This is a genomic window from Dorea sp. BIOML-A1 (assembly GCF_009875615.1).
Taxonomy (GTDB): Bacteria; Bacillota; Clostridia; order Lachnospirales; family Lachnospiraceae; genus Dorea_A; species Dorea_A amylophila.
Genome location: NZ_WWSA01000030.1, coordinates 1 through 42,404, shown reverse-complemented (window position 1 = coordinate 42,404; position 42,404 = coordinate 1). Strand labels below are relative to the sequence as shown.

40 protein-coding genes and 1 riboswitch are annotated in these 42,404 nt (G+C 41.0%); of the genes, 34 read left to right on the top strand and 6 right to left on the bottom strand.

Translation table 11 applies throughout. The features are described 5' to 3' along the window. Window positions 1-410: 410 nt before the first annotated feature. Complete coding sequence (locus GT508_RS11515) at window positions 411-1,088, bottom strand: YoaK family protein (RefSeq protein ID WP_161144286.1); 678 nt, start codon at window positions 1,086-1,088, stop codon at window positions 411-413. 226 nt (window positions 1,089-1,314) lie between these two features. On the opposite strand from GT508_RS11515, the gene GT508_RS11510 reads away from it, so the two are divergent. The 22 genes from GT508_RS11510 to tsf all read left to right on the top strand — a co-directional run bounded on the left by GT508_RS11510 (window position 1,315) and on the right by tsf (window position 26,985). Beyond that, window positions 1,315-2,949 carry a class I adenylate-forming enzyme family protein gene (locus tag GT508_RS11510; RefSeq protein WP_161144285.1) on the top strand — a complete coding sequence of 545 codons (1,635 nt, stop codon included), beginning with the start codon at window positions 1,315-1,317 and terminating at the stop codon, window positions 2,947-2,949. A gap of 121 nt (window positions 2,950-3,070) precedes the next feature. Then, a complete protein-coding gene (locus GT508_RS11505; protein WP_161144284.1) occupies window positions 3,071-3,688 on the top strand; it encodes a GNAT family N-acetyltransferase in 618 nt (205 codons plus the stop codon). 22 nt (window positions 3,689-3,710) lie between these two features. Next, window positions 3,711-3,926, top strand: a riboswitch (molybdenum cofactor riboswitch). A gap of 124 nt (window positions 3,927-4,050) precedes the next feature. Continuing rightward, window positions 4,051-5,166, top strand: a complete 1,116-nt coding sequence (gene mobB / locus GT508_RS11500; RefSeq protein ID WP_161144283.1) for a molybdopterin-guanine dinucleotide biosynthesis protein B — start codon at window positions 4,051-4,053, stop codon at window positions 5,164-5,166. Between the two features lie 36 nt (window positions 5,167-5,202). Then, window positions 5,203-6,228 carry a molybdopterin-binding protein gene (locus tag GT508_RS11495; RefSeq protein ID WP_161144282.1) on the top strand — a complete coding sequence of 342 codons (1,026 nt, stop codon included), beginning with the start codon at window positions 5,203-5,205 and terminating at the stop codon, window positions 6,226-6,228. Between the two features lies 1 nt (window position 6,229). After that, window positions 6,230-7,432 (top strand): molybdopterin molybdotransferase MoeA, encoded by a 1,203-nt coding sequence (locus GT508_RS11490; protein ID WP_161144281.1) that lies wholly within the window; start codon window positions 6,230-6,232, stop codon window positions 7,430-7,432. Between the two features lie 30 nt (window positions 7,433-7,462). Next, window positions 7,463-7,954, top strand: a complete 492-nt coding sequence (moaC, locus tag GT508_RS11485) for a cyclic pyranopterin monophosphate synthase MoaC (RefSeq protein WP_161144280.1) — start codon at window positions 7,463-7,465, stop codon at window positions 7,952-7,954. Beyond that, complete coding sequence (moaA, locus tag GT508_RS11480) at window positions 7,951-8,916, top strand: GTP 3',8-cyclase MoaA (protein ID WP_161144287.1); 966 nt, start codon at window positions 7,951-7,953, stop codon at window positions 8,914-8,916. The genes moaC and moaA overlap by 4 nt, the downstream gene beginning before the upstream one ends. 7 nt (window positions 8,917-8,923) lie before the next feature. Further along, complete coding sequence (locus tag GT508_RS11475; RefSeq protein ID WP_055281077.1) at window positions 8,924-9,892, top strand: MOSC domain-containing protein; 969 nt, start codon at window positions 8,924-8,926, stop codon at window positions 9,890-9,892. Window positions 9,893-9,955: 63 nt separating this feature from the next. After that, entirely contained in the window at window positions 9,956-10,834 is an 879-nt protein-coding gene (gene modA, locus GT508_RS11470; RefSeq protein WP_172677186.1) for a molybdate ABC transporter substrate-binding protein, read from the top strand. Window positions 10,835-10,963: 129 nt separating this feature from the next. Next, window positions 10,964-11,668, top strand: coding sequence for a molybdate ABC transporter permease subunit (gene modB / locus GT508_RS11465; RefSeq protein WP_028087107.1), 705 nt, complete (start codon window positions 10,964-10,966; stop codon window positions 11,666-11,668). 12 nt (window positions 11,669-11,680) lie between these two features. Then, window positions 11,681-12,730: a sulfate/molybdate ABC transporter ATP-binding protein gene (locus tag GT508_RS11460; protein ID WP_161144279.1), complete on the top strand. Its 1,050-nt coding sequence runs from the start codon at window positions 11,681-11,683 to the stop codon at window positions 12,728-12,730. Window positions 12,731-12,784: 54 nt separating this feature from the next. Further along, window positions 12,785-13,636, top strand: coding sequence for a deoxyribonuclease IV (locus tag GT508_RS11455; RefSeq protein ID WP_161144278.1), 852 nt, complete (start codon window positions 12,785-12,787; stop codon window positions 13,634-13,636). Next, complete coding sequence (gene tsaA, locus GT508_RS11450) at window positions 13,633-14,337, top strand: tRNA (N6-threonylcarbamoyladenosine(37)-N6)-methyltransferase TrmO (protein WP_055281084.1); 705 nt, start codon at window positions 13,633-13,635, stop codon at window positions 14,335-14,337. The genes GT508_RS11455 and tsaA overlap by 4 nt, the downstream gene beginning before the upstream one ends. Before the next feature lie 2 nt (window positions 14,338-14,339). Continuing rightward, window positions 14,340-15,266: a tRNA dihydrouridine synthase gene (locus GT508_RS11445; RefSeq protein ID WP_055281086.1), complete on the top strand. Its 927-nt coding sequence runs from the start codon at window positions 14,340-14,342 to the stop codon at window positions 15,264-15,266. 66 nt (window positions 15,267-15,332) lie between these two features. Continuing rightward, window positions 15,333-15,887 (top strand): helix-turn-helix domain-containing protein, encoded by a 555-nt coding sequence (locus GT508_RS11440; RefSeq protein ID WP_055281088.1) that lies wholly within the window; start codon window positions 15,333-15,335, stop codon window positions 15,885-15,887. A gap of 14 nt (window positions 15,888-15,901) precedes the next feature. Next, window positions 15,902-16,393: a prolyl-tRNA synthetase associated domain-containing protein gene (locus GT508_RS11435; RefSeq protein WP_055281090.1), complete on the top strand. Its 492-nt coding sequence runs from the start codon at window positions 15,902-15,904 to the stop codon at window positions 16,391-16,393. Window positions 16,394-16,487: 94 nt separating this feature from the next. Then, the gene (locus GT508_RS11430; protein ID WP_226851264.1) at window positions 16,488-17,459 is read left to right on the top strand and encodes a CPBP family intramembrane glutamic endopeptidase; all 972 of its coding nucleotides are present in this window, start codon (window positions 16,488-16,490) and stop codon (window positions 17,457-17,459) included. 127 nt (window positions 17,460-17,586) lie between these two features. After that, a complete protein-coding gene (gene gltB / locus GT508_RS11425) occupies window positions 17,587-22,122 on the top strand; it encodes a glutamate synthase large subunit (RefSeq protein WP_055281095.1) in 4,536 nt (1,511 codons plus the stop codon). Between the two features lie 12 nt (window positions 22,123-22,134). Continuing rightward, on the top strand, window positions 22,135-23,661 hold the full coding sequence (locus tag GT508_RS11420; protein ID WP_117598084.1) for a glutamate synthase subunit beta: 1,527 nt from the start codon (window positions 22,135-22,137) through the stop codon (window positions 23,659-23,661). A gap of 237 nt (window positions 23,662-23,898) precedes the next feature. Continuing rightward, a complete protein-coding gene (locus GT508_RS11415; protein ID WP_161144277.1) occupies window positions 23,899-25,053 on the top strand; it encodes a coiled-coil domain-containing protein in 1,155 nt (384 codons plus the stop codon). Window positions 25,054-25,296: 243 nt separating this feature from the next. Next, window positions 25,297-26,031, top strand: a complete 735-nt coding sequence (gene rpsB / locus GT508_RS11410) for a 30S ribosomal protein S2 (RefSeq protein WP_028087118.1) — start codon at window positions 25,297-25,299, stop codon at window positions 26,029-26,031. A gap of 33 nt (window positions 26,032-26,064) precedes the next feature. After that, window positions 26,065-26,985: a translation elongation factor Ts gene (gene tsf / locus GT508_RS11405; RefSeq protein ID WP_161144276.1), complete on the top strand. Its 921-nt coding sequence runs from the start codon at window positions 26,065-26,067 to the stop codon at window positions 26,983-26,985. A 74-nt stretch (window positions 26,986-27,059) separates the two neighbouring features. Here tsf and GT508_RS15140 read toward each other — a convergent pair whose 3' ends face one another. Beyond that, window positions 27,060-27,224, bottom strand: a complete 165-nt coding sequence (locus tag GT508_RS15140) for a group II intron maturase-specific domain-containing protein (protein ID WP_154253351.1) — start codon at window positions 27,222-27,224, stop codon at window positions 27,060-27,062. Window positions 27,225-27,316: 92 nt separating this feature from the next. On the opposite strand from GT508_RS15140, the gene GT508_RS11395 reads away from it, so the two are divergent. Both GT508_RS11395 and GT508_RS11390 read left to right on the top strand, forming a co-directional pair. Next, complete coding sequence (locus tag GT508_RS11395; RefSeq protein WP_015554185.1) at window positions 27,317-27,787, top strand: GNAT family N-acetyltransferase; 471 nt, start codon at window positions 27,317-27,319, stop codon at window positions 27,785-27,787. 49 nt (window positions 27,788-27,836) lie between these two features. Next, the gene (locus tag GT508_RS11390; RefSeq protein ID WP_005335687.1) at window positions 27,837-28,088 is read left to right on the top strand and encodes a hypothetical protein; all 252 of its coding nucleotides are present in this window, start codon (window positions 27,837-27,839) and stop codon (window positions 28,086-28,088) included. Between the two features lie 50 nt (window positions 28,089-28,138). Here the strand turns inward: GT508_RS11390 and GT508_RS11385 are convergent, their stop codons facing one another. Beyond that, a complete protein-coding gene (locus GT508_RS11385) occupies window positions 28,139-28,447 on the bottom strand; it encodes a hypothetical protein (RefSeq protein ID WP_006426016.1) in 309 nt (102 codons plus the stop codon). A 113-nt stretch (window positions 28,448-28,560) separates the two neighbouring features. Here GT508_RS11385 and GT508_RS11380 point away from each other — a divergent pair, with 113 nt between their 5' ends. Then, a complete protein-coding gene (locus GT508_RS11380; RefSeq protein WP_005335690.1) occupies window positions 28,561-28,776 on the top strand; it encodes a helix-turn-helix domain-containing protein in 216 nt (71 codons plus the stop codon). A gap of 192 nt (window positions 28,777-28,968) precedes the next feature. Here the strand turns inward: GT508_RS11380 and GT508_RS11375 are convergent, their stop codons facing one another. Beyond that, window positions 28,969-29,652, bottom strand: a complete 684-nt coding sequence (locus tag GT508_RS11375; RefSeq protein WP_015554186.1) for a helix-turn-helix domain-containing protein — start codon at window positions 29,650-29,652, stop codon at window positions 28,969-28,971. A 249-nt stretch (window positions 29,653-29,901) separates the two neighbouring features. On the opposite strand from GT508_RS11375, the gene GT508_RS11370 reads away from it, so the two are divergent. The 8 genes from GT508_RS11370 (at window position 29,902) to GT508_RS11335 (ending at window position 38,246) form a co-directional block, all read left to right on the top strand. Beyond that, on the top strand, window positions 29,902-30,231 hold the full coding sequence (locus GT508_RS11370) for a hypothetical protein (protein WP_005335695.1): 330 nt from the start codon (window positions 29,902-29,904) through the stop codon (window positions 30,229-30,231). 58 nt (window positions 30,232-30,289) lie between these two features. Next, window positions 30,290-31,399, top strand: coding sequence for a replication initiation factor domain-containing protein (locus tag GT508_RS11365; RefSeq protein ID WP_006857463.1), 1,110 nt, complete (start codon window positions 30,290-30,292; stop codon window positions 31,397-31,399). 4 nt (window positions 31,400-31,403) lie between these two features. Continuing rightward, window positions 31,404-31,583, top strand: a complete 180-nt coding sequence (locus GT508_RS15085; RefSeq protein WP_080543107.1) for an excisionase — start codon at window positions 31,404-31,406, stop codon at window positions 31,581-31,583. 105 nt (window positions 31,584-31,688) lie between these two features. Continuing rightward, window positions 31,689-32,927 (top strand): tyrosine-type recombinase/integrase, encoded by a 1,239-nt coding sequence (locus GT508_RS11355; RefSeq protein ID WP_005330087.1) that lies wholly within the window; start codon window positions 31,689-31,691, stop codon window positions 32,925-32,927. Between the two features lie 489 nt (window positions 32,928-33,416). Continuing rightward, window positions 33,417-33,632: a type II toxin-antitoxin system prevent-host-death family antitoxin gene (locus GT508_RS11350; RefSeq protein ID WP_055281104.1), complete on the top strand. Its 216-nt coding sequence runs from the start codon at window positions 33,417-33,419 to the stop codon at window positions 33,630-33,632. Between the two features lie 72 nt (window positions 33,633-33,704). After that, window positions 33,705-35,816: a penicillin-binding transpeptidase domain-containing protein gene (locus GT508_RS11345; RefSeq protein ID WP_161144275.1), complete on the top strand. Its 2,112-nt coding sequence runs from the start codon at window positions 33,705-33,707 to the stop codon at window positions 35,814-35,816. Then, window positions 35,806-37,005 (top strand): DUF6070 family protein, encoded by a 1,200-nt coding sequence (locus GT508_RS11340; RefSeq protein WP_226853937.1) that lies wholly within the window; start codon window positions 35,806-35,808, stop codon window positions 37,003-37,005. Before GT508_RS11345 ends, GT508_RS11340 begins: the two co-directional genes overlap by 11 nt. Before the next feature lie 8 nt (window positions 37,006-37,013). Next, window positions 37,014-38,246, top strand: coding sequence for a DUF6070 family protein (locus GT508_RS11335; protein WP_118660306.1), 1,233 nt, complete (start codon window positions 37,014-37,016; stop codon window positions 38,244-38,246). Window positions 38,247-38,310: 64 nt separating this feature from the next. Here GT508_RS11335 and GT508_RS11330 read toward each other — a convergent pair whose 3' ends face one another. Both GT508_RS11330 and GT508_RS11325 read right to left on the bottom strand, forming a co-directional pair. Further along, window positions 38,311-40,110, bottom strand: a complete 1,800-nt coding sequence (locus GT508_RS11330) for a BlaR1 family beta-lactam sensor/signal transducer (protein ID WP_161144274.1) — start codon at window positions 40,108-40,110, stop codon at window positions 38,311-38,313. A gap of 18 nt (window positions 40,111-40,128) precedes the next feature. Continuing rightward, window positions 40,129-40,497 (bottom strand): BlaI/MecI/CopY family transcriptional regulator, encoded by a 369-nt coding sequence (locus tag GT508_RS11325; protein ID WP_005341664.1) that lies wholly within the window; start codon window positions 40,495-40,497, stop codon window positions 40,129-40,131. A gap of 222 nt (window positions 40,498-40,719) precedes the next feature. On the opposite strand from GT508_RS11325, the gene GT508_RS11320 reads away from it, so the two are divergent. After that, on the top strand, window positions 40,720-42,231 hold the full coding sequence (locus GT508_RS11320; RefSeq protein WP_161144273.1) for a CoA-transferase: 1,512 nt from the start codon (window positions 40,720-40,722) through the stop codon (window positions 42,229-42,231). Window positions 42,232-42,404 lie beyond the last annotated feature (173 nt).

Sequence of the window (42,404 nt, the reverse complement as noted above, 5' to 3'; positions counted from 1 at the left end):
CTCTAAATGTTTCTAACGGCATTCCACATTCACAATAATCCTTATCTATTGTTTCCTTCAAGTCGTGACTGGCAGCGGATGTTAATAAATAAAATGCCCGGAAGTGTAACCCAGTGGAAGCCACTACGGTTACGCATTTGCCATTTCATTCGTAAGGCATTTGATACACACGGAATAAAACTTGGAAAGGCGTTCCAGTGAATGTGAAAGAGGCGTTGGTAATTCTTAAGGGGTAAAATTCTGCGTTAGGTTTTCAAAATTTGACTGTCTGAGGCGTATGCCGAGTTTCAAATTTTGAAAGCCTGCTTTTAGCAGAATTTTACCCCTTTAGAATTGACCCGCCGATGGAACCTGAGCAGGAACGCCTTTTCAAGTTTTATTCCGGTTCGGGTATCCACAGCCTTCCTGAATTAAATCCCAACATCAGCCTCAAGTATCTCTACCTCACCAATCGGAAGCACCAGACAGGTGGCTGTAATGAGCGGCACGAATGTAAACCATATTCCATGAATTCCGGCGTGCTTTACTGCAAAATATCCGGCAAGAACTCCTAGATGGAAGAAAATCAGTGTACCTGTAAAAAGCCATGCGCGTTTTTTTTGTGACTGATCATGAGTCATATGATATCTCATCCACGCAAGAACGGTCTGCTTGTAGTTATTTGTCGAAAAGATGGTGGAACTGTTATAACATTCTGGAGTAGTAAACGTTTGCCACTGGTATGCATTCAGGATGAATACAGGGAACAGTGCGATCAATGGATGAACGGATGACGGAATGATTCCGGCAATCCATACACAGACTATTTCTATCACCAGTGCGATATAAGATTTTACGGAGGAAAAACGTTCCCCGATTAAGAAAGCTGCAATGATTGCAAGACCATATAAAATAAAAATCGCCAGACGCAGAAAAGCATCTGTCAGATTCATTTCAGCAAAATTTAAGATCATTTCAATCAGATTCATGGTCTGTGCGGCACCGAAGTTACCACCGCGGACTAAGATGGCGTAGACACCGGTCAGTCCACCGATAAATGCAAGGTTTATGTGCAGTAATGCGCGTTTATGATTATGTATCCAATTCATTTTTATCACCCGTTGCCTATTATAGGCTGGGGAAGCAGAAAAATCAAACAAAAGTGCAGAAAAATTCGATTGAATGGAAAATAATACAAATATAGATTGACATTTGAAGGAAAGTTGAGTATTATAGACTTTAATGAATAAAAGCGTTAAAGTACGAAAGCTAAAGACGCTAAGAATCATATAAAACATAATAAATATGAAATGAACACGAAAGGGGAATTTTCCAATGCCGATTACAGATATATTGGAGAAAAACTGCCGCCTGTACGGAGACGATGTTGCGCTGGTAGAGATCAATCCGGAGATGCCGGAGACAAAAAGAACTACATGGAAGGAGTTTGACCTGATTGAACCATCCCGTGCAGCTTATTACAGAAGAGAAATTACATGGAATGTATTTAACGAAAAGGCAAATAGATTTGCCAATCTGCTGGTTGAAAGAGGAATAAAAAAAGGAGAAAAAGTGGGGATTCTCCTGATGAACTGTCTGGAATGGCTGCCAATCTATTTCGGAATCCTGAAGACCGGAGCACTGGCGGTACCTTTGAATTTCCGTTATTCTGCGGATGAGATCAAGTATTGTGTAGAACTTGCAGAGATAGATATTCTGGTATTTGGGCCGGAGTTCATCGGACGAGTAGAGGAGATTGCAGACGAGATCAGTAAAGGACGTCTGTTATATTTTGTAGGAGACGGATGTCCCGGTTTTGCGGAGGATTACAATGCGCATACAGCTAACTGCTCCAGTCAGTCACCTAAGATTGATGTGAACGACGATGACGATGCAGCTATTTATTTTTCATCCGGAACAACAGGATTTCCGAAGGCAATCCTGCATAATCATGAATCGTTGATGCATGCGGCAAAAGCAGAACAGAATCATCACGGTCAGACAAAAGACGATGTGTTTTTGTGTATTCCGCCGTTGTATCATACCGGAGCCAAGATGCACTGGTTTGGCAGTCTTCTGACTGGTGGAAAGGCAGTATTGTTAAAAGGAACAAGTCCAAAGACAATTTTACAGGCTGTATCTGAAGAGCACTGTACAATCGTATGGCTGTTAGTACCATGGGCGCAGGATCTTCTGCTTGCACTTGACAACAAAGAACTGGACATTGCAGATTATGATCTGGATCAGTGGAGACTGATGCATATCGGAGCACAACCGGTACCGCCAAGTCTGATCAAACATTGGAAAGAATACTTCCCAAATCACAAATACGACACGAACTATGGTCTGAGTGAGTCTATCGGACCTGGATGTGTACATCTTGGAGTGGACAATATTGATAAAGTAGGAGCTATCGGAAAAGCCGGATATGGATGGGAAACGAAGATTATTGATGAACAGGGTGAGCCTGTAAAACAGGGCGAGACCGGAGAACTTGCAGTCAAAGGACCTGGAGTCATGACCTGTTATTACAGAGATCCAAGAGCAACCGCAGAAGTTTTGCATGATGGATGGTTATATACCGGAGATATGGCGATGGAAGATGAAGATGGCTTTATCTTTCTGGTTGACCGTAAGAAAGATGTTATCATCAGTGGCGGTGAGAATATCTATCCGGTGCAGATCGAAGATTTCCTGCGTACCAACGAGGCAATTCTGGATGTAGCTGTTATCGGGCTTGCTGATCACAGACTGGGCGAGATATCAGCGGCGATCATTGAACTGAAGCCGGGAGTAGAATGTACGGAAGAGGATATTCAGGAATTCTGTAAGAAGCTTCCAAGATATAAGAGACCACGGAAGATTATATTTGCAGATGTCCCACGTAATCCTACCGGAAAGATTGAAAAACCAAAGCTTCGTGCGAAATACGGAGCAACACAGCTGGTTGCAGCACAGAACCAGGGATAATGAAAAGTATCAGAAATGTCATTTCTTTTGCAAGGAAAACTTTGCAGGGAGATGACATTTTTTTACAGACATGTTTATAATAGTGAGAATGAAAAATAAGCAGACTGGAGCTGAAGATAGAATGAATCAGAATGAGAAAAAAGAAATGAAGATCCGGATTGCAAAAGAGGAAGATGCGGAAGCACTGCTTGCAATCTATGCGCCTTATATCGAGCACACAGTTATTACATATGAGTATGATGTGCCGACCGTGGAAGAATTCCGAGGAAGAATCAGACGCGTGCTGAAGAGATATCCATATCTTGTGGCAGAGTTAAATGGGGAAATATGCGGCTATGCATATGCAAGTGCCTTTCACGACAGACCGGCAGGTGGATGGAATGTAGAGACATCTATCTATGTGGACCAAAATAAAAAAGGAATGGGAATCGGAACAGCACTGTATGATAAGCTGGAGAAGATATTAAAGAGGCAAAATGTACTGAATATGAATGCGTGTATCGCCTGTACGGAAATAGAAGATGAATATTTGACCAATGCAAGTATCCGTTATCATGAACATCTGGGATATCGTATGGTCGGCTGGTTTACAAACTGTGGTTATAAATTCCACAGGTGGTATAATCTGGCGTGGATGGAAAAAGAGATTGGAGAGCACGTGGCAGATCAGCCGCCGGTGATTGCTTTTCCGGAGATTGTGAGAGATATTTCTTTACAGAACGGAGAACTACGTTTATAATATGCATATTAAAATAAGTGAAAATACAAGGTTTCTCCGAAGCCTTCATGCCTAAGATCACATAAAGTATCATATCTGAGACGTTGATGTATGCAAAATGAAATCAAAATTAGACATAATAAAAGAATTGTGATGATGGGATGTTGGCCAGGAACGGCAGATATGTCAGTTCCTCAGGGTAGATGTGGAAACGTATCTGCCTCCCGCATATTTGGAAAGGAGAGCAGCACCTGAGATATACAAGAGAAGTTGCCGGATGTCCAAGCATCTGTAAAGAACTGCCAGTGGCAGATTTTTTGAATACATGGCAAGTTCTCTGTGTCTGCCTGCTCTTTTTTCGGAAAGAGCAGGTTTTTTATATTATGAATGTAGAATTGGATAAGATAAAGTCCGGATCCAGCGCAGTGATACTTTGCGGAGGGAAAAGCACCCGGATGGCTCAGGATAAAGCAGGACTTTTGATTGGGAAGAAGACATTTTTACAACAGATAGAGGAAAATCTAAAAGACGCAGATGAGATATTGCTCTCGGTAAAAGACCGGCGGGATTATCCTGAGATAGGAGCAAGGCATATCGAAGACCGGGAAGCGGATAAGGGTCCGCTTATGGGACTCTGCTCGGTGTTGGAAGAATGTAGTTATGATAAGGTCTGGGTAATGTCTTGTGATATGCCGTTGGTTAACTGGGATACGGCACAGGAACTGGAACATTATCTGACAGATGGAATCGATGCAGTAATCCCGGTAGACAGAACCGGAAGGAAATACGTTCTCTGTGCATGGTATCGGAAATCTATACTGGAGATTCTGAAAGAACAGCTGGAATCCGGAGATTTGAAAGTAAAGCACCTGCTGGAGCGTCTGAGAGTGTGTTATGTAGCTGTAGAAGGATTGTCGGATGGAAGCCGTAAATTCCAAAATATCAATACCAGGGAGGAATATCAGACGTTTACAGAACGATCAGCAGTCAGACTGGAAAAAGAACTGCACACAGATATTCCGATTGTATCTTTTGTTGCATATTCCGGCACCGGTAAGACGACATTTTTGGAAAGATTAATCCCAAAGCTGAAAGCACAGGGACTTAAGATCGCAATTGTGAAACATGACGGACACCGATTTGAAATTGACCACGAAGGAAAAGACAGTGACCGTTTCACAAAAGCCGGGGCAGATGTGACAGGACTGATTTCATCGGAAAAAGCGGTATTGATGGAAAACAGGCAGACAGATCCGGAAGAATTTCTGAAAAAGATAGACGGAGTAGATCTGATTCTGACGGAAGGATTTAAACAAGGACCATGGCCGAAGATTATGCTGCACCGGAAGGGGAGCGGAAAACCCATGCCGCTATTGCCGGAAGAATGTCTGGCAGTGATCAGTGATGTGGAGATTCTGGATTGCGAAAATGTCTTCACATTGGAAGAGATAGAGAAAACGGCAGATTTTTTATTCAGCTATATACAGAATATATCATGATAATAATGTAAACAAAAAGAAAATGAGGAGAAAAATATGAGACTGATCAGAACAGAAGATGCAGCAGGACATGTATTATGTCACGACATGACACAGATCATTCCGGGAGTAACGAAAGATGCAAGATTCCGGAAGGGCCATGTTGTTACAGAAGAAGATATTCCGGTATTGCTTTCGATTGGGAAAGAACATCTGTATGTCTGGGAGAAGACAGATGGAATGCTTCATGAAGATGAAGGTGCGGAACGCCTGCGTAAGATCGCACAGAATGAAAATATGCATCCGTCAGAAGTAAAAGAAGGAAAGATTGAATTGATTGCGGATATTGACGGTTTATTTCAAGTGGATGTCGGGCGTTTATATGATGTGAACAGTGTCGATGAGATCATGATCGCGACCAGACATACGAATATGGCAGTGAGAAAAGGAGACAAGCTTGCGGGAATGCGTGTGATTCCGCTGGTCATAGATGAAAAGAAACTGGAAGAAGCAGAAAAAGCAGCGGGGAAAGAACCATTATTGAAGGTGACACCGTGGAAATTAAAGACTGCAGGTGTGATCACGACAGGAAGTGAAGTCTATAAAGGCCTGATCAAGGATCAGTTTACGCCGGTAGTAGAAAAGAAACTGGAAGCATTCGGGATACAGATGATAAAACATGTGCTGTGCAGTGATGACATGGAGATGATTACACAGGCGATTGCAGATATGAAGAAATCAGGAGTGGATCTGATCATCTGTACAGGAGGAATGAGTGTTGATCCGGATGATAAGACGCCGGGGGCGATCAAAGCTTCCGGAGCCGGGATTGTAACCTATGGAGCACCGACACTTCCTGGGGCAATGTTGTGTCTTGGATATTTTGAGGACGGGACACCGATTGTCGGACTTCCGGGGTGTGTGATGTATGCAAAGGCGACGGTATTTGACCTGATCCTTCCGAGAATAGCGGCAGGAGTCCGGATTGACCGGAAAGCGATTATCCGGATGGGACATGGAGGACTCTGCCTGGGATGCCGGGAATGCCATTATCCGGTCTGCCCATTTGGAAAGGAGACATAAAGTGCGACCATCCAGAGTAACACTTGAACAGGCGCAGGAGTTGTTTAAAACCTGCATGCCTGTAAGAAAAAAAGAAGAAAAGCGGTCGGCAGACTGTCTGGGACAGATTCTGGCAAAGCCGGTATATGCGGCAGTGACACAGCCGCCGTTTCCAAGATCCGCAATGGATGGATTCGCATTGAGAGGCCGAGATATATGCAGGGCGGATATACAGCATCCGGTTACATTAGAAGTTACAGGGTGCGTGTGTGCCGGACAGGAGACGGAACTTGTGCTAAAGCCGTATCAGGCAGTACGGATCATGACCGGTGCGATGATACCGGAAGGCGCAGACTGTGTGGTAAAGCAGGAAGATGCAGAATGGGACGAAAGAGCAGTCCGGATATATCATAATGCGAAGCCCGGAGAAAATTACTGCCCGGCGGGAGAAGATTTTTCGGCAGGAGATTTGCTGGCAGAAGCCGGAACCCCGGTAGATTCTTATCTGCTGGCAGCTGTCACGGCAGCAGGAGTAAGAGACCTTACGGTGTACAAAAGACTGAAGGCAGCGGTGATCACAACGGGTGATGAACTACAGAATACGGAGACACCACTGCAGCCGGGAAAAATCTACGATGCGAATGGAATCTGGCTGTGTACAAGGTTAAGAGAGATGGACTGCGAGGTAGTACGGTATCAGACAGCAGGAGATGACCAAAGTAAAATTGCAGATGAGATCAGAGAAGCATGGAAAGAAGCAGATCTGATCCTTACAACCGGAGGTGTGTCGGTAGGAGAGAAAGACTTTCTGGCGGGTGTCATAGAAAATCTGACCGGAAACGTGTTATTTCATGGGATACAGGTAAAACCCGGAATGCCGACGATGCTTTCGGTGGTGAAGGGAACTCCGGTTCTGTCGCTTTCAGGCAATCCATTTGCTGTGGAAGCGTTATTTGAGGTATTAGCCGGCAGTTATCTGACAGATGTGGAAGCCGGCAGGTATTTGCAGAAGAATCAGATGAAAGTACTGAAACAGACATTTGTAAAGACAGGTAAAATGAAACGGATTGTAAAAGGAAGATGCGATGAAAGCGGTGTATATCTACCACAGATCCAGAAAAACGGTCAGCTTAAGAACGGAATCGGAAGTAACTGCCTGGTGATTTTTCCGGAAGGTGAACGGACGTATGCAGAAGGAGAAGCCGTCCGGGTAATCAGGATATAAGCAGAATCACATAGTAAAAAAGGAGTAATCATGGGAGAATTTACGCATTTTAACGAACAGGGACATGCAGTGATGGTTGATGTCAGTGAAAAATCAGACACAGTGCGTGAAGCAACGGCAATGGGAAGAATCTCAATGTCGCAGGAGTGTTTCGAAAAAGTGAAAACAGGCGGAATGAAAAAAGGAGACGTTCTTGGAACGGCCAGAATTGCAGGGATTATGGGAGCTAAGAGAACATCGGAGTTGATTCCGCTGTGCCATATCCTGAATCTGAGCAAGGTTATGATAGAATTTGAATATATAGAGGCAGCCTGTGAAATTGAAGCGCGCTGTACAGCGAAGACAGTCGGAAAGACCGGTGTAGAGATGGAAGCGCTCACCGGTGTACAGGTAGCACTGCTTACTATCTACGATATGTGTAAAGCAGTGGATAAAGGTATGTGCATGAAGGATATCCGGCTGTTGGAGAAAACAGGTGGAAAAAGTGGAGTGTGGAAGGCCGGACAGGAGAAGAACATATGATCGATGCTGTCGGAAGAACAATTGATTATATGAGGATCTCCATTACGGACCGGTGTAATTTGAGATGCAGGTACTGTATGCCGGATGGAATTACGCAGGTAGCTATGTCTGAGATCCTCACATACGAAGAAATTAAAAAAATATGCACGCTTGCAGAAGAGCTTGGAATCCGGAAGATCAAGATTACAGGAGGAGAGCCGCTGGTAAGAAAAGGTTGTGTGGATCTGATCGGAATGATAAAAGAGATTCCGGGTATCATCCAGGTGACGATGACGACAAACGGCGTCCTATTGAAAGAAAACCTGAAAGCATTAAAGGATGCCGGACTGGATGGGATAAATATCAGCCTGGATACACTGGATCATGAAAAGTACTACAAGATCACCGGAACAGATGCCTGTGATACTGTGCTGGAAGCAGTGGAGGCTTCGGCAGAAAGTGGAATACGGACCAAAGTAAACAGTGTGTTGCAGGATGCCGGTGACAGACAGGAATGGAGAGCACTGGTAAAACTGGCAGAGAAACTGCCGGTAGATGTCAGGTTTATAGAATTGATGCCGATTGGCTGTGGAAAGAGGAATACAGGTGTATCGAATCTGGAATTACTGGATGAAATAAAGAAAGAGTATCCGGATATCCGGATAGATCCGGAAATACATGGAAACGGACCTGCGGTATATTACCGGATCCCGGGATTTGAAGGAAGCATCGGATTCATTAGTGCGATGCACGGTAAATTCTGCAACACCTGTAACCGCATACGGCTGACTTCAACCGGAGACCTGAAGCCGTGTCTGTGCTACGGGGATATATATCCGCTTAAAGAATTACTGAAAAGCGGAACAGATGATGAGATAAGAGAACAGATAAAGCATGCCATAGAGAATAAGCCGGCGGCACATTGTTTTGAAAAGCCGGGGGAGATTACAGAAGCACATCAGATGGCACAGATTGGAGGATAAAAACAGGATGGATCAGAAGAAAGGCGTAGTCAGAGGAATCTGTATCAGCAAAAAAAGAGGAACTGCCAAGTATCCGGTAGAGTCTGCCAGGATCGTACCGGACTGGGGAATCGAAGAAGATGCACACGGCGGGAAATGGCACAGACAGATCAGCCTCCTTGCACTGGAGAAGATTGAAGCGTTCCGGGAACAGGGAGCAGATGTGGATTTCGGGGCATTTGGAGAGAATCTGATCATAGAGGGATTCGACTTGAGAAATGTTCCGGTAGATTCCGAGATACGGATCGGGGATACTGTCAGACTGAAAGTTACACAGATTGGAAAAGAATGTCACAGCCATTGTGCAATCTATCGGCGGATGGGAGACTGTATCATGCCGAGAGAAGGAATTTTTGCAGAAGTGCTGGAAGGTGGAAACATCTGTGTGGGTGACAGTGTAGAAGTCAGAATGCCGCAGGCAAACCGGCCATACAGCACTGCGGTGATCACACTGAGTGATAAAGCATTTGCCGGGGAGAGGGAAGACTTAAGCGGTCCGGCGGTTGAAAAGATGCTAAGAGAAAGTGAAGAAAAAGAACATATCAGATTTGATATAAAAGAGACACTTCTTCTGCCAGACGGCGAAGAAGGACTGAAAAAGCAGCTGATTCGTCTGGCAGATCAAAGGCAGCTTGATCTGATCCTGACAACAGGTGGAACGGGATTCGCACCAAGGGATGTAACGCCGGAAGCTACTTGTGCAGTCTGTGACCGCATGGCAAACGGAATTGCAGATGCGATCCGGAATTATTCCATGACGGTTACAGACCGTGCGATGTTTAGCCGGGCAGTATCGGGAATTCGGAAGAAGACACTGATCATCAATCTTCCGGGAAGTCCGAAAGCAGTGACGGAAGCATTGGAGTATATTCTTCCGAGACTTCCTCACGGACTGGATGTTCTGCGGGGAAATGTACAGGAATGTGGCAGAAAATAATCCTGGTGCAGATATAGCAACTGGTAAACTTATAAAAACACAAGAACAGGAAGAGAAAGTATTATGAGAAACCAGATAGTAAAGAGAATCGCAGCTGTCCTTCTGGCGGGAGTGATGGTAGTCTCACTGGCAGCATGCGGAGGAAACAAAAAGACAGAAGAAAAGGCAGCAGATGACAGCAAAAAAGAGACGGAGATCCAGGTATTCATCGCAGCAAGTCTGAATACAGTTATGACAGAACTTGCTAAAGAGTATAACGAAGATCATCCGGAAGTGAAGATCACCTTCAACGCAGACAGTTCGGGAACGCTTCTGACACAGATTGAAGAAGGATATGAGTGCGACTTGTTCTTCTCGGCAGCACAGAAGCAGATGGATCAGCTCGAAGCAGACGGACTGGTAGTAGACGGAACAAGAGCAAACGTCCTGAACAACCAGGTAGTAGTTATATCTCTAAAGGACAGCGGAACAAAGGTGACAGGGCTTGAGAATTTGAAAGATGCCAAAAGTATTGCACTTGCAGGAGGAAGCGTTCCGGTCGGAAAGTATACAAGACAGGCACTTGTAAATCTCGGAACATTAAAAACAGACGGGGAAGTAGATGCCATTACAACAGTCCAGGTATCACAGGCACTCGGTGGAGTTGAGATCAGTGAGGAAGACAATGTAAGTAAAGTACTTACAGCAGTAGCAGAAGGATCCTGCGAAGTGGGAACAACATACTATTCAGATACTTACGGATATGAAGACAAACTCGATATCCTTCAGACAGTAAGCTATGATCTGACAGGTGATGTTATCTATCCAATCTGCCAGGTACAGAATGATGAGGCAGATAAGACACAGACTGTAGCAGCAAAAGACTTCTACAAATTTGTATTATCTGATAAGGCCAAGAAAGTCTTTGATGCATACTACTTTGATACAGATGTAGAAAGATAAGAAAATCTATAGGAGTACAAACACAGAAAATATGCAGACGGTTACGGCTGCATGTTTTCTGTTTATCAAAGTATATTACAGATAAAGTATGTAATAGATGCAATAGATGAAATACGAGGAGGAAAATACATGGATGCAGTGATAGAGATATTAAAGGGACTGGACTACAGTCCGTTGTATGTATCATTGAAGACAGGAATTGTTGCAACGATATTCTCATTTTTCCTTGGTCTGTTTGCTGCGAGAAAAGTGATCAAGGCAGGTCCGAAAGTGAAAGCAATTGCAGATGGAATCCTGACACTGCCGATGGTACTGCCGCCAACGGCAGCAGGATTCTTCCTGCTTCTTCTGTTCAGCAGAAGACGTCCGTTTGGAATTCTGCTGTATGAGGAGTTTGGTATCAAGGTTGTACAGACTTGGGCAGGCTGTATCATCGCAGCAACGGTGATCGCATTTCCGCTGATGTATAGAAATGCAAGAGCGGCATTCGAACAGATCGATGTAAATCTGATCCATGCGGCAAGGACACTTGGCATGCCGGAATATAAGATATTCTGGAAGGTTGCGGTTCCTTCTGCAGGACCGGGCCTTGTGGCAGGAACAATCCTGACATTCGCAAGAGCGCTGGGAGAATACGGTGCAACGTCCATGCTTGCAGGCAATATTCCGGGAAAGACGGGAACCATTTCCCAGAGGATTGCAATGGTTATCCAGGATGGTGATTACATGACAGCCGGAATCTGGGTTGTGATCATTATGCTGGTTGCATTTGTGCTGATATTCCTCATGAATCTGGTGACAGGCCGGAATATGAAGAATATCCGGAGATGGTAGGAGGAAAGACAGATGTCGATGGAAGTAAAGATACATAAGAAGTTTGGAGAATATGAACTGGATGTCTGCTGGAAATCCATGAAGAAGAGAATCGGAATCCTTGGGGCTTCCGGAAGCGGCAAGAGTCTGACTTTGAAAAGCATTGCGGGAATTGAACATCCGGACAAGGGCTATATCCGGATCGGAGAGCATATCCTGTATGATTCCGATGCCGGAACGTGTTTAAAACCACAGAAAAGAAATGTCGGTTATATGTTCCAGAACTATGCATTATTCCCTACAATGACCGTGGCACAGAATGTAGGAGCCGGACTTTCCGGTGATAAAAAGAAGAAGCAGGAACAGGTAGAGAAGATGATACGGCATTTCCGCCTGGAGGGGCTGGAAAAAAGACTTCCGAGAGAGCTTTCCGGTGGTCAGCAGCAGAGAGTTGCACTGGCGAGGATTATGGCATATGAGCCGTCCGTCATCCTTCTTGATGAACCGTTTTCGGCACTGGATGTCTTCTTGAAAGACCGTCTGCAGCAGGAGATGATGGAACTTTTGAGTGATTATGACGGGACGGTGATCCTGGTGTCCCACAGCAGGGATGAAATCTACCGGTTCAGCGAAGAACTTCTTGTTATCGATGACGGAAAGCAGATCTGTTATGGTGATACAAAGGAGATATTTGACCATCCAAAGAAGGTAGAAGCTGCAAGACTTACCGGATGTAAGAATATCGTTCCGGCAGAACGTCTGGATGCACATCATGTCAGGATTCCGGACTGGGGAACCTGTCTTCATCTGAAACAGATGATAGATGTGGATATCACCCATATCGGGCTCCGCGCCCACGAGTTCATTCCGGTATGGGGAGAAAGAGAAGACAACTGTATTCCGGTTAAGGTAAAAGGAAAGGCAGAATTTCCATTCGAATGGAAATATTTCTTAAAAGGAGAGACGGAAGAAAGCGACGATATCTGCTGGTATGTACAGAAAACCCTCTGGGCAGAACTGGAAGAAAAAGGAATTCCGGATTATTTGAAACTGCCGGAAAAAGAGATTCTTTTGCTGAAATAGAAAGCATGTTATAATGAGCATCAGAGTTTTAAGATGATTCTATGGAGGGAAATAATGTATACAATCGGAACACACATGTCCATCGCAGGAGGACTTGCAAAAACTGCGGAAAACGTAGTAAAGATGAATGCTGATACCATGCAGATATTCAGCAGGAATCCAAGAGGATCAAGTTATAAAACGTATCTGCCGGAAGAAATAGAAAGATTCCAGAAGATACGGAAAGGTCATGCATTCGGTCCGGTTCTCGCACATGCACCGTATACGATGAATCTGGCGAGTGCAACAGAAAAAACGTATGAATTTGCCTGTACGGTGATACGGGAAGATATCAGACGTATGGATGAATTGCAGATAGAAAATCTGGTATTCCATCCGGGCAGTCATACCGGGATTGGAGAAGAAGCAGGAATTGCCAATATCATCCGTGGACTGGATCAGGCAATTACAGGTTCGGAGAACATTACGGTTTTACTGGAAACGATGAGTGGAAAGGGTACAGAGATCGGTTACCGGTTTGAACAGCTGAAAGAGATCCGGGACGGTGTGCAGCATCCGGAAAGGATCGGAATCTGTCTAGATACCTGTCATGTGTTTGCGGCGGGATATGATATTGTTCATAATCTGGATGGAGTGCTGGAAGAATTTGACCGGATACTGGGACTGCCGCTTTTAAGAGCTGTCCATCTAAATGACAGTATGATGCCGTTTGATTCCAGAAAGGACCGTCATGCAGTGATCGGAGATGGAGAGATCGGATTGGAAGCTCTTCTGAATGTGATGCGTTATCCAAAGCTAAAAGATCTTCCATTCTATCTGGAGACACCGCTTGATGATGCCGGACACAAAGATGAAATTGCCAGATTAAAAGAGTATCTGGGGGAAACAAGGAGCGAACATATTTGAAAGCACTGAAATATATAGCAAAAATCCAAACAGACTTTCCGACAAAATTCGGGATTCCGAGACAGTCGGGACTTGTGAATACGAAAGGAACTATTGTATTCGAACCGGAATACCGCAAAGAAGAGGCACTAAAAGGACTCGAAGAATGTTCACATCTGTGGCTGATCTGGGAGTTTTCAGAGACTGTCAGAACAGGCTGGAGTCCGACCGTGCGTCCGCCGCGGCTTGGGGGGAATAAACGGTGCGGTGTGTTTGCAACCAGATCACCGTTCCGTCCGAATCCGATTGGATTATCCTGTGTGAAGCTGACCGGAATTAAAAAGCATCCGGAAAAAGGAATGGTTATTGAAGTGGAAGGGGCAGATCTGATGGATGGAACACCAATCTTCGATATCAAACCATATCTTCCATATGCGGATTGTGTACCGGATGCCAGAGGCGGATTCGCTGATGTGGTAAAGAATTATGCATTAGAGGTAGAGATTCCGGAAATCTATCTGTCAAAACTGCCGGAGGAGCACAGGGAATGTGTGAGGCAGATTCTTGCCGGTGATCCGAGACCATCTTATCAGAATGACCCGGACAGGGTGTATGGAATGGAATATGCCGGATACGAAATCAAATTCCGGGTGAAAGACTGCGTGTTGACGGTCTGTGAGATCGGACAGAGCAATAATAGGAAGACAATCAGGAGGACATAAAGGTGAAGTACTATCTTGCGCCATTAGAAGGAATCACAACTTACATATACCGGAGGGCATATCACACACATTACCGTCCGATGGAGAAATATTTCACACCGTTTCTGGTGCCGCATACCAAAAAGGATTTTAATACACGGGAGAAGAATGATATTTTGCCGGAACACAATCCGGACATGTATCTGGTGCCACAGATCCTGGCAAATGATGCAAAAGGTTTTTTGGATACAGTAGAAAAGTTAAAGATGTATGGATATGACGAGGTGAACCTGAATCTTGGATGCCCGTCGAAGACCGTAGTATCGAAAGGGCGGGGATCCGGATTCCTGATCCATACAGAGAAGTTGGAACGGTTCCTAGATGAGATCTATGCGAAAGCGGATGTAAAGATCTCTATTAAGACAAGAATCGGAAAATATGACGCCGATGAGTGGGGACAGCTTCTGGATATTTATAATAAATATCCGGTGGAAGAACTGATCGTGCATCCCAGGGTGCAGCAGCAGTTTTATAAAGGCCATCCAGATCTGGATGCATTTGCGGACGCAGTGAAAGAATGCAGGCATCCATTGTGTTATAACGGCGATATCTTTACAGTTGAGGATATGGAAAGGTTAAAAAAACGGTTTCCGGAGATATCCTGTGTTATGTTGGGGCGTGGAATCCTGAGGAATCCGGAACTGACAGATATTATCGAATCCGGTGGCGGAAGAATTGATGTGAAGAAATTAAGGGCATTCCATGACCAGATTTTTCAGGATTACCAGGAGGTAAGCAGTGGGGATAAGAATGTGTTGTTCAAGATGAAAGAACTCTGGTGTTATCTTGGAACTTTGTTCCAGGATAAAGAAAAACAGTTAAAAAAGATCCGGAAGGCAGAGAAACTGGACCGCTATGAAGTAGCTGTAGAAGAAATCCTTTACTTTTGAAAACGTATGCAATATAATAGATAAAAATTCTATATACAGGAATTTTGAAAAAGGGAGGGGCATGAATTGGATCATTTGAATGAGTTGATCGCAGAGAATCTGAAAGATATCAGGAAAGGAAAAGGACTGAGTCTGGAACAAGTGTCATCCCTTACCACAATCAGCAAAAGTATGTTGAGCCAGCTGGAAAGAGGAGAAGTCAATCCTACGATATCAACAGTGTATAAACTGGCATTGGGATTAAAGGTACCGGTTACTGCATTTACCGCAGACAAACCACAGCCATTCTTTGAAACCGGGAAGAAAGGAGTAGAACCTTTGGCGGGGGATGATGGAAGATACCGCCTTTATCCGATCTTCAGTTTCCGGGAGGGACAGGATTTTGAAATCTTTGACTTGGAATTTGATGAGAACGGAATGATGCAGGCGAATCGTCAGATGAATGGTACGAGAGAATTCATTACCGTGTATTCCGGTGAACTGACACTGATTTTTAAAGACCAGGAATATGTATTGAGAGCCGGCGATGCAGCTTCGTATAATGCTTTTGATGATTACGTGTATAAGAACACAGGAAAGGGAACGGTGACTGCGAATATCGTAGTACATTACCCGAATTAGAAAGGAGAAACAGCATGGAAGACCAGAAACAGCGTGTATATGATGCGTTAAACAAGATGGGAATTAAGTACGAGGTGGTAGAGCATGAACCCGTACATACGATGGAGGATATGGACCGGCTGGGACTCCCGGAAAAAGGAACTTTATGCAAGAACTTATTCCTGAGAGATTCCAAAGGAAAGAGACACTTCCTGATCACAGCAGATGAGAAGACAAAAGTAGACTTAAAGACGCTCGGAAGACAGCTTGGAGCAGGAAATCTAAGCTTTGCATCCGAAGAACGCCTGGAGAAATATCTTGGCGTAAAGCAGGGGAGCGTAACTCCGTTTGCGCTGATGAATGATACCGAGCATGCGGTAGAATTTTTCATCGATAAAAATTTAAGCAGATGTAAAAGTATGGGAATCCATCCGTTGGAAAATACAGCAACAGTATTCATATCATTCAAAGATCTGGATAAGTTTTTATGGAATCTGGATGTCGATGTCGTAAAGATCAAATTGTAAAAAAGTTTATATTTTTTTAATTGCAACTTTCCTCACGTAGAAGTAGAATAGAACAGTATATGATACGAAGCAACAGATGAAAGTGAGGATAACTATGGAAGAATGGCAGAACGGACACGACCAGCCGGGATACCATTATCACCAGGAACAGGAGAGAAAACCAGTTGAGACACCGGGAAAACGTTTCTGGAAGATGTGGGGACCGCTCCTGATCAAATGGGGGATCGGAATCGGCGTAGGTATGGCAGTCATGGCAGCCATGATGATGGCATATATGAAGACACACTATCAGACGCAGGCAGCATTAGAGGCGTTGATGTCTGATCAGAATAAGCTGATGGCCTTTTATGAAAAGATGTTGAATAAGTATATCGACTATACGACATGGGTAGAAGGTCTGTCGGCACTTGTTACAATCCCTGTTATGGCACTTATGTATCACGGGGACAGAAAGAAAGAGAAGACAGCCGGTATCGTACAGGATAAGAAAGCGCCGTTGTGGCAATATCCGGCAGTGATCATTATGGCACTTGCCATGAGTTTGGGGCTGAATAACCTGATCATCATTGGAAATCTGTCAGCGATAGATGCAAATTATAAGGCAACTATGAATGCGATGTATTCGGCACCGCTTGCAATACAGATCGTGTGTCTGGCAGTGCTGGTACCCATCTGTGAAGAATATGTATTCAGAGGATTGTTCTTCAGAAGAATGGAAAGGGAAAGCTCATTTGTGTATGCGATGGTCTATTCATCCGTCGTATTTGGCATATTGCATGTGAATCTGGTGCAGATGCTCTATGGATTTGCCCTGGGGATGATGCTGGCATATGTGTATGAAAAATATGGTTCATTGAAAGCACCGGTGGCAGCACATATGTCAATGAATCTGTTATCTGTGCTGGCTACCAGATATGGACTCTATAACTGGATGCTGAAAGATAATATCCGGATCGGTATAATTACAGTTGTTTGTGCAGCAGTTGCATCAACAATGTTTGTTATAATCCAGCGCATTGAAGAAAAACCAACAAAGAAGAAAGAAAACGAGAATCTGGCAATGTAAGTTGTCAGATTCTTTTTGGGCTGGAATACAAAAAGTCAAATAATCTGACAACTCAAAATAATTTTTATCTTTACAACAGTAAAGCCTTGTGATATAGTAGGAAAAAACAAAAGAAAGGAACAGATGTATGAAAGAAGGAAATGTAGTCCAGCAACGTGGACTGTATCGTTCCGAATTTGAACATGATAACTGTGGAATCGGTGCGATCGTTAATATCAAAGGACAGAAAAGTCACGATACAGTGGCAAATGCATTGAAAATCGTTGAAAATCTTGAACATAGAGCTGGCAAGGATGCCGAAGGTAAGACAGGTGATGGAGTTGGAATCTTATTACAAGTTTCTCACAGATTCTTCTCTAAAGTCTGTAAACCTCTCGGCATCTTTTTACGTTCTGAAAGAGATTACGGAGTGGGAATGTTCTTCTTTCCACAGGACGAATTAAAGAGAAATCAGGCAAAGAAGATATTCGAAGTGATCGTCAAAAAAGAAGGAATGAATTTCCTTGGATGGAGAGAAGTTCCGGTGAAGGCAGACGTACTTGGAAGCAGAGCGGTCGAATGTATGCCATGTATTATGCAGGGATTTATTGAAAGACCTAAGAAGGTAGAGCAGGGGGGTGACTTTGACCGTAAACTGTATATTGTAAGGCGCGTATTTGAGCAGAGTGCAGATGATACATATGTGGCATCGCTTTCCAGCCGTACCATCGCTTATAAAGGAATGTTTCTGGTAGATCAGCTCAGACTGTTCTTCCCTGATCTGCAGGATCCGGATTATGATTCCGCAATCGCACTGGTTCACTCCAGATTCAGTACGAACACGAATCCAAGCTGGGAGAGAGCGCATCCGAACCGTTTTATTGTGCATAATGGCGAGATAAACACGATCCGCGGCAATACGGATAAGATGCGTGCCAGAGAAGAAAATATGGAATCCGAGTGTATGAAAGGAAAACTTCATGAAGTGCTTCCTGCAATCAATAGTAGCGGTTCTGATTCGGCAATGCTGGATAATGCAATTGAATTCATGGTTATGAGTGGTATGGATCTTCCACTGGCAGTTATGATCGCAATTCCGGAACCGTGGGCAAATAACAGAAACCTTTCCCAGAAAAAGAAAGATTTTTATCAGTATTATGCAACTATGATGGAACCATGGGATGGTCCGGCGTCTATCCTGTTCAGTGATGGTGACTGCATGGGAGCCGTGCTTGACAGAAATGGCCTGCGTCCATCGAGGTATTATATCACGGATGATGATATGCTGATCCTTTCTTCGGAAGTTGGTGTACTGGATATTCCACCGGAGAAGATTGTAGTGAAAGAACGTTTGCATCCGGGAAAGATGCTTCTGGTAGATATCAAAAAAGGAAAAGTCATTGATGACGAAGAATTAAAAGAAACTTATGCAAGCAGACAGCCTTATGGTGAGTGGCTGGATAACAATCTGATCGAATTAAAGGATCTGAAGATCCCGAATCAGAAGGTTCCAGCTTATACAGCAGAAGAATGCAGAAGACTTCAGAAAGCATTCGGCTATTCATATGAAGAAGTAAAGACTTCTATCCTGAACATGGCGAAGAATGGTGCTGAAGGAACAGCAGCCATGGGTATTGATGCGCCGCTTGCGGTATTATCTGACATGCATCAGAACCTGTTTGGATATTTCAAACAACGTTTTGCACAGGTAACCAACCCTCCAATCGATGCAATCCGTGAGAAGGTCGTTACATCTACAACGGTTTATATTGGTGAAGATGGAAACCTTCTGGAAGAAAAAGCAGAGAACTGTAAGATGTTAAAGGTTAACAATCCAATTCTTACAGAGACAGATCTTCTGAAAATTAAAAATATGAAAGAAGATGGATTCAAGGTTGCGGAGATTCCGACCATCTATTACAAGAATTCGAGCCTTGAAAAGGCAATTGATTATCTGTTTATTGAAGTTGACAGAGCTATCCGTGAAGGAGCCAACATTCTGATCCTCTCAGATAGAGGTGTAGATGAATATCACGTGGCAATGCCTTCGCTCCTGGTGCTTTCCGGACTGCAGCAGCATCTGGTGCGCACAAAGAAACGTACTTCTGTAGGAATCGTTCTGGAGACCGGAGAACCAAGAGAGGTACATCACTTCGCAACACTGATCGGTTATGGTGCATGTGCGATCAACCCGTATCTTGCACACGAATCCATCAAACAGCTGATCGATACAGATATGCTTCAGAAAGACTATTATGCAGCAGTAGATGATTATAACAATGCGGTACTTAGCGGAATTGTAAAGATTGCATCAAAGATGGGTATCTCCACAATCCAGTCTTATCAGGGAGCAAAGATATTTGAAGCAATCGGATTAAAACAGGAATTCATTGATAAATATTTTACAGATACTGTCAGCAGAATTGGCGGAATCGGAATTGAAGAGATTGCAGCAGATTATATTGCGCGTCATTCACAGGCATTTGATCCGCTCGGACTGGAAGTGGATATGACACTGAACAGTGTAGGGCAGCACAAACTAAAAAGCGGCGGAGAGAGACATCTTTATAATCCACAGACGATCCATATGCTGCAGGAATCTACCAGACGCGGTGACTATGGTATGTTCAAACAGTATACAGAGCTGGTCAATGCGGAAGGAGAACACATCAACCTGCGTGGACAGTTAGAATTCAACTATCCAAAGAAAGGCATTCCAATCGAAGAAGTAGAAAGCGTCGACGAGATTGTAAAACGATTCAAGACAGGAGCAATGTCTTATGGTTCTATCTCGAAAGAAGCGCATGAGACACTGGCAATTGCGATGAACCAGTTGCATGGTAAATCCAACAGTGGTGAAGGTGGAGAGGAGATTGAACGTCTGGATACGAACAGATGCTCTGCGATCAAACAGGTAGCTTCCGGACGATTTGGCGTTACATCCAGATACCTGGTAAGTGCACAGGAAATACAGATCAAGATGGCGCAGGGGGCAAAACCGGGAGAGGGCGGACATCTGCCTGGTGGAAAAGTATATCCGTGGATTGCAAAGACACGTCATTCTACACCTGGGGTCAGCCTGATCTCACCACCGCCGCATCATGATATCTATTCGATCGAGGATCTTGCGCAACTCATATATGACTGTAAAAATGCGAACAAAGATGCGAGAATTACAGTAAAACTGGTATCAGAAGCCGGTGTCGGTACAGTTGCAGCCGGTGTAGCCAAAGCGGGAGCAGGCCTGATATTGATTTCCGGATATGACGGAGGAACCGGGGCAGCACCAAGAAGTTCCATCCATAATGCAGGACTTCCATGGGAACTGGGACTTGCAGAGACGCATCAGACACTGATTCAGAATGGCTTAAGAGAAAGAGTCCGTATCGAGACAGACGGTAAGCTAATGAGTGGTCGTGATGTGGCGATCGCAGCGATCCTTGGAGCAGAAGAATTCGGATTTGCAACTGCACCGCTGGTAACGATGGGGTGCGTAATGATGCGTGTATGTAATCTGGATACCTGCCCGGTCGGTGTGGCAACGCAGAATCCGGAACTGAGAAAACGTTTCCGTGGAAAACCGGAATATGTCGTGAACTTTATGCGTTTTATTGCAGAAGAACTGCGAGAATATATGGCAAGATTCGGTGTCCGTACACTGGATGAACTGGTTGGAAGAACAGATCTTCTAAAAGTAAAGGAAGTGGCAACTTCAGAACGTGCAGCCACACTGAATCTGGAACAGATTCTCGATAATCCATATGAAGGCACAAAGACACCGATGACATTCAATCCAAAGAAAGTCTTCGACTTTGAATTGGAGAAAACTCTGGATGAAAAAGTTCTGGTCAGAGAATTGCTCCCGGCGGTAGAGAAGAAACAGAAGAGAAGCATTGAAATAGATGTGACAAATACGAACCGTACATTTGGTACAATCTTTGGTTCGGAGATTACGAGAAGATATCCGGAAGGTTTGGACGAAGACAGCTATGTGGTACATTGTAAGGGTGCCGGCGGACAGTCCTTCGGCGCATTTATTCCGAAAGGACTGACACTGGAACTGACCGGTGACAGTAATGACTATTTCGGAAAGGGACTTTCCGGCGGAAAACTTGTAGTATATCCACCAAAAGGAATACGCTATAAAGCGGAAGAAAACATTATCATCGGTAACGTGGCACTCTACGGGGCAACCAGCGGTAAAGTATTCATCAATGGCGTGGCGGGAGAACGTTTTGCAGTACGTAATTCCGGTGCGACAGCAGTTGTAGAAGGTGTAGGAGATCACGGATGTGAATATATGACAGGCGGACGCGTAGCAGTCCTTGGCGGAACAGGTAAGAACTTCGCAGCCGGTATGAGCGGTGGAGTTGCTTATGTACTGGATATGGAAAATGATCTTTATACAAGAGTCAATAAAGAGATGGTTCATATTGAACATGTGACAACCAAGATCGATGTCGGAGAATTAAAGAGCATGATCGAAGAACATGTTGCCAATACCAATTCGGAACTTGGTAAGAAGATTCTGGATAACTTCACTGAATATCTTCCGAAATTCAAGAAGATTATTCCGATTGATTATGAACGTATGCTGACAACCATCCTTCAGATGGAAGAACAGGGCATGAGCAGTGAACAGGCAAAGACAGAAGCATTTTATGCGATCAAAGAAGGAAGATAGGGGGTAAGAACAGTGGGAAAAGCAACAGGATTTATGGATTATGACAGGCAGGATAAGATGGCTGAAGATCCAAAAGAGCGAATTAAGCATTTTAAAGAGTTTCATACACCTCTGTCAAAAGAAGAACAGGAGCTGCAGGGAGCCAGATGTATGGCATGTGGCGTGCCGTTCTGCCAGTCTGGTCAGATGCTGATGGGAATGGCAAGCGGATGCCCTCTTCACAACCTGGTACCGGAATGGAATGATCTGATTTTTCAGGAAAACTGGGAAGAAGCATATTACAGACTGAAAAAGACGAACAACTTTCCGGAATTTACATCAAGGGTATGTCCGGCACTCTGTGAGGCTGCATGTACATGCGGACTGAACGGAGATGCAGTTTCAAGTAAGGCGAATGAATATAGCATTATTGAAAATGCATACAAAAAAGGTTATGCGGCAGCAAAACCGGTAAAGGTAAGAACCGGTAAGAAGGTTGCAGTTGTAGGTTCCGGTCCGTCGGGACTTGCAACTGCTGATATGCTGAACAGAAGGGGACACAGTGTGACTGTCTTTGAAAGAGAAGATAAAATCGGTGGACTCCTCCGATATGGTATCCCGAATATGAAACTGGAAAAGCAGTTCATTGATCGCAAGATTGCAATCATGGAAGAAGAAGGGGTTCAGTTTGTGACAGGATGTAATATCGGAAAAGATAAGAAAGCAGCTACATTATTAAAAGAATTTGACCGTATAGTACTTTGCTGCGGTGCATCAAATCCAAGAGATATTAAAGTACCAGGAAGAGAAGCCGAAGGCATCTATTTCGCAGTAGATTTCTTAAAATCAACAACAAAAGCACTCTGGAAAAATGCAAAACAGAATGCAGATGGAACCTATGACCTGAGTCTGAAGGAAGGCACATACATTTCCGCAAAAGGAAAAAATGTTATGGTCATCGGTGGAGGAGATACAGGAAATGACTGTGTGGGAACATCGATGAGACATGGTGCCAAGAGTGTACTGCAGCTTGAGATGATGCCGAAAGCTCCGGATGAACGTACAGAGATGAATCCTTGGCCGGAGTGGCCGAGAGTTTGCAAGACAGATTACGGTCAGCAGGAAGCCGCTGCCGTATTTGGACATGACCCACGTGTATACCAGACAACCGTCAAAGAATTTAAAAAAGACAAAAACGGTAAAGTCTGCAAGGCAGTTCTTGTGAAATTAGAGCCGAAAAAAGATGAAAAGACAGGCCGTATGATGATGGCAGAGGTGGCCGGAAGTGAATACACGGTGGATGTAGATCTGGTATTGATCGCAGCAGGATTTCTGGGAAGTCAGGATTATGTGACCAAAGCATTTGGCGTAGAAGTAAATGAACGCACAAATGTTAAGACTGCAGCCGGAGCATATAGTACAAACGTTAAAAATGTCTTCACAGCAGGCGATATGCACAGAGGACAGTCACTGGTTGTGTGGGCAATCCGTGAAGGGCGCGAGGCTGCAAAAGCTGTAGATATCAGTTTGATGGGATATACGAATATGTATGTCCAGTAGTGAAAAAGTACAGCAAAAGGATGGGCGAAAAATTTCCTTGCATAAAATAAAAAGCTGAATTATAATAGGAAAGAACAGGTCGGAATCATATATTCCGGCCTGTAATTGTTACAAAAGTATTAAAAAATGTTGCAATTTGCTCTATGTTGAGCTATAATAGCAATCAGATGCGGAAGAAAGAATAATCTTGCGCCTGAGGGGAAGCAATAATTAAAACAAAAAGAAAGAAGAGTGAGTATGAATAAACACGGAATCAGATTGATCACAGCAGTGGTGACAAGTTCAATGATTGTAACACCTGTTTTGGCAGCACCGTCTGTCGATGATTTGAAGAAGGAAAAAGCTGCAAAGCAGAGTGAAGTAAGTTCCTTGCAGTCGCAGCTGACAACATTAATGGGAAAGGTCAATACACTGGAAAGTGAATTGATTCAGACCGGTGAGGACATTACAAAAGCACAGGGCGATTTGGAAGTTGCGCAGGAAAAAGAAAAAGAACAGTATGCAGCAATGAAGAAGCGTATCAAGTATATGTATGAAGCCGGTAATGATTCAGCATTTGAGACACTGGTTACATCAGAAGACTTTACAGATCTTCTCAGTAAAGCAGAATATGTTCAGAATGTACATAGCTACGACAGAAAACAATTGCAGGAATATGTAGAGACAAAACAGCAGATTTCCGATCTGAAAGACAGTCTTGAAAAAGACCAGAAAGAATTGGAAAGTAAACAGGTGGAATATGAAAAACAGGGTGATAACCTGAATAACCTGATTACTTCTAAATCAGCAGAAGTTGCTAATCTGGATTCAGAGATTCAGGCAGCAGCAGAAGCAGCAGCCAGAGAAGCAGCAGAAAGAGCAGCAAAAGAAGCGGAAAGACAGCAGGCAGCAGCAAGCAATAATAATGCAGCTTCAACATCGAATAGAAACAATACAACAAGCAACAGAAATAACACAACAAGCAGTTCAACAGCTACAAGCAACAGAAATAATACAACAAGCAGCAGCTCAAGTGCATCTGTTGCGACAAAGCCATCCAATTCAAGTAGCAGTACTATAACGAGTGGAACGAATGCAAACGGAGGTTCAATCGTAAGCAGAGCATACAGCCAGCTTGGAAAACCTTATGAATGGGGTGCATACGGACCAAACAGTTTCGACTGTTCCGGATTTGTAAGCTATTGTCTGACAGGAAGCTATAGCCGTCTCGGAACAACACTTACATTCATGGGATGGACAAGAGTAAGTAACCCGCAGCCTGGTGATGTTGTAACAACAGCAACACATTGTGGTATTTATATCGGAAATGGTCAGATGATTCATGCTCCGCACACAGGAGATGTTGTAAAAGTCGGACCGGTACAGTCTGGTATGATCTATGTGCGTAGATAATGAAAAGTAAATAAAATAAAAACCGGAATCAGGTAACTGGCTTCGGTTTTTTATTTTTATGCTAAAGTTTGCAGAAAAATAAAATGAAAATCCTTGCAAACAGACAACCTTTATGGTAATATTAAAAAGTCGCAAAAAATCACGCATAGGCTTGTCCCGATGGTGCCAAAGCCTGGTAACAGGACGGTTTCGGGGACGTATAACAACATATGCGGAAGTAAAAAACCAATGGAGGAAAGAAACATGAGCGTTATTTCAATGAAGCAACTTTTAGAAGCAGGTGTTCACTTTGGACATCAGACAAGAAGATGGAACCCTAAGATGGCTCCTTATATCTACACAGAGAGAAATGGTATCTATATCATTGACCTTCAGAAATCTGTAGGTAAAGTAGATGAAGCTTACCAGGCAGTAGCTGATATCGCTGCAGAAGGTGGAACAATCCTTTTTGTAGGTACTAAGAAGCAGGCTCAGGATGCTATCAAAGTAGAAGCTGAACGTTGCGGAATGTACTATGTAAATGAAAGATGGCTTGGAGGAATGCTTACAAACTTCAAGACAATCAAGAGCAGAATCGCTCGTCTGAAAGATATCGAAAGAATGTCAGAAGACGGAACATTTGATGTACTGCCTAAGAAAGAAGTTATCCAGTTAAAGAAAGAATGGGATAAACTTGAGAAGAACCTTGGCGGAATCAAAGACATGAAGACACTTCCAGATGCTATTTTTATCGTAGATCCTAAGAAGGAAAGAATCTGTGTTCAGGAAGCACACACTCTTGGAATTCCACTTATCGGTATCGCTGATACTAACTGTGATCCAGAGGAACTTGATTATGTAATTCCTGGAAATGACGATGCTATTCGTGCTGTAAAACTGATCGTTTCTAAGATGGCTGATGCTGTAGTAGAAGCTAACCAGGGTGTTGCAGGCGAAGAAGAGTATGTTGAAGAAGCTGAAGAAGCAGTAGAAGAATAAGATTCTTAAAAAACATAATTGGAGGATAAGATCATGGCAGTTACAGCTAAGATGGTAAAAGAATTAAGAGAAATGACCGGTGCAGGAATGATGGACTGCAAGAAAGCTCTTAATGAGACAAATGGTGATATGGATGCAGCTATCGAGTTCTTAAGAAAGAACGGAGAAGCTAAGGCTGTTAAAAAAGCCGGACGTATCGCAGCAGAAGGTATTGTTATGGCTGATGTTAAGGATGACAAGACAGCAGCTATCGTAGAAGTTAACTCAGAGACAGACTTCGTTGCTAAGAATGCTGAATTCCAGGGATTCGTTAAAGCAGTTGTTAATCAGGCAATCGCTTCTGATTCTGCAGATATGGATGGATTCATGGCTGAAGCTTGGAATGAAGACGCTTCTAAGACAGTACAGGATGCATTAAATGAGAAAATCTCTATAATCGGAGAAAAACTCAGCATCAGAAGATTTGAGAAAGTTGTTACTGATGGTTGTGTAGTATCTTACATCCACGGCGGCGGACGTATCGGTGTTCTTGTAGAAGCTGAGACAGATGTTGTTAACGATGAGATCAGATCATGCCTGAAGAACGTAGCTATGCAGGTTGCAGCTATGTCTCCAAAATATACTTCACGTGATGAAGTAGATGCTTCTTTCTTAGAGCATGAAAAAGAGATTCTTCTTGCTCAGGCTAAACAGGAGAATCCAAACAAACCGGATAATATTATCGAAAAGATGATTATCGGACGTCTCAACAAAGAGATGAAAGAAATCTGTCTGTTAGATCAGGTATACGTTCAGGACAGCGACCTTACAGTAGCTAAATACGTAGAGAAGGTAGCTAAAGAGAACGGAGCTAACATGACAGTTAAGAAGTTTGTTCGTTTTGAGACAGGAGAAGGTCTTGAGAAGAAGAATGAAGACTTCGCAGCTGAAGTTGCAGCACAGATGGGAAACTAATTTATCAATCGCAAGACTGGTAAAAAGCAAATTAAATAGCGTATTTAAGCGGTTTCTGCCTATTTTGACAAGTGTTATGAACTACTGTAAAATCTCACAAAATATCGTGCTATTTTGGGTACAGATTGGGTAGGGTATTGGGTAAAGAAATTTACCCAACCTCTTAACGAGGAATTTACTTGTTGTTTAAAAATAGAAAGGGAACGCTGTGAGTGTTGAGGGTGTATTGCATTTTGCAATATGCCCTCAAATTTTTTAAAAAAATAATGTTAAAGATTGGGGAATATGCTAGAATAAGAGAAATAAACAAATTAGAATTTGAGGTGGAGATATGTATGAAATACGAAAAATACATAGCAATGAAGTAATGGAAGCCCTTGCTTTAGCATTAGAAGTGTTTTTACAATTTGAAGCACCGGACTATAAACCGGAGGGAATTGAAACATTCAAGCGAGATATAGTTGAAAATGATGAATTTATTTCAAAATGTCAACAAGGTATCTGCCCTATATATGCGGCGTTTGACAAGGGTAAAATGATTGGAATTATCGGTATGTATTCAAACAGGAAGCATATCAACTTAGCATTCACAAAGAAAGAATATCATCGTCAAGGTGTAGCTACTTCAATTTTTCAGTATCTTTTAGCAGATATTTTGAAAGATGCTCCAAAGTTGCACGAGATTACTTTAAATTCGTCACCATACGGTAAGCCATTTTATCTTCATATCGGATTTAAGCCACAATCAGACGAGCAAGAAATAGACGGGATTAGGTTTACCCCTATGAAGTACACAATCTGATAAACTTCAGTTTGTAAAATTGAAAAATGTGAATTTGGAGGATAATAGGATGTTAGAATTTAGATATGATACTCAACTTTTGATTGAAGGCGAAAATCTTGATGAAGATAAAATAAATGAATATTTCACAAATAATTTTAAAGGAGATTGCTTATTGGCGGTTGGAGATGAAGAATTGATTAAAATTCATTTTCATACAAATGAGCCATGGAAAGTGTTAGAATATTGTTCTCAAATCGGAGAAATCTATGATATTGTTATTGAAGATATGGATAGACAGGCGAGAGGGTTAAAGGGGTAAATTCCATATTATTGCAGACAGTTTTTTTATTGACTGTCTGCTTTTTCTTTTTAATTATAATTGATAGTGGTACTATAAAATGGTTCATATCCATTGCGAAAAGACCATTTAGAGTGATACAGATTGATTGTAAGAATAGTAGGAGTTCCGTTGATTTGATTATGTTCTGCTTCGATTTCCGCTATTACTTCATCTGTATTCCAGTATTGATATACAATAACTTGTAGTTCGGTATCACGATTAGCCCCATTGCTGAATGACATACTGTTAAATACAAGATAATCGGGCAAGCTAATGTAATAGAGAATGCCTGCAAGCAAGACTAGAATAATAGTGGCAAATAACAATTTCTTTTTCATTTTGATATACCTCTGTTTCTGTATAGTTATAGGGATAAGTATATAGTACCTCACTATATAGTGAATTACTACATAAAGATTTATTGAATATACTTTTATGTAGAGGTGAGGCAATGAAGTATGGACATTTGGAACTTCACATAGAGGAACTGCTGAAAGAAAAAGGAATTAGTAAGAATACCATTTGTAAGGAATTGGATATACCGAGGTCTAATTTTAATCGTTATTGCAGAAATGAATTTCAGAGATTAGACGCACAACTAATCTGTAAACTGTGCAGTTACTTGGAGTGTGGAATAGAAGAACTGATAGAGTATGTGAAAGAATGAGAGCCTGTCGGATTGAAGAAAATTCGTGCAGGCTTTTGTTGTGTCAAGAAAAAGAGAAAATGTAGTGAGGTCAAGGAACAAGGCGTAGCCGATACGCCGTAGGGCAGTCCTTGACGGAACGGACACAGCCAACAGCACCATGATACAGCAGAGGACTTGAAAGGTCGGAAACCTTGCAAGTCCTCTTGTCTGTTACTGGGCGTTATGCTTTAAGTAAAGTGCTTCTTTCTCCAGTTCCTTTTCAAATGCTTTTATGTGACCGTCTTGTATTCCGTTGTCGATATGAAAGCAGTCGTCAGTCTGTGAGTAGGAGAGCATGGTAACTTTCGGTTCATAGGTTGCTGTATCAATTCCATAATAGTAAATCGTGGCGGTTGTTAATACCATGTGAATGCTTTCAAAATCTCTTGTAAAAATTGTATGCCTGTCGGAATAAAAGAAATCAGACGGGCATTCATAGAATTGGGAACTATCCTCTTTCAAAAATAGTGGCAGTATGTGCATTGCATTTCCAGCACGATTGACAAGGACATAAAAGCGTGGAATGAGGGCGGCATATTGTGTCATCATGGCGATATATATATCATCTAAATCATCAAGAAGATACTCAGAGCAGGAGTTGTTATAAAAGACATATTGCAGGGCGTTATCGTTTTGACTTGTATGTTCCATAGGCACATTTTGTCCGTAAAGCCAACGCAAATCTACATCTAAGGAGTCGGCGATCAGTTCCATTTTATCGGCTTTGGGGTTGTATTGTCCCGAAAGATAGGAACTAAACGCCCCTTTGCTGATACCTGTATCTTTGACTATATCTACTTGTTTTTTATTTTTTGCTTTCATGGCAAATTTAATCCGTTCTGCGATTGTATTCATCTGAAAACCCTCTCTTTCCATATCTCGTTATAACTTTTCATATCTTATCGTCTAAGGACACTATACCACAAGTTCAGAAAAAAGAAAATAAAAAGTTTATAAAAAACTAAACTTCCTATTGCAAAACAAATATGTCTGTGCTAATATACAATTAAGTTCAGAAATAACTGAACCACAAACGACGTCGTAATAAGAAATTGAAAATATGAGAAACTGACCTATCGGTTCAACGGGGAGAAAGGAACGTGTATGCAGATTACATTGACAAAAGAACAGGTAAAAGAAGCATTTGGAGAACTTCGTTTCATGGGTGCGGATAACTGTTACCGCTATGATAAAGACAGTAAGAAGAAAACAGAGGAAGTGGAAGCCTTAAAACTTCATCTTGGAAGCATGAAGCTTGGGAACAGCGTGGATATTCGCTTGGAAGCAACGGAACTTCCGAAGATTGAGCCTTATGCGGTGGTGGAACTGGAAGAACCAGTATATGCCCCTTATGTGCAGAGAGGAAACTTTCCTGTATTAGTGGAGAAGATTACCTGTAAGGGTATCCGCCCTGTTGCAAACAAAAATATGTAGGCGGTCAAAGTTCCTGTCCTCGTTCTGACGTACCAAACGGCAGGTTGAGGGCAGGGCAATGGCAACGCCATTGCAGATAGGAGGTATGGTAAATTTGGAAGAAAGAAGCGGAAGTTTTCTTCCAGAACTCCCCTACACTAACAGGGGAGTAATACGACAGAAAGAAGCATTAAGTGCCTTGATAGACTGGTGTCAGATAACGATTAAGGAAGTTCCGTTAGAAGCAGTTATAGAAGATGTACTGAGAATACCTTTGGAACTTATGACCGTAACGGGTTATGAAAAGGGGATTGCAGGACATGAGGTTGTGGCAATCTTCGATAATATCAAGGTGCTAAAGCCGACAGGAAATGCACAGTATCAAGGCTTTCAGATTTTAATGAGTGGGAAAGGCTGTCGCAACTATGAGAATTTTTTACAACTCAATGAGGAAACATGGTTTGATTTCTTGAACAGAGTTTGCCAGTATCATATCAATGTTCCTCGGATTGATTTGGCGATAGATGATAGAAAACCTTATTTGAGTATTCCCGATTTGATTGTACGGACAAAAGAGGGATTGCTTTCCACAAAACTAAGGGAGATAGATTTTCACGACTCGGGAGAACTGAAAGAAGAAGTGTTTCAGAGTAAAGGTGGTAGTCTTTATCTCGGCAGTTCAGCCAGCAATTTGAGATTGGTATTTTATGAAAAAGGATATGAACAGAATAAAAAATATGGAACAGAATTAGACGAAAATTGGAATAGATATGAGTTGAGATTTCGGCAGGAAATGGCAGTTAGCGTAGTACAGGAATTATTGAGATATAGAGATGTGGCAGGACTGGCAATGGAAGTATTGAACAGCAAAATACGATTTTTAGAAAAGCCGACAGACAGCATGACAACACGAAAAAGGCTTTACCCAACCTATCAAGCGTGGGCGGAACTGATGAAAGATATAGGTAAGGTTAAACTTACCATGCAACCACAGAAGAAAAGTTTACAAAAGGTGTGGGAATGGTTAGAAAAGTATGTTGCTCCGTCTTTGAAACTGTTTGCAGAGGTTGGAAAGATAGAGAAAAGGGATTATATCGGTAATCTTGTAGCAAATGGAGAAATGAATATCACACAGAAACAGTTGTATGATGATTACATAAAAGCAAGAAGATTAGAGGAAAGGGGATAATCGTATAGAAAAAGCATTATTAAATTTAAAGGAAGTAAGTGAGTATCTTGGACTTGGAGAAACAAAGACAAGAGAACTCTTGAAAAGTAGAAACTGTCCGTTTTCCATGAAGATTGGGTATCGGTGGTATGCGAACAGAAGATTATTAGACACATGGCTAGAGCAACAAGCAAAAAGTTATTGAAGTTCTGATTGAAAAGGAGGCGAACTTATAGTAGTATATGGTTAAAATCACAGAAGTTCCCTTTTTATTTATCAAAATATTTGATTGATAGAAAGGGTAGAGATTATGGGTAAAGATTTAAAAGGAAAAGAATTAGGAACAGGTTTACGTCAAAGAAAGGACGGTAGATACGAAGCAAGAGCAAAGATAAACGGAATAGACATTAACTTGTATGATGTTGATTTGAAGAAATTAAAAATATTGTTTGAAAAGGCAAAAGAAGAAGCAAGAAATAATATTGATATGAAACGTCAGAAAATAACGCTGAATGAATGGTTTGAGGAATGGTTTGCAAATTATAAAATTCCTAATATCAAGGAAACAAGCGTGTTTCCTATGCGTAGCAAATATTATAATACATTTGGAAAAGCAATAGGGAATATGAAAGTGACAGATATACGGAACTTGGATATTCAACGTGTCATTAACGATATGAATAAGCAGGGGAGAGCGTCTTCCAGTATGCGAGATGCTTTAGGCAGAGTTCGGGAGTGTTTGGAGTCTGCAAAGAATAATCGTATTATAGACATCAATCCATGTTTTGAAATCAATGTACCTTGGGAAAATAAAACAGCAGAAAGACGTTTCTTATCAATGGCAGAGCAAACAAGGTTTTTGCAGGAAGTAGAGCATAACTGGTATAAAGAGATGTTTTACATTATGTTTCTGACGGGTATGCGAATTGGGGAAGTCGGTGGTCTGAAATGGGAAGATATAGACTGGAATAAGAAATGTATTAACATTCAAAGGTCTTTATCCTGTCAATATGAAAATGGAGTAAAGACTATGCGACTAACAAAGCCTAAAACACATAATTCATACAGAAGTATTCCGTTTATGGCAGAAACAGAAGAAATTCTGTTATCTCAAAAAGAAAAACAGAACAGGCAGAAAAAAGCCTATGGAAATCGTTGGCGTTCAAGTGGAGAATTTGATAACTTGGTGTTTACCACTTCTTTAGGAAGTCCAGTTATTCGGAATGTAGCAGAAAAAGAAATTAAGAAAGTAGTAAAAGCAATCAATTTTCAAGAAGCAATAGAAGCGGTAAAGGAAAACAGAGAGCCGATAGAATTTAAAGACCTTTATCCTCATGCAATCCGACATACATTTTGTAGCAGGTGCTTTGAAAAAGGAATGGACGCTAAAGTAGTGCAAATGCTAATGGGACATCAGCATTACAGTACAACGATTGACATATATACTCATGTGACAGAAACAAAATTTGAAGAAGAAATAGCAAAGTTTGGTAGCGTGAGTGAAAAACAGAAAGTTCAGAAAAATAAAAACTCCACCCAGTGTGCATAAAAGAGTACCCAACATAGCAAAATAAGAGAAATTTGCTTTCAACGGGAATGAAAAGTTTCTACCCAAAGGGAAATTGGGTAAAATGGAAGAGCAGAATTGAGGAAAGCGTAGAAAGCCTTATAAAATGGGCATTTGAGAAAACAGTAAATAAAAGTTGGCAAAACAGATGAACGCATAATCGAATAGTGTGTTGAATTTCTGAAATGATAATAACCCTTGCGAATGGTGGTGACACTGTTTGTGAGGGTTGTTTTTATAGAAACTTAAAAAAATAAATTGATTTGTTAAGCGGATTTTTCATATAAGATAGACAAAGAAAACGAATAAATTTATTTGAACATGAGATGAAAGAAGGCAATGAGCTGTCAGAACTCTTGTCTTCTTTTTTTGTGAGAAAGATGAAGAGTGTTATTCTTAGATATTTCATAAATTGGTTTATAGATGTACAATATTCTGTTGTAATAATGTACAAAGAAAGGAGGTGCTACAATGCCAGTAATCAAACCAATTACAGATTTACGTAATACAAATGAAATATCTGAATTATGTCATAAACAGCAGCAGCCAGTTTTCATTACAAAAAATGGTTATGGAGATTTGGTAGTTATGAGTATGGAAACTTATGACGAGTTGCTTAGCACGAACCATATTGATAAAGCAAAGGCAGGATTTTCTGATCCTAAGTCTGCTATATATAATGCCTGAGAAAAGACTTGACTTTTAAATACTACAAGTGTAAGATTTAAAAAATAAAAGCGTTGAAAGAAAGGGGTATCTATGAAAAAAAGACGGAAAAAACAAAGCACTAAAAAATCTTACACTTGTAGGATTTTGGGGTTAATAATGGCTATAACAGTAATTGCTATTTGGGGAGGTGTTTTATTAAAAAGATCAATTACGGAATCACCAGAAGACACGCTGGTGGAATATATGAATCATATTGAAAAAAAGGAATATGAAGCGATGTATGCCATGATAGATTCAGGGGAGAAAGCTTATCTGGAAAAAGAAGAATACATACAACGAAATTCTAAGATATACGAAGGAATAGAGGTCAGTGACATTAAAATCAGTCATATAGCTGTGAAAGAGAAAAAAGCAGATACAGTTACGCTTTCGTATGAAACATCATGTAATACAATTGCCGGAACAATACAATTTGACAATATGGCGGAACTGAAGAAGACGAAACAGGGATATAAATTAGTATGGCAGGATAGCCTGATTTTTCCAGATTTAGAGAGTGATGATAAAATAAGTGTTACTACATCAAAAGCGGAGAGAGGAGAAATATTAGACCGAGATGGTAAAATGCTTGCAGGAAAAGGAGTAGCAACATCAGTTGGCATTATATCGGGAAAGCTGGAAGACAGGAATGTATCTATTGAAAAAATAGCGGAGTTATTAGAGATAGATGTAGAAACAATAAATAACAAACTCACAGCAAAGTGGGTAAAAGAAGATTCTTTTGTACCAATTGAAACTATTCCGAAAGTAGAAGAAATAGATTTAATGAAAATACAGCCAGAAGAAAAGACACTTGAGGAGCAGGATTGTCAGAATAAACTTTTGGAAATTCCAGGGGTTATGCTATCAGATGTGGAAGTTAGAACCTATGAGTTAGGGGAGGCAGCAGCTCATTTAATTGGTTATGTACAGTCTGCAACAGCAGAAGATTTGGAAAATCATCCAGGGGAAGGATATTCAGCAGAAAGTGTAATCGGAAGATCTGGGGTGGAAAAGTTATACGAAAAGCAATTAAAAGGAAAAGATGGTTGTGATATAAAGATTTTGGATAGTGATGGGGAAGTAAAAGAGGTTCTTGCAAGTATTTTTAAAGAAGATGGTATGGATATAAGATTAACGATAGATTCCGATTTGCAAAAATCATTATACGAGCAGTTTAAAGAAGATCCGGGGTGTTCTGTCGCAATGAATCCTTATACGGGAGAAGTATTGGCTTTGGTAAGTACCCCATCTTATGATAATAATGAATTTATACGGGGCATATCATCAGAGAAATGGACATCATTAAACGAAGATGAAAAGAAACCATTATATAATCGTTTCCGTCAAGTATGGTGTCCTGGCTCAACATTTAAACCAGTTGTGGCAGGAATTGGGTTGAAAACGGGAAGCATAGATCCAAAAGAAGATTTTGGAAATGAAGGTTTGGCATGGCAGAAAGATTCGTCTTGGGGATCTTATCAAGTGACAACACTTCATGAATATGAACCGGTTATTATGAAAAATGCAATTATCTATTCTGATAATATTTATTTTGCAAAGGCAGCTCTTAAAATTGGTAGTGAGAATTTTATGAATACTTTAAATGAAATAGGATTTAATCAGAATATGCCGTTTGAGATTGCGATGCAGGAATCAACATATTCCAATACAGATAAAATAGAAACAGAAATACAATTGGCAGATAGTGGTTATGGGCAAGGGCAGATTCTTGTAAATCCATTACATCTGGCAAGTATTTATACTTCATTTTTAAATGAAGGGAATATGATAAAACCGTATTTGAAATACAAAGAAGAAGCATCTGGTGAAACATGGATAGAAAATGCGTTTAGCAAAGAAAATGTAGAAGAAATTATGCAAGGGGTGGAAGGTGTTGTAAATGATCCGGAAGGAACCGGATATGCTGCACATCGTGACGATATTTTGCTGGCTGGAAAAACAGGGACAGCCGAGTTGAAGGCAACGAAAGAAGATACTTCTGGCAAAGAAATCGGGTGGTTTTCAGTGTTTACGGCAGATAAAAGCGTGGACAAACCAATTCTTCTTATCAGTATGGTTGAGAATGTGAAAGGAATCGGTGGAAGTGGTTATGTTGTTAAAAAGGATGCAACCGTATTGGAGGAATATTTTGAAAAATAAAAAAATTTTTACAGGGAATTATTACATATGTAAGAAAATTGCGATGATATTGATAGTTCTTATTGTTTTTACAGGATGCGGCCAAAATCGAATTACGGAAAAAGAAGAAAAGAAAGAAACCGTAGAATCTGAAATGAATGCAGAAGTAAAAAAAACAGCGCAAACTTTTCGGTCTGTTTATATGAAGGAGAAGTCGGAGTTAAATACATTAAAGGCGAAAAGAAAAATTATCAATTGTCTGGAAGAGAAAGGATATGCGGCAGTAGATTGTGATAATCAGATTGATATGGTCAATCGTGAAAAAGTAGAAGAATTTTGCAAAGCAGCGGAGAAAGAAGAACAGGCAGCAGTTGATATTGTTGTTGTATTTGATGAAGGGGAAATTATACAATATCATTTAGAGTCAATGAATGGAAAGATAAATGTTCGATTATGTCAGGTTAAATGGAAAGATAATAGTCCGCAGGCTAATTATTATGATGAATATGAAGCATATGAGTGGAAATATACAGAAAAAGGATATTTGTTTCTGGAGGAATATCGCCCACCGGGATTTGATGGAGCACCGGGTGAAACTGGATTCAGAGTGCAGCCATTAGATAAAACATGCCGGGAATTGAATCGAAAATATGTTATGCCGTTGGGGTATGCACTTAATAATCTGTTGATTACAAATTGGGATAACCAGAATTATACGGAACTTGATTTTTATGATCTTTATGAAAAAATGTATTATATGAAATATGGAAAGCAAGTTCCATATGAAGCAAATTATGGTGGAGCAGAATATGAAGTTCCAGAAGATGAGTTTGAAGAGGTTATAAAGACCTATTTACCATTTAGTAATACCGAGATTGAAAAGGGAACTTTTTATAACTCTAATAATAAAACTTTTAGATACAGACCGCGAGGGTTATATGATTGTGAATTCCCATATGAGCCATATCCGGAAGTTATCTCATATGAAAAATTACAAGATGGAACATTAAAACTTACGATAGAAGCAGTATGGGAAATCAGAATGGTAGATCAGGCAATCACCAGTGAATTGATGATAAAACCTATGGAAGACGGAAGTTTCCAGTATTTATCAAATAAGGTAATCAGTTCAGATCAAAATGCAAATGCAGGGTGGTATATGCCAAGGTTAACAGAAGAAGAGTGGGAAGAGAATTACAGTAATAATTAGGGGGCAATATGAAAAGAAAAAGTATTTTGTTAGTACTTTGTATAGGAATGATTCTGACTTCCTGTGAAAGTAAGATATCGTTAAACAGCACAGATGTAAAAAATGAGAATAATCAGAAAAACACTACCATGGAAAATCCGGATAAGGGATATAATCTACCAATCGATGAAGACAAGAAAAAGGAAGTTGTGAACGATTGTGAAGAAATTATGGGCATTGTCCGAGACATTTATTCTGAATATAATGGAATACAAGAAGCAGATCAGAACACTGCTGAGCAAATGATGAATCGGATGAAAGAAATTATCAAACAAAATGGGAATCCGGTCATTGGTTCCGATCATTATTCTGTTATGGATAATTATCAGAAGATGGAACAATTTTTAAAATCTGCAGAACAAGAAGAAAAAGGAAGTGTAATTTTATATGAAGCAGATACAGATGGTGGAATTACCAGAAAAGAATATAGTTATGATGGAAAAGAAATGAGTGTGATGTCCGCAAAAATGATCTGGAGTGAGGATACAGAGCCTGTACTTACATACATATCGCTATCAAAAATAAAAGAATGGGCATATACTGAAAATGGGAATTTCTGTTATGAATTATGCGTACCTGAACCACCGGAAGTGACAGAGATTGTAGATGGAAGTTGTATTATCCGGGTAAAGCCTTTGAGTGAGGAGTGTCGGGAATATTCAAAAAAATATGTGAGTACGTTCGGCTATCAGGGAAACAATCTGTTATGTTCAAACTGGAATGCGGAGGATATGCAGGGGTTGGATTATAATGGACTTTATGAATATTTTTATCAAATGAAATATGGAGAAAAATTTACTGCAGAAAAAGAGGTTGTGGGAATTCCAGCAGAAGAGTTCGAAAATGTAATTATGACATATCTTCCTGTTACAAAAGAAGAATTGAAAGAATGGGCGGTCTACGATGAACAAAGTAATATGTTTATCTGGGAACGATTGGGATGTGGTAATTATTCACCAACACATTTTGGCTTGTCTTTACCGGAAGTAACAGAAGTCAGGAACAATGAAGATGGAACCATTGTTTTGACAATTCATGCAGTATGTGATTCTGTTGTATGTAATGATGTTGTTATTACACACGAACTTACGATGAAAATTCAGGATGATGGAACGATTCAGTATGTTGGAAACAGGATTTTAGATAATGGTATTGATAATATACCGAGGTATCAGTACCGGTTAGGTAATTTGCAGAATTGATCAGTAGAGAAGAATGAAATAAAGAGAACTGATAACGGGAAATTATGCTATCAGTTCTCTTTATTTATTTCCAAATACCAAGATTAGAAAGTACAGATTCTGTTATTTCGGTAGCCTGACTTCCAGTTGCACCAGAAGAGGATTGAATATTTGTTGCGAAGTAGTAAGTATTATTCGCTGTTTCAATGTATCCGATAAACCAGCCATTGACATCTTTACCATTGACACGCCCTGTTCCTGTTTTCCCGTAAAGAGAACCGGAAGAAGTAGTGGAAAGCAGCAGAGCTTTTTTTACTGCCTGGATATTTTTACTGTCAAAATGAAAATTATTTTGATAGAAATCCTGTAACAATTCCACCTGTTCTATGGGTGATATCTTCAGAGAGAAATCTGTCCAATAGAGATTTAGATTTGTTCCAGTATTCTGATTCCCATAGTTTATTGTCTGTAAAAATGTTCTTACGGCTTCAAAACCTGCCTGTGAATCAATTGCCTGAAAATACCAGTTTACGGAATTATGTATAGCCGAGGTTAAATCTTGATCGGCTTCCCATGAATTAAAAGGATATGGTTCTCCATTCCATGTGAAAGTGGAATGTTCTGGTGTAATAATTCCAGATTCCAAGCCAAGTAATGCATCATATATTTTATAAGTCGAATTCGGTGATACACGTGTGGAAGCATGCTCCATATTATAAATATTCCATTTATCAGCAGACTGATCATATAAAACAAAACTTCCAGTGTAGTCCCCAAAATTGGAAGAAAGATTTAGCTGAGTAATATTCTTTTCGGTTGTGTCAAAATGATACCCAGTTTGATCAGAAGCATAAACAGAAAGTATGGGAATGCATCCAATGATGATAGTAGAGACGAATATGCATATAAGATATCCACGAATTTTTTGCTTAAAAGTAGGTTGGTGGAATGATGCAATATTTAAAATGCGTCCTTTTAACTGTTTTATATTTCCACTAATTCCCATAGTAAGAGGGAATGGAGACAGAGCTATTGTTTCGGCAAAGTTAATCAGTGTATTTCCATATGACTTGTATTCTGTTTCTTTCAATAATTGTAATACAGCACTGTCGCAGGCAAGTTCCCGTTCCTGTCGTATTCTTTTTAGAAAATACCAGATTAGGGGATTGAACCAGTAGAAAACATTTACTGTATTTATCAAATATCCAATTAGAATATCTTTATGCTTGTAGTGCTGCAGTTCATGAAGAAGCATATAGCGAATATCAGTTGCGCTTATAGTTCCAGCGTTAAAATCTGAAATCAAGTGAATTGGAAGATAAATGCGAGGATGCAGGAAACCAGCCAAAACAGGAGATTTCAAAAATGCTGTACTATAAATCGAAATGGTATGCTTGCTGTTCACTTCGTTTAAACATTCTATATAAAGAGCGTTTAGTTCTTCATTTTGAAGAGGTAAAGCAGAACTATGTAAGGCTTTTACTTGTTTTACTGAGCGGTAGAGAAGAAAAAACATTATGAATATACCGATACTCCAGAAAAATACAAGTAATGTGTGAATAAAAGTTGGTATTTGGGTGCTGACAGAGACAGCAAAATCATTTATTTTATCCAAATTATAACCATTACTAGAAAGAAAAGTGGTTTGAATGTCACCATTGGTACTTGAACTGGCTGTCAGCAAATGTCTCCACGATATAGAAGATGGGGCAGAGTTTATCGGTAAAAAGGGAACAATTAGAACGGCAAGAAATATAATCGAAAGATTATATTGCATACATGCGGATAATTGCCTTTGCAATAAATTTTTTAATCCCAGTAAACTACCTAAAAAAATACAAATGATGGCATTACAGAGTAAAAATCGAAAACTAAAATATATCAAAATATGCTCCTCCCATGGTTAATGATTGGAAAGAAGATTCCGTAAGCTGGCAATGTCTTCTTCAGACAATTTATCATCCTCAATGTAAGAGGCAAGCATAGAAGTGATATTACCATTATAATATCGCTTTAAAAAAGAATTACTTTCCTGCCGAATATATTCGTCTTCCTTGACCAATGGAGTATAGACAAAAACCCGGCTTTGTTTTTCATAGGTTAGTGCTTTTTTAGAAACGAGACGTTTAATCAATGTCTGAATTGTTTTAGGACTCCAACTGGAAATTTGTGTTAATTTTTCAGTAATTTCATTGGTGCTGATTGGTGCGTATTTCCAAACGATTTTCATAACTTCAAATTCAGCTTCTGAAATTTGAGGCAAATTGCTCATGTGACATCCCTCCAAATCTTACGTTTGTAATAAAAATATTATATATTGAAAACGTCTGATCTGTCAATGGAATGAAAAAGCTTGGTTTTATTGATAGACGAGGAAGGTAGTGGATTCCTTTACTGGACTTGGTTAAAGTAATCAGGTAAAATAATATTTAACAGAATGCGGAGTGTGAATATCCGCCTGATTAAAAATACCTAGGACGAAGGAGATAAAATTATGTATGAAATTATGAGTGCAGATGAAGCGATTCGTCTGATCCGGGACGGTGACTGTATCTGTGTCAATTCATTTGTAGGAATAGAGAATCCGACGGAACTTCATGAGGCAATCTACCGAAGATATCAGAAGATGCAGTCACCGACGCATCTGACAATTGTATCGAGTGCAGGGTTTGGTGTCTGGGACGAGGAACATAATGCAGAAAGATATATCAAAGAAGGTGCAGTGGACAAGCTGATCTGTGGTCATTTTGGAGCAATGCTTAGCACGAAAAAATTGGTGCTGGAGGATCGGTTTGAAGCATATAATCTGCCGCTTGGATGTATTTCCCACGCAATCCGTGCACAGGCAGGGGGGCTTCCCGGAGCTCTTTCCAAAGTTGGTCTGGATATTTTTGTAGATCCAAGACGAGAAGGACCTGGAATTAACAGAATTTCTATTGATGACTCACTGGTAAAACATGTTGAAGTGGATGGGGATGAATTTCTGTATTATAAACTTCCAAAGATTACCATTGCGTTGATCAAAGGAACTGCGGCAGACAGAAAAGGCAATATTACATTTGATGATATGTTCATGTCGGGAGATGCGCTTTCTATTTGTCAGGCAGTAAAGGCAAACAGGGGAAAAGTAATTGTACAGGTAGACAGATTGGTTGATACACCATCCCGGCCACGTAATGCCATTATTCCGGGCTGTTTGGTAGATGCAATCGTTGTGGCAGAGCCGGAGAAGAGAAACGAAGCATATACTGCACTTACCGGAAGTTTTGAGATTCCTTATAAGGAGTGGCATACATGGAGCGAAAAGATAGAGAATGTGTCTACGAAGCCACAGAAAAACAGTGTAACCGGAAATATTATCGGCAAAAGAGCGGCGCAGGAACTCAGGGTAGATGATATTGTTAATATCGGAATCGGAATTCCGGAGATGGTATCAAGATATGCACGAAAGTGTGGTATGCTTGATATGGTAACCTTAACAGTAGAATCGGGCGGCATTGGAGGATTTCCGGTATCAGGAGAGGCTTTTGGAGCAATGATCGGGGCAGCATCTGTCTATGATATGGCAAACCAGTTTGATCTGTATGATAATGGCGGACTTGATATCTGTTTTATGGGTGCGCTGGAAGTGGATAGATATGGAAACATCAATGCACATAGAGGTCCCGGAGCTTTTGCCGGAATTGGTGGATTTGCAAATATTACGGCAAAAACACCAACGGTTGTATTCTGTATGACATTTGATGCCAAGGGATTGGATGTTACGCAGGAAAAAGGTGTGGTAACGATTCGGAAAGAAGGAGAGATACCAAAATTTGTAGAGAGGGTCAATAGTGTAAGCTTTTCTGCAAAACGTGCGATTGAAAACGGACAAAAGGTATTGTATGTAACAGAACGCTGTGTGTTCAGACTGACACCAAAAGGCTTAAAACTGATCGAAGTCTACCCAGGAGTAGATATACAGAAAGATATTCTGGACAGGCTGCCGTTTGAGGTGGAGATTTAAATTGAGATTTATTTAATTCAGGAAGGCACGACGACCCGGACCTGCATAAAAAGTAGGAAGCCGTTCCTGTTCAGGTTCCGTCGGCGGGAAATAGTTAAGCGTCAAAATTATGCTAAAAACGGGCTTCCGAAATTTGCAACTCGCCATTCGGCTCAAACAGGCAAATTTCGAAA

Excerpts from the sequence above, each read along its gene's own strand:
- GT508_RS11515 (WP_161144286.1), bottom strand. The coding sequence starts at position 1,088 with ATGAATTGGATACATAATCATAAACGCGCATTACTGCACATAAACCTT.
- GT508_RS11510 (WP_161144285.1), top strand. The coding sequence starts at position 1,315 with ATGCCGATTACAGATATATTGGAGAAAAACTGCCGCCTGTACGGAGAC.
- GT508_RS11505 (WP_161144284.1), top strand. The coding sequence starts at position 3,071 with ATGAATCAGAATGAGAAAAAAGAAATGAAGATCCGGATTGCAAAAGAG.
- mobB (WP_161144283.1), top strand. The coding sequence starts at position 4,051 with ATGAATGTAGAATTGGATAAGATAAAGTCCGGATCCAGCGCAGTGATA.
- GT508_RS11495 (WP_161144282.1), top strand. The coding sequence starts at position 5,203 with ATGAGACTGATCAGAACAGAAGATGCAGCAGGACATGTATTATGTCAC.
- moaC (WP_161144280.1), top strand. The coding sequence starts at position 7,463 with ATGGGAGAATTTACGCATTTTAACGAACAGGGACATGCAGTGATGGTT.
- moaA (WP_161144287.1), top strand. The coding sequence starts at position 7,951 with ATGATCGATGCTGTCGGAAGAACAATTGATTATATGAGGATCTCCATT.
- GT508_RS11475 (WP_055281077.1), top strand. The coding sequence starts at position 8,924 with ATGGATCAGAAGAAAGGCGTAGTCAGAGGAATCTGTATCAGCAAAAAA.
- modA (WP_172677186.1), top strand. The coding sequence starts at position 9,956 with ATGAGAAACCAGATAGTAAAGAGAATCGCAGCTGTCCTTCTGGCGGGA.
- modB (WP_028087107.1), top strand. The coding sequence starts at position 10,964 with ATGGATGCAGTGATAGAGATATTAAAGGGACTGGACTACAGTCCGTTG.
- GT508_RS11460 (WP_161144279.1), top strand. The coding sequence starts at position 11,681 with ATGTCGATGGAAGTAAAGATACATAAGAAGTTTGGAGAATATGAACTG.
- GT508_RS11455 (WP_161144278.1), top strand. The coding sequence starts at position 12,785 with ATGTATACAATCGGAACACACATGTCCATCGCAGGAGGACTTGCAAAA.
- GT508_RS11435 (WP_055281090.1), top strand. The coding sequence starts at position 15,902 with ATGGAAGACCAGAAACAGCGTGTATATGATGCGTTAAACAAGATGGGA.
- GT508_RS11430 (WP_226851264.1), top strand. The coding sequence starts at position 16,488 with ATGGAAGAATGGCAGAACGGACACGACCAGCCGGGATACCATTATCAC.
- gltB (WP_055281095.1), top strand. The coding sequence starts at position 17,587 with ATGAAAGAAGGAAATGTAGTCCAGCAACGTGGACTGTATCGTTCCGAA.
- GT508_RS11415 (WP_161144277.1), top strand. The coding sequence starts at position 23,899 with ATGAATAAACACGGAATCAGATTGATCACAGCAGTGGTGACAAGTTCA.
- rpsB (WP_028087118.1), top strand. The coding sequence starts at position 25,297 with ATGAGCGTTATTTCAATGAAGCAACTTTTAGAAGCAGGTGTTCACTTT.
- tsf (WP_161144276.1), top strand. The coding sequence starts at position 26,065 with ATGGCAGTTACAGCTAAGATGGTAAAAGAATTAAGAGAAATGACCGGT.
- GT508_RS11395 (WP_015554185.1), top strand. The coding sequence starts at position 27,317 with ATGTATGAAATACGAAAAATACATAGCAATGAAGTAATGGAAGCCCTT.
- GT508_RS11390 (WP_005335687.1), top strand. The coding sequence starts at position 27,837 with ATGTTAGAATTTAGATATGATACTCAACTTTTGATTGAAGGCGAAAAT.
- GT508_RS11385 (WP_006426016.1), bottom strand. The coding sequence starts at position 28,447 with ATGAAAAAGAAATTGTTATTTGCCACTATTATTCTAGTCTTGCTTGCA.
- GT508_RS11380 (WP_005335690.1), top strand. The coding sequence starts at position 28,561 with ATGAAGTATGGACATTTGGAACTTCACATAGAGGAACTGCTGAAAGAA.
- GT508_RS11375 (WP_015554186.1), bottom strand. The coding sequence starts at position 29,652 with ATGAATACAATCGCAGAACGGATTAAATTTGCCATGAAAGCAAAAAAT.
- GT508_RS11370 (WP_005335695.1), top strand. The coding sequence starts at position 29,902 with ATGCAGATTACATTGACAAAAGAACAGGTAAAAGAAGCATTTGGAGAA.
- GT508_RS11365 (WP_006857463.1), top strand. The coding sequence starts at position 30,290 with ATGGCAACGCCATTGCAGATAGGAGGTATGGTAAATTTGGAAGAAAGA.
- GT508_RS11355 (WP_005330087.1), top strand. The coding sequence starts at position 31,689 with ATGGGTAAAGATTTAAAAGGAAAAGAATTAGGAACAGGTTTACGTCAA.
- GT508_RS11350 (WP_055281104.1), top strand. The coding sequence starts at position 33,417 with ATGCCAGTAATCAAACCAATTACAGATTTACGTAATACAAATGAAATA.
- GT508_RS11345 (WP_161144275.1), top strand. The coding sequence starts at position 33,705 with ATGAAAAAAAGACGGAAAAAACAAAGCACTAAAAAATCTTACACTTGT.
- GT508_RS11335 (WP_118660306.1), top strand. The coding sequence starts at position 37,014 with ATGAAAAGAAAAAGTATTTTGTTAGTACTTTGTATAGGAATGATTCTG.
- GT508_RS11325 (WP_005341664.1), bottom strand. The coding sequence starts at position 40,497 with ATGAGCAATTTGCCTCAAATTTCAGAAGCTGAATTTGAAGTTATGAAA.
- GT508_RS11320 (WP_161144273.1), top strand. The coding sequence starts at position 40,720 with ATGTATGAAATTATGAGTGCAGATGAAGCGATTCGTCTGATCCGGGAC.